Below are 56,189 nucleotides of genomic sequence, written 5' to 3'. Positions count from 1 at the left end.
ATGTTCACCGCCCCCGAACCGTAGTCGTACGGGTAACCGTGGTGACCTTCGCCGGCACGGACTTCGTGGTCGTCGTGTTGCCGACCTTCGTCCGGACCGGGACGCGAACGGTCCGGGTAGTGCGGGATACGCGAGTGGTGCGGATGGGGGACATGGTCCCACCTCCATTCCGGCCGGCGGTATCCAAGAACGATCCCGTGAAATCCGCCCCCCATCTGGAGGGGCGAGCTAGCCTAAGTTACGCTCGAAAGGCATCGACCAAATGCAGTCAAGCGCACCCGACTCGGGGATCTAACCCCCGAGTGGGGGCCTTGTCCTGTTCCGGCGTCTCAAACGCTACACCTAGTGGCCGACAGAAACACTCAACCCGAGATGTTGTGAGTCACATCGATGAAATTCCCCGGTCGTAAGCCCTCTTAGTTGGCGGACCCTGAGGTGCGGCGACGTGTGCGGGGTCACAGATCGTGAGAGATTCTGGTCGTGAACCGGCAGTTTGACCGAGCGTCCGCGAGCCGGAACGGTCGGAGGACGTCCTCCGATATCCTTGACGAAGGTCCAGATGAACCGACTTCTCGGTGCGTGGTGTCCTGGTAGTCGAACTTGTCGTAGATCTCCTTGTCGACCTTCTCGTTCGGTTACATGACGTGCTGCACCGCTACTCGAGTCCGGGCGCTGCACGGAGGGCCTTCGACAAGTAGGTCGGTACAGATTGGGAGCGGACGCCTACGGCGGCTGTGTTCAATGCCCTGCCCTCGGGCCGGGCCGTGCCGGGAGGGAGTGGAGCGGAGGGAGGGCAGGGCGTACCCCGTACCGCACAAGGTACGGGAGTACATCATGCCGGTCGGTCGTATCGCTTCGATCGGTTGGTATGCACGGGACCACGGCATTGCCCGTCGGTCCCCGGGACTGGGATGTTCCACGCGCTCGTACGGCTACCACGCCGTTCCCGCTCGAGTCCGCCTTAACCGGGTGAGCTACGTGTGATCGAGGAATAGGTGCTGTGGCCCCTCTGACGGGCGACGGCACCGCTGGTGAGGCGGCCTACCCGTTGGGGGCCCACGGGCACAGAGGCTTTGGTGATCTGGGGAAGAGAACGCCTGGCGTACCGGAACGGCCGACAGCGCGGAACCCGACCCGCACCCCAGGTCACGGACCGGAGTCCGTGACCCAGCGAACGAGTCGACTAGCCGGATGCGGTGTCGTGCATCGCGATCGAGCAGGGACCGTCATGCAGTGGCTGACGCTTAAGGAACCGGATCGGGTGACCGGGGAGTATCGGCTCCCCGCACCAGTAGCAGACGCAGTCGTACTTGGCGATCAGGGCACCGTTCGCCGCGAACTCAGGCGGCAGCGCGCGCCGAGCACGTCGGCGACGGTACTGAGGCATCAACGCACTTCCGCACGGTAGATGCGGTGGGTGCCGGACTCGAACCTGGCGACGGTCGAGCCGTCCTCGTCGTTCCAGACCTCGGTGACCGGATCCCCCGAGATTCGGGCTACGCCGTCGATGCGCTCTCGGATGAACTCGACGGGAGCAGAGGTGATCCCAAGCTCTACGGGCTCGGGGTACGCGCTCTCAACCTCATAGGTGACGGTGTGGGTTGCTACGCTTGGCAATTGGTGCAAGACCACCTCCATTGTCTGGTGCCGAGCCCCCAAGCGTGTTGCAGCACGCTGGGACCTGCCTATGTTTTGTGGAGGTTGTTGTCCAACTCGTGGAACATCACTCGGAACACCCGCACAGCTTAGGGGCACACCGCGAGGCGGCATGATGGACGCATGGATCCGGTAGAAGAGGTGGTGGGTGAGGACTACGGCGACGCACGACTCCCCGCGCAGAACTGGCAGCGGCGGCACTACACGAAATGCAACTTCCGCGACGCCGACCTGAGTGAACTCCGCACCGAGTCGGTGATCTTCACCGACTGTGATTTCACGGGCGCCGACCTCGCCGAGTCGCGTCATGTGGGGACGGCGTTCCGCTCGTGCTCGTTCACCAGAACGACGCTGTGGCACAGCGAGTTCCGCAACTGCAGCTTCCTCGGATCGGAATTCGACAACTGCCGACTGCGCCCGATGGTCTTCGACGAATGTGATTTCACGCTCGCGTCGCTGGGCGGCGCGGACCTGCGCGGACTCGATTTCACGGACTGCCGGTTCCGGGAGGCCAACCTCGTCCGCACGGACCTCCGCCGCGCCGTTCTCCGCTCGGCGGACCTGTTCGGCGCCCGCACCGGCGGCGCGAAATTCGACGGCGCGGACCTGCGCGGCGCCCACGTCGACGCGAACCTGTGGACGGCGGTCTCGCTGGACAAGGCGCAGATCGAACTCACCCAGGCCATCGCGTACGCGACGGCCAACGGGCTCGTGGTGGAACCGACCTGACGCGCGTGTGGCGAACCTGAGAGAATGGGGCACGTGACTGCAACGATCCTCGATGGCAAGGCGACCCGCGACGAGATTTTCGAAGACCTGAAGGTGCGGGTGAGCGCCCTGAAGGACAAGGGCATCACGCCCGGTCTCGGCACCGTTCTGGTGGGCGACGACCCGGGGTCGGCCGCCTACGTGCGCGGGAAGCACAACGACTGCGCGAAGGTCGGGATCACCTCGATCCGCCGCGACCTGCCCGGCGACATCACGCAGGAGAAGCTCGACGCCACCATCGACGAGCTCAACGCCAACCCGGACTGCACCGGCTACATCGTGCAGCTCCCGCTGCCGAAGCAGCTCGACGAGAACACCGCCCTCGAGCGCATCGACCCCGACAAGGACGCCGACGGCCTGCACCCGGTCAACCTGGGCCGGCTGGTGCTGGGCAAGGAAGCGCCGCTGCCGTGCACGCCGCGCGGAATCCTGCACCTGCTGCGCCGGTACGAGGTGCCGATCGAGGGTGCCCACGTCGTCGTCGTCGGTCGCGGTGTCACCGTGGGTCGCCCGATCGGTCTGCTGTTCACCCGGCGCAGCGAGAACGCCACCGTCACCCTCTGCCACACCCGTACGCGGGACCTCGGCGCCGAGGTCCGCCGCGCCGACATAGTCATCGCCGCGGCGGGTGTACCCGGGCTGGTCACGGCCGACATGGTCAAGCCCGGTGCCGCGGTGCTCGACGTGGGTGTGAGCCGCACCGAGGACGGACTGCGCGGCGACGTGGCGGCGGACGTTGCCGAGGTCGCCGGCTTCCTGTCCCCGAACCCCGGTGGCGTCGGGCCGCTCACCCGCGCCTTCCTGCTGACCAACGTCGTGGAGCGGGCCGAGCGTGTCGCAGCGTCTCTCGGCTGACATGGCCGACTGGGGGCAGTTCGCGAAGAAGAATCTGCCGATGCTCGCAGTCCTCGTCGTCATCGTCGTGGCCGTCGTGTTCGTGCTCGCGGATCGGTGGCGACGAGGCGCGTTCGTGTTCGGTGTCGCCACGCTGCTCGCGGCGGTCTTCCGGTTGATGATGCCGTCGGAGCGCGTCGGACTGCTCGCGGTGCGCAGCAAGCCTTTCGACGTGGGCGCGCTCGTGGCCGTCGGGGGCGCGATCGTGTGGCTGGCCGTGTCGATCGACCCGCTCGGAACCGGCTAGCGGTCCGAGCGGGCGTCGTCCGGCGCCGGTGTCAGCGTCCGGCGCGTGCCAGTTGCATCGTCTCGGAGAGCAGTTTCGCGACGGCGGCGGCCTCGGTGAGGAACCCGTCGTGGCCGTCCCGCGAGTTGAGCACCCGCAGACCGTCGCAGGTGGGGATGTCGTTGGCCAGATCCTCCTGCAGGCGGATCGGGTACAGGCGGTCGGAGTCGACGCCGCCCACGATGACGGGGGCGGTGATCGTCCCCAGCGCCGCGGCGATGCCACCGCGACCGCGGCCCACGTCGTGCCGGTTCATGGCCTCGGACAGCAGCACATACGTGCTCGGGTCGAACCTGCCGACCAGCTTGTCGGCCTGGTGCTGGAGGTAGCTCTCGACGGAGTACCGTCCGCCGCGCCACGGGTCCTCGCCGTCCTGCGGCGAGTTCGCGAACCGGGAGTCGAGTTCGCTCTCGGTGCGGTACGTCAGGTGCGCGATCCGGCGGGCGATGCGCAGACCCGCCAGGGGGATCCGGCCGGTGCCGTGATAGTCGCCGCCCTGCCAGTCGGGGTCGCTGGTGATGGCCGCGATCTGGGTGGTCTGCGTGCCGATCTGGTCGGCGGTCGCGCGGGCGCCGACCGCGAGAACGAGCGCCGACGCCACCTGGTCCGGGTAGGTGACGGCCCACTCGAGCGCGCGCATCCCGCCCATCGAACCACCGACGACGGACGCCAGCTTGTCGATGCCCAGCAGGTCGGTGAACTTCTTCTCGGCCGCGATCTGGTCGCGGATGGAGATCTCCGGGAAGCGGCTGCCCCACGGGCGCCCGTCCTCGGCGATCGAACCGGGACCGGTGGTGCCGCGGCAGCCACCGAGGACGTTGGTCGCGACGACGCACCACTCGTCGGTGTCGATCGGCGCACCCGGACCGACCATTCCGGTCCACCATCCGGGGGAGGGGTGCTCGTCGGTGACGGGTCCGGTGACGTGGGAGTCACCGGTGAGGGCGTGCTCGACGAGCACGACGTTGTCCCGGTTGGGGGACAGCTCACCCCATCGCTGCACGGCAAGGGACACCGACGGGATCACTGTTCCGCTCTCGAGCTCGAGCGATCCGATGTCGATGGTGCCGAGCCGTCCGTCCGCCACGGGCAGGTTCTGTACAGCGCTCACGGTCAAGATGCCGCCGCCGTAAGTCCGGTCTCGATATCGGCGATGATGTCGTCGATCCCTTCGATGCCGACAGCCAGGCGGACCAGTCCGGGGGTGACGCCGCTGGCGGCCTGCTCCTCGGGGGTCAGCTGGGAGTGTGTGGTGGACGCCGGGTGGATCACCAGCGAGCGGACGTCGCCGATGTTCGCGACGTGGCTGTGCAGGGTGAGCGCGTTGACGAACTTCTTGCCCGCGTCGATGCCGCCGGCGAGTTCGAACGTCACGATGGCACCCGCACCCCTCGGCGCGATCTGTTTCGCCCGGTCGTGCCAGGGCGACGACGGGAGCCCGGCGTATCCGACGGACACGACCTCCGGGCGGGCCTCCAGGTACTGCGCGACGGCGGTCGCGTTGGACACGTGTCGTTCCATGCGAAGGCTCAGAGTCTCGAGGCCCTGCGCGATGAGGAACGCATTGAACGGGGAGATCGCCGAACCGAGGTCGCGAAGCAGCTGCACGCGAGCCTTGAGGGCGAACGCAGGCGGTCCGAGCTCGGAGTAGACGACGCCGTGGTAGCTCGGGTCCGGCGTGGTGAAGTTGCCGTGGCGGCCCTGGGTCCAGTCGAACGTGCCGCCGTCGACGATGACACCGGCGATCGCCGTGCCGTGACCGCCGAGGTACTTGGTGGCCGAGTGCACCACGATGTCCGCGCCGTGCTCGAGGGGGCGGATCAGGTAGGGAGTGGCCACCGTGTTGTCGACGATCAGCGGGAGTCCGTGCTGATGCGCGATCCCGGAGATGCCGGGCAAGTCGAGGACGTCGTTGCGGGGATTGGAGATGGTCTCGCCGTAGAACGCCTTCGTGTTGTCCCGGACCGCGTCCTTCCACTGCTCGAGGTCGTCGGGGTCCTCGACGAACGAGACTTCGATGCCGAGCTTGGGCAGCGTGTAGTGGAAGAGGTTGTAGGTGCCCCCGTACAGCCGCGGGCTGGAGACGATGTGGTCACCTGCCTCGGCGAGATTCAGGATCGCGATCGTCTCCGCGGCCTGTCCGGAGGACAGCAGCAGGGCGGCGACGCCGCCCTCGAGCGCGGCAATGCGCTGCTCGACCGCGTCCTGCGTGGGGTTCATGATGCGGGTGTAGATGTTGCCCGGCTCTGCCAGACCGAACAGCGCGGCAGCGTGATCGGTGCTGTCGAACGTGTACGAGGTGGTCTGGTAGATCGGCAGCGCCCGCGCCTTGGTGGTCGCGTCGGACGTCTGCCCGGCATGGATCTGCTTGGTCTCGAACGACCAGTTCTCGGTCATGTGCTGTCTACTCCAGTGGTCTGACGAGGCGCGGACGGAGTGCTGGTTCGTTCGCGCGCAGGGCTTGTCTGGGGTCTATCTACGACAACAACAACACATCATGAACCTCCGATGTCGGACCCGCGCTTGTCACCCGACTGTTGTATGAATCAGGGAACCAGGTCATCACCCGGGGCACCCCACCGCGGTGGAGGGTTGCCGGCCAGCTAGCCGGGGCTCGTTGCTGGCACTCATGACCTGGAGTGAATCTTAGCGGCTGAGGTGGAACGACCGGAAACGGCACCGATCAGGGCCGCTAGCAGGGAAAAGTTACCCGCGAGTAGGGGTGGGTTGTGCGCCCCACCTGTTGCGAGCCGCTCGCATAGCAGTACGCTTGTCTTGTTTAGGTGCGGTCTCCCCAGGGGCCGCCGTGACCGTCTACGTTTGATAAGCGAACCGTTCGCGGACCCACTCACAAAGTGCGCCCGCAACCGTGTAACCAGGGAAACTTCCTAGGAGGACGCGAAGCACCCATGTCCAAAATCAAGGTTGAGGGCACCGTCGTCGAACTCGACGGCGACGAGATGACACGCATTATCTGGCAGTTCATCAAAGACAAACTGATCCATCCTTACCTGGATGTGAACCTCGAGTACTACGACCTCGGCATCGAGTACCGGGACGAGACCGACGACCAGGTGACCGTCGACGCGGCCAACGCCATCAAGAAGCACGGCGTCGGCGTCAAGTGCGCGACCATCACCCCGGACGAGGCACGCGTCGAGGAATTCGGTCTCAAGAAGATGTGGCGGTCGCCCAACGGCACCATCCGCAACATCCTCGGTGGGACGATCTTCCGCGCGCCGATCATCATCTCCAACGTTCCGCGACTGGTTCCGGGCTGGACCAAGCCGATCATCATCGGCCGTCACGCCTTCGGTGACCAGTACCGCGCCACCGACTTCAAGGTCCCCGGCCCCGGCAAGGTGATGATCACCTACACGCCCGAGGACGGCAGCGAGCCGATCGAGCACGAGCTGGTGAACTTCCCCGAGGGCGGCGGCGTCGTCCAGGGGCAGTACAACTTCACCAAGTCCATCGAGGACTTCGCGCGCGCCTCGCTCAACTACGGCCTGCAGCAGAACTACCCGGTGTACCTGTCGACCAAGAACACCATCCTCAAGGCGTACGACGGCGCATTCAAGGACATCTTCCAGCACGTCTACGAGACCGAGTTCAAGCCGGAGTTCGACGCGGCCGGACTCACCTACGAGCACCGTCTCATCGACGACATGGTCGCGTCGGCGCTCAAGTGGGAGGGCGGCTACGTCTGGGCCTGCAAGAACTACGACGGCGACGTCCAGTCCGACACCGTCGCGCAGGGCTTCGGATCGCTCGGCCTCATGACCTCCGTGCTGCTGACCCCGGACGGAAAGACGTGTGAGGCCGAGGCCGCGCACGGCACCGTGACGCGTCACTTCCGTCAGCACCAGCAGGGCAAGCCGACGTCCACCAACCCCATCGCGTCGATCTTCGCGTGGACCCGTGGACTCGAGCATCGCGGCAAGCTCGACAACACCCCCGACGTCATCGGCTTCGCCCAGAAGCTCGAAGACGTGGTCATCAAGACCGTCGAGGGTGGTCAGATGACGAAGGACCTCGCGATGCTGGTCGGCGGCGACCAGGGCTACCTGACCACCGAGGAGTTCCTCGGTGCGCTGGACATCAACCTCCAGAAGGCCATCGCCGAGCAGTAGGCACCGAGCCGCAGCGCTACGAACGGGACGTCCCTCACGGGGGCGTCCCGTTCGCAGTCTCCGGGTCCCGGGTGAGTCATCTCACGGTCGTTCGAGGCGCGAAAGGCCGAATCCGGGGAAGAGAATTTCGATGTGGGTCGTTGCGCAACGAGGCGCCGTGCGCCGCGTAGCCGTATCTCCGCCTAGTCGAAAGTTCTTCTGTGAGCACTTCCACCCCTGTCCGCCCCGAGCACCTCGGTGTCATCGCGCAACATCCGTCCGTCCGCAAGCTCGCCATGGTCGCGCTCGCGCTCGGTGGCTTCGGGATCGGGACCACCGAGTTCGTGGCGATGGGGCTGCTGCCCGAGATGGCGTCGAGTCTCGGGATCACCGAGCCGACGGCCGGACACGTCATCTCGGCGTACGCGCTGGGTGTGGTCGTGGGTGCGCCTCTCATCGCGGCGCTGACCGCACGGGTGCCCCGGAAGACGCTGTTGATCGCGTTGATGGCGGCGTTCACGATCGGCAACGCCGCCACCGTGTTCGCGCCGAACTACGGCGTGCTGATGGCCGCGCGGTTCGTGGCAGGCCTCCCGCACGGCGCCTACTTCGGTGTCGCGGCCCTCGTGGCGGCGCACCTCGCGGACCGCGGCCAGCGGGCCAGGGCGGTCGCTCTCGTCATGATGGGGCTGTCGGTGGCCAACGTCGTCGGCGTTCCGGTCGCCTCGTGGCTGGGTCAGACGCTCGGCTGGCGCAGCGCCTTCGCGCTCGTGGCGGTGATCGGTGTGGCGACACTGGGCGCGATCTGGTCGTGGGTGCCCGCGCTCGCCGCAATGCGGATGTCGAATCCCCTCACCGAACTCGGTGCCCTGCGCCGCGCGCAGGTGTGGATGACGCTGATCATCGGCATGGTCGGATTCGGTGGCATGTTCGCCGTCTACACCTACATCAGCACGACGCTCACCGACGTCGCCGGGCTGTCGCGGTCGCTGGTGCCGCTGGCCCTGATGATCTACGGACTGGGCATGGTCGCGGGCAATCTGATCGGCGGCCGGCTCGCCGACCGGGCGCTGATTCCCGGTCTGTTCGTATCGATGACGGCACTCGGGGTGTTGCTCGGCATCTTCGTGATCGCCTCCCACAACCCGTACACGGCGCTGCTGCTGGTGTTCTTCGTCGGTGCGGCGGGTGCGTCGATGGTGCCCGGACTGCAGACCCGGCTGATGGACGTCGCCGCCGACGCCCAGACCCTCGCCGCGTCGCTCAACCACGCGGCACTCAACATCGCGAACGCGTTCGGGGCATGGATCGGTGGTGTCGTCATCGCGGCCGGCTACGGCTACACGGCGCCCGCCGCGGTCGGTGCGCTGCTCGCCGTGGCGGGACTCGTGGTCCTCACCGTGGCGGTCGCGATGGAACGCCGCAGCGCCTGTTCGTCTCGGTAGCCGCGGTGTCGTACGCGTCCGCTACGGTGCTTGCCGTGCCACACATCATCACCACCGTCAATGTCAACGGCGTGCGCGCCGCCGCCCGCAAGGGGCTCACCGAGTGGATCGAGCGCACGGAGGCCGACGTCGTCTGCCTGCAGGAGACGCGGGCGTCCGACGAGCAACTGGCCGAGACGCTCGCGCCCGCCCTGGAGGGCGGATGGAACCTGGTGTCCGCGGAGCCGTCGTCGAAGGGGCGCAACGGCGTCGCGATCCTGTCCCGGAAACCTGCCGACGCCTTCCGCGTCGGCCACGGTGACGACGAGTTCGCGACCGCGGGCCGCTACCTCGAGGCCGACTTCGACGACCTGACCGTGGCGAGCCTGTACCTGCCCTCCGGGGAGGCCCAGACACCCCGGCAGGAGGAGAAGGAGCGGTTCATGGACTCCTTCGCCCGGTACCTCACCGACACCGCAGCGGCTGCCGTCGCGGCGGGCCGGCACGTCGTGGTCTGCGGCGACTGGAACATCGCCCACACCGAACTCGACCTGAAGAACTGGAAGACCAACAAGAAGAACTCCGGTTTTCTCCCGAACGAGCGGGAGTGGCTCGGGGCCCTGTTCGCCGAAGACGCGCACTGGGCCGACGTGGTCCGGCAGCTGAATCCCGACGTCGCCGGACCGTACTCGTGGTGGTCGTACCGCGGGAAGGCGTTCGACAACGACTCCGGCTGGCGCATCGACTACCAGATCGCCACCCGGGAACTGGCGGAGCGGGCCAAGCAGGCCGTCGTCGAGCGCGCCGAAACCTACGACCAGCGGTGGTCCGACCACGCGCCGGTCACCGTCCAGTACCGGTGACGGCCGGTATCTGATTCGTGTCGTCACGGCGCACGTGAAAAGATCAGTACTCATGTCGACCCCTGCAGCTCAGAAGCCCACCGTGAAACCGCGGGTGCTCTCCGGCATCCAGCCCACCGCCGACTCGTTCCACCTCGGCAACTTCCTGGGTGCCCTGCAACAGTGGGTGCCTCTGCAGGACGACTTCGACGCGTTCTACTTCATCCCGGACCTGCACGCGATCACGGTGGCGCAGGACCCGAAGGAACTGCGCCGTCGTACGAAGATCGCGGTGGCGCAGCTGCTGGCGCTCGGAATCGACCCCGACCGTGCCACGCTGTTCGTGCAGAGCCAGGTGCCCGAGCACGCGCAGCTGGCGTGGGTCCTCAACTGCATCACCGGTTTCGGTGAAGCGAGCCGGATGACGCAGTTCAAGGACAAGTCGGCAAAACAGGGCAGTGAGAACGCGAGCGTCGGCCTGTTCACGTATCCGGTGCTGATGGCTGCCGACATCCTGCTCTACCGCCCGCAGCGGGTCCCTGTCGGCGAGGACCAGCGTCAGCATCTCGAACTGGCCCGCGATCTCGCTCAGCGGTTCAACACCCGGTTCGGGAAGGCGTTCGTGATTCCCGAGGCCCAGATCATCAAGGGCACCGCCAAGATCTACGACCTGCAGGATCCGACGTCGAAGATGAGCAAGTCCGGTCCGAGCCCCGCCGGCCTGATCAACCTCCTCGACGACCCCAAGGTGTCGGCGAAGAAGATCAAGTCCGCGGTCACCGACAACGAGCGGGAGATCCGCTACGACCCGCAGGCCAAACCCGGTGTGAGCAATCTGCTCACCATCCAGTCCGCGCTGTCCGGGACTCCGGTCGAGACGTTGGTGGCCGGGTACGAGGGCAAGGGGTACGGCGACCTGAAAACCGATACGGCAGATGTCCTCGCCGAGTTCGTGACACCGTTGAAAGCGAAGGTGGAAGGGTACCTCTCGGACGAGGCAGAACTCGATCGGATCATCGCCGCCGGTGCTCACCGCGCCCGTGAGGTGTCGTCGCAGACTCTGGCGGCCGTGTACGAGAAGGTTGGGTTTCTGACACCGAAGGGATGAGCACTGTGGCTGACGAACCGAGTTTTCTCGACAGGCAGCGGGCAGCGCGCCCCTGGTTCGACCATCTGATGCGGGCCGGACAGCGGTATCAGCAGCAGAAGGGTGACTATTACGCGGCGGGGATCACGTATTTCAGTGTGCTCGCACTGATTCCGATCCTGATGGTCGCGTTCGCCATCGCGGGTTTCGTCCTCGCCGGGCAGCCGGAGTTGCTGCAGGAACTGCAGGACAGCATCACCAAGAACGTTCCCGGAAGTCTGGGTGACACGCTCAACACGGTCATCGATTCGGCGATCGCGTCCCGTGCCAGCGTGGGTGTTCTCGGTCTGCTCGGTGCCGCGTACGCGGGACTCGGGTGGATGGCGAACCTGCGCGACGCGCTGACGGCGATGTGGGAGAGCCAGCGCGAGTCGAAGGGATTCGTCCGGACCAAGCTGGGCGACGCGGCCGCGCTGCTCGGGCTGGGTCTGGCGATGGTGGTCTCTCTCGGATCCTCCGCGCTGAGTAGCGGTCCCGTGGCGCGCACCGTCGTCGAGGTGCTCAACCTCGAAGACGTGACCGGGATCGACGCCGGGTTACGCGCACTGTCGACGGTGGTATCGCTGGTCGCGACGTGGGCGGTGTTCGCCTGGGTGATCGCCCGACTGCCGCGAGAGCCCGTCACGTTCCGCAGTGCGCTCAAGGCGGCCCTGCTCGCGGCCGTGGTGTTCGAGATCTTCAAGCAGGTCGGTGCCATCTACCTCTCGGCGGTGACCGCGGGTCCCGCCGGTGTGGCGTTCGGCCCGATCATCGGTCTGCTCGTATTCATCTACCTGACGTGCCGGATGCTGCTCTTCTCGACGGCGTGGGCCGCGACCACCCGCGCCAGCCTCGCGCTCGCCTATGTGCCGCCGCCGGATCCGGCCGTCATCAACCCCCGGATCGAGGTGCACGAGGGGCCGGGCGTGCGTGGGGGACTCGCCCTGGTCGGTGTGGGCGCCGTCGCGGCGCTCGGGTTGTCCGGACTGTTCACCCGCAACAAGCGCTGAGGCGGGTGCCGCTGCCCCTCAGCGTCTGCGGGACAGCCGGCGTGCGCAGAGCACCAGCACGAGGACGACGGCCGCCCCGACGATCCCCACACCCGCCCGCAGGGCCAGCGTGTTGTCGGGGTGGTCGGAACCCGACGCGACGACGGAACTCGTCGCGGCCGCCGAATCCTGTTGCGGCGGTGCGGCAAGCACCGCGGCAGAGCCCTCGTCGGCCGGATGCAGGTCCTCGAGTGACCCCACCCGGGCGTCGCGGTCGAGGGCGAAACCGTAATCCAGCAGTCGTGCCGCCTGCTCCCACGGCCGGATCGGCTGGGCCTCGGCGCCCATCAACGTCACCATCAGGCGGCGACCGTCGTGATCGGCGCCGCCGACATAGGTGTGGCGGGCGTCGTCGGTGAATCCGGTCTTGCCGCCCAGTGCGCCGTCGTAGTTGTAGAGCAGCTGATTGTCGTTGGCCAGTGCGAACGGGGGCCGGTCCTGATCGTCCGGGATCGCCGGGTCCTTCGGGAAACCCGGGAACTGCACCGTCTCGGTGGAGATCAGCTCCGCGAACGTCGGGTTCTTCATCGCGGTGTGGAAGATGAGCGCGAGGTCGAACGGCGAGCTGCTCATGCCGGGGCCGTCGAGCCCCGACGGCGTCGCGGTCCGCGTGTCGTGCGCGCCGAGGGTGTCGGCGAGGTGGTTCATCTTGTCGACCGTGGCGGCGTCGCCGCCGAGTTGCCGGGCGAGGAGGTGGGCCGCGTCGTTCCCCGACGCCATCACCAGGCCCTGCATCAACTGCCGGTTCGTGTACTGACCGTTCTTACCGATCCCGACCGCGCTGCCCTCCACCGCGGCGTCCTCGGCGGTGGCCGTCACGGTCTTGTCGAGATCCAGTTCGTCGAGCGCCACGAGAGCCAGCAGCATCTTGATGGTGCTCGCCGGCCGGTAGCGGCCGTGCGGGTCCTTCGCCGCGAGCACGTCGCCGGTGTCGATGTCCGCGACCACCCAGCCGGACGCCGCGATGTCGGCGGGCAGCGCGGGCGCGTCGTCGGGAAGGATCACCCCGCATCCGGCCAGCTCCGGCCCGCCCACAGGCTCGTCGGGCACCGACACGGCGCTCGGTGTCGGATCACCCGGCTGGGGTACCTCGGACAGGTCGATCGCAGGCGCGGGGGCCGACCGGTTGGGGCAGTTGTCGGTGTTCGGGGTGGTGAACGGTGCGGAGGTGGGGGAGGAGGGCACTGCGGGCGGAATCGCCCCGGCAGCACTCACCGAGAGTCCGGCCAGCAGGGTTCCGGACACGACCGCGGTACACACTCGACGCCACATCATCGAAGAGGCAGCGTATGCGACGACAGGTCGACTTCCGAAAACGGACGCGTGTCGACACGATTTCGTGACGTCGGCGCGACCGTCCCGGAAGACGGACGCCGGATCAGATGAAACCCATGCCCCGGACGGCGTCGCGTTCGGATTCGAGTTCCGCGACAGACGCATCGATCCGCGTCCGCGAGAAGTCGTCGATCTCCAGCCCGTCCACGATCTGCCACGCCCCGCCGACCGAGCGAACCGGGAACGAGCTCACCAGACCCTCCGGCACGCCGTAGGCGCCGGGGGAGGGCAGCGCCACGGACGTCCAGTCGTCCTCGGGGGTGCCGAGCACCCAGTCGTGCACGTGGTCGATCGCGGCGTTGGCGGCGGAGGCCGCGGAGGATGCGCCGCGAGCCTCGATGATCGCGCTGCCACGGTTCGCGACCGTGGGAATGAAGTCGCCGGTGAGCCATTCGCGGTCGGCGGCGAACTCGGCACCGGACCGGTCACCGACCCTCGCATGGAAGATGTCGGGGTACTGGGTGCTCGAGTGGTTGCCCCAGATCGCGACGCGGCTGATGTCCTTCACCGCGGCGCCGGAGTGCCGTGCCAGCTGGGCGATCGCGCGGTTGTGGTCGAGCCGGGTCAGCGCCGTGAACCGGTCCGCAGGGACGTCGGGGGCGTTGTTCGCGGCGACCAGCGCGTTCGTGTTGGCGGGGTTGCCCACGACCAGCACCCGGACTCCGTCCGCGGCAACCTGGTTGATGGCCCGACCCTGCACGGTGAAGATCTGCCCGTTCGCGGCCAGGAGGTCGCCGCGCTCCATGCCCTTGGACCGGGGACGTGATCCGATGAGGAGGGCCACGTCGGTGCCGTCGAAGCCCCGCTTCGGGTCGTCGTGGACCTCGATGTCGCGGAGCAGGGGGAAGGCGCTGTCGTCGAGTTCCATCGCGGTACCTTCGGCAGCGGACACGGCGGACGGAATCTCCAAGAGCCGCAGCCGAATCGGGGTGTCGGCTCCGAGCATCTCGCCTGCGGCGATCCGGAACAGCGCCGCGTAGCCGATGCTGCCTGCCGCTCCGGTGACCGTGACCACTGCGGGACTGGGCGACTGCGCCATGGGTGAACCTCACTGTCCGTCGGGAGCATCTGCTTTCGACACTAGCGCGGAGATTTCACCGTGGGACCGCGCGGACAGTGAGGTTGGACACGACGCAGGGCGCCCCCGACCGGTGTGGTCGGGGGCGCCCGGGAACGTGCTCGGCAGACCTGGGGTCAGCGTGCGAAGAGCAGCGCGCGCTTGACTTCCTGGATCGCCTTCGTCACCTGGATGCCACGGGGGCACGCGTCGGTGCAGTTGAACGTGGTCCGGCAACGCCAGACACCGTCCTTGTCGTTGAGGATGTCGAGACGCTCCGACGCACCCTCGTCACGGCTGTCGAAGATGAAGCGGTGAGCGTTGACGATGGCGGCGGGACCGAAGTAGCTGCCGTCGCTCCAGTACACCGGGCACGACGTGGTGCAGCAGGCGCACAGGATGCACTTGGTGGTGTCGTCGAAACGTGCCCGGTCGTGCTGCGACTGGATGCGCTCACGGGTGGGCTCGTTGCCGGTGGTGATGAGGAACGGCTTCACGGCGCGGAACGCGTCGAAGAAGGGCTCCATGTCGACCACGAGGTCCTTCTCCACCGGCAGGCCCTTGATGGGCTCGACGGTGATCGTGACCGGCTTGCCGTCCTTGGGCAGCATGTCCTTCATGAGGAGCTTGCAGGCCAGACGGTTGACGCCGTTGATCCGCATCGCGTCCGAACCGCACACGCCGTGGGCGCAGCTGCGGCGGAACGTCAGGGTGCCGTCGAGGTAGCCCTTCACGTACAGGAGCAGGTTCAGCATGCGGTCCGTCGGCAGAGCCGGAACCTGGAAGCTGTCCCAGTGCTGGCCCTCGCCGGACTCCGGGTTCATTCGCGCGATCTTGAGGGTGACCATAACGGCGCCCTCGGGCACGGGAGGGAGATCCGACTTGTTCTCGCTCTTGTCGACTGCAGGTGCGCTCATCAGTACTTCCGCTCCATCGGCTCGTAGCGGGTCTGGACTACCGGCTTGTAGTCGAGACGGATGTCGGAGAGCAGGCCGTCGCCCTCCTTGTATGCCATCGTGTGCTTCATGTACTCGGCGTCGTTGCGATCCGGGTAGTCCTCGCGGGCGTGGCCGCCGCGCGATTCCTTGCGGTTCAGCGCGCCGACGACGGTGACCTCCGCCATTTCGAGGAGGAAACCGAGCTCGACGGCCTCGAGCAGGTCGCTGTTGTAGCGCTTGCCCTTGTCCTGCACCGTGATGTGGTTGTAGCGCTCCTTGAGGGCGCGCACGTCCTCGAGGGCCTGGGTGAGGCGCTCTTCGGTACGGAACACCGAGGCGTTGTTGTCCATGGACTGCTGCAGCTCGCTGCGGATGTCCGCGACACGCTCGTGACCGTGGTCCGACAGGATGGTGGCCATCCAGTCGTCGACCATCTTCTCGGGCGCCTCGGGCATGTCGACGAACTCGCTGTTGTTGGCGTGCTCGGCGGCGGCGATGCCGGCGCGGCGTCCGAAGACGTTGATGTCGAGCAGCGAGTTGGTGCCGAGACGGTTCGCGCCGTGGACGGAGACGCAGGCGCACTCGCCGGCGGCGTACAGGCCCTGGACGATCTCGTCGTTGTTGCGCAGGACCTCACCGTTGATCCGGGTGGGGATGCCGCCCATGACGTAGTGGCAGGTGGGGTACACCGGCACCGGTTCCTTGACCGGGTCCACACCGAGGTAGGTGCGGGAGAACTCCATGATGTCGGGGAGCTTCTCGTCGAGGACTTCCTCAGGGATGTGGGTCACGTCGATGTAGACGTAATCCTTGTTCGGTCCCGCGCCGCGTCCCTCGAGGACCTCGAGAACCATCGACCGCGCGACGATGTCACGGGGTGCGAGGTCCTTGATGGTGGGGGCGTAGCGCTCCATGAACCGTTCGCCGTCGGCGTTGCGGAGGATGCCGCCCTCACCGCGCACGGCCTCGGAGATGAGGATGCCGAGCCCGGCCAGGCCTGTCGGATGGAACTGGTGGAATTCCATGTCCTCCAGCGGAAGGCCCTTGCGGAAGATGATGCCCATGCCGTCACCGGTGAGGGTGTGCGCGTTGGACGTCGTCTTGTACATGCGTCCCGAGCCGCCGGTGGCGAACACGATGGACTTCGCGTGGAAGACGTGGATCTCGCCGGTGGCCAGCTCGTAGGCGATGACGCCGGTGGCGACCGGGCCGTTCTCCGTCTCGGTGATCGCGATGTCGAGGGCGTAGAACTCGTTGAAGAACTCGACGTCGTGCTTGACGCAGTTCTGGTAGAGCGTCTGCAGGATCATGTGACCGGTGCGGTCCGCGGCATAACATGCGCGGCGCACGGGGGCCTTACCGTGATCGCGGGTGTGACCACCGAAACGACGCTGGTCGATCTTGCCCTCGGGCGTGCGGTTGAACGGCAGACCCATCTTCTCGAGGTCGAGCACCGCGTCGATGGCCTCCTTGGCCATGATCTCGACGGCGTCCTGGTCGGCGAGGTAGTCGCCGCCCTTGACCGTGTCGAAGGTGTGCCACTCCCAGTTGTCTTCCTCCACATTCGCCAGCGCGGCGCACATGCCGCCCTGGGCCGCGCCGGTGTGGCTGCGGGTGGGGTAGAGCTTGGTCAGTACCGCGGTGCGGGCGCGGGGACCGGCCTCGATCGCTGCGCGCATGCCGGCGCCGCCGGCGCCGACGATGACCACGTCATAACGGTGTTCCTGCATGAAGTCTGTGCTCCCCTAGCTCGCCGAGATATTGGGGTCGAAGGTGAAGATGACGTACGTGCCGAGGCCCATGATCAGGATCATCGAGAGAACGAGGATCGTGGTCAGCCAGAAGCGCGTGGAGTCCTTGCGGGAGTAGTCCGCGATGACCGTGCGGAGTCCGTTTCCGCCGTGCAGCTGGGCAAGCCACAGCATGGTGAGGTCCCAGAACTGCCAGAACGGGCTGGACCAGCGGCCTGCGACGAACGCGAAGTTGATGCGGTGCACACCGTCGTCGAGCATCAGCATGATGAAGAGGTGGCCGAGCACGAGGAAGATCAGTGCGAGTCCGGAGAACCGCATGAACAGCCAGGCGTACAGCTCGAAGTTGTTCTTCGACGTCCGGCGTGGAGAGCGCGGGTTGTCCAGGCTGGCGGGACGGTCGTAGGTCTTGCCGAGACTCTTGGCTTCTGTCGTCATGTCAGTGCCCCGCAAACATGTTGTAGAAGATGCGGCCGGCGCCCGGGATCATCACCAGGAACCAGATCGCGAGGATTACCCAGAGCATCAGGCGCTGGTACTGCGGTCCCTTGGACCAGAAATCCACCAGCATCACCCGGACACCGTTCAGTGCGTGGTACAGCACCGCGGCGACGAGCGCGAGCTCCATGAGCCCGACGATCGGGTTCTTGTAGGTCTCGATGACACTGTCGTACGTGTCGGGATTCACGCGCACGAGCGCGGTATCCAGCACGTGCACGAATAGGAAGAAGAACGTCATTACGCCTGTGATCCGGTGCAAAACCCAGGACCACATTCCGGGGTCGCCCCGGTAAAGCGACCGTGTGCGCTCCTTGGCCGGAGCGGCTTCAGTCGTAGTACTCATCGAGTGCTGTGCCTCCAACGTCATTGGTGGACGTGTCGAGTCTGCGCAGCGTTGCGGATATACCACAACTAGGGACCCGACGTGATCCTGAACCGACTTCTCTGAACTCTAAACCCAACGGAAACGGGGGAACTAATTCGAGTCGGGGTTCGTACGCCCCCCGCAAATGAAGTTAGGTTTGCCTCTCCAATGTGAATTGGGCCGTCCCGGGCGAATCTCTGCATCCATTCAGCCCACGTGATTGGATGGGAAACTATGGTCGAGATCGATTGGAAACTGTTGCGCGCCAACGCGCATGAGGTGATGGGCCGGGCCTACGCGCCCTACTCGGGCTTCGCAGTGGGGGCGGCGGCGCTGGTGGACGATGGACGAATCGTCGTCGGATGCAATGTGGAAAATGTCTCATACGGGTTGGGGCTCTGCGCCGAGTGTGTACTGGTCGGTAACTTATTTGCCGGAGGTGGCGGGCGATTAATTGCCTTCACCTGCTGTGACGCGAGTGGCGACATACTCATGCCGTGCGGACGCTGCCGGCAGATTCTCTTCGAGCACGGCGGCCCCGCACTGCTCGTCGACCACCGGGCCGGCGTGCGCCCATTGGAACAGCTGCTGCCGGACGCTTTCGGTCCGGAGGAGAAGGGGAGAATCAGCCATGCATGACGCCTCGTCGATCATCGCCGCCAAGCGCGACGGCAGGGAACTGTCCGGTGCAGAGATCGACTGGGTGGTCGAGGCATTCACCCGGGGGGTCGTGGCCGACGAGCAGATGTCGGCGCTGGCCATGGCGATCTACTTCCGCGGGATGACACGCGAAGAGGTGAGCCGCTGGACCACGGCGATGATCTCGTCCGGGCGCCGCCTCGACTTCACCCACCTCGGCCGCCCCACCGTGGACAAGCACTCGACGGGTGGTGTCGGCGACAAGATCACGCTTCCGCTCGCGCCGCTGGTCGCCGCGTGCGGCGCCGCGGTTCCGCAACTGTCGGGACGCGGGCTGGGTCACACCGGCGGAACCCTCGACAAGCTCGAGTCGATCCCCGGCTGGCGCGCCGACCTCGACACCTCCGAGATGGCCGAGATCCTGTCCGATCCCGCCGTCGGAGCCGTCGTGTGCGCCGCGGGCTCGGATCTGGCACCGGCGGACCGGCGGTTGTACGCGCTCCGCGACGTCACCGGGACGGTCGAGTCGATTCCCCTGATCGCCAGCTCGATCATGAGCAAGAAGATCGCCGAGGGCACCGGCGCGCTCGTGCTCGACGTCAAGGTCGGGTCGGGCGCGTTCATGAAGAAGCTCGACGACGCGCGCGAACTCGCCCAGACGATGGTCGACCTCGGAAACGACGCCGGAGTGCGGACGATGGCGTTGCTCACGGCGATGGACGCGCCACTCGGCCACACGGCGGGCAATGCGCTGGAGGTGCGGGAATCGCTGGAGGTGCTCGCCGGGGGCGGCCCGTCCGACGTCGTGGAACTCACTCTCGAGCTCGCGCGAGAAATGTTGAAGGCAGCCGGAATCGACGGTGTCGACCCGGCCGACAAACTGCGGGACGGGTCCGCCATGGACCGCTGGCGGAGGATGATCGCCGCCCAGGGCGGCGACCCCGACGCGCCGCTGCCGACGGCCCGGCACACCGAGGTGCTGCTGTCCGAGTCGGACGGGGTGGTGTGCGGTCTCGACGCCATGGCGGTCGGGCTCGCCGCATGGCGGCTCGGCGCGGGTCGGGCGCGACAGGGCGAGCCGGTGCAGGCCGGGGCGGGCATCGAGTTGCACGCGAAGCCGGGGGAGACGGTGTCGGTGGGCACCCCGCTCGTCACGCTGCACACCGACACGCCCGAACGGTTCGCCGCGGCGAAAGCCGCACTTTCCGAAGCCTGGACCGTCGTGGCCGACGCGCCGTCGGTGGCCACGCCGCTCGTCATCGAGCGGATAGAGGATCCCTCACGCTAACGTCGACGCATGACCGCACTGGATCTGTCGGCCCTGCGCCGAGCGCCGAAGGTGTTGCTGCACGACCATCTCGACGGAGGTCTCCGGCCCGAGACGGTCCTCGAACTCGCCCGCGACTGCGGCTACGACGCGCTGCCCGCCGACACCGCGCCCGCGCTCGCCACGTGGTTCCGGGAGGCCGCCGACAGCGGTTCGCTCGAGAGATACCTCGAGACGTTCGCCCACACGGTCGCGGTCATGCAGACACCCGCCGGACTCGAACGCGTCGCCCGCGAATGCGCCGAGGACCTCGCCGGCGACGGGGTGGTCTACGCCGAGGTCAGGTTCGCCCCGGAGCAGCACCTCGAGGACGGGCTGACCCTGGACGAGGTGGTGGAGCAGGTCCTGCTGGGATTCGAGGCCGGGGAGTCGGCGGCGGAGGTGCGCGGTCAGAACATCCGGATCGGCGTCCTGCTCACCGCGATGCGGCACGCGGCGCGGTCCCGGGAGATCGCGGAACTGGCGATCCGGTTCCGGGACCGCGGTGTCGTCGGTTTCGACATCGCCGGCGCCGAGGCCGGGAATCCGCCCAGCCGCCACCTCGACGCCTTCGAGTACATGCGGGGTAGCAATGCACACTTCACCATTCACGCGGGTGAGGCGTTCGGTCTGCCATCCATTCACGAGGCCATCGCGTTCTGCGGGACGGACCGGCTCGGTCACGGGGTCCGGATCACCGACGACATCACGATCGGCGACGACGGCGTCCCGGTGCTGGGAAGGCTCGCGAACTATGTGCGGGACAAAAGGATTCCCTTGGAGCTGTGTCCCAGTTCCAACGTCCAGACCGGGGCCGTGGACGCACTCGAGAATCATCCGTTCGACCTGCTCGCCCGGCTGCGGTTCCGGGTGACCGTCAACACCGACAACCGGCTGATGAGCGATACCAGCATGAGTCAGGAGATGCTCCGCCTCGTCGAGACGTTCGGTTACGGCTGGACAGATCTCGAGCGCTACACCATCAACGCCATGAAATCGGCCTTCATCCCGTTCGATCAGCGGCTGCAGTTGATCGACGAGGTGATCAAGCCGGGATTCGCCGTGCTGGTGGGCTGAGCGCCCCGAAGGCGGACGCTCACACCGTCCGCAAGCGGGCCTCGAACTCTCGCTCGAGCGTCCGCCACGCCGCGGCCTCGGCGTCGAACGGTGCGCTGGGCGCCATCCGCGTCGGATCCGGGTTGAGGACGAACGAGACGTACCAGCCCAGCGGCTCGGACGTCGCGAGTGCGGTTTCCACCGAATCGTCGTCGGCGAAATCGGCTGCATCGGTGAACAATTCGACGGCGAGGTCGAGCTGATCGGCATCGACGGACTCCGGGCCCGCGGCCAGGTCGTCGGCGAGACCGGGCAGGACGTACACATTCTCGTCGGTGACCTCGACCTCGAGCGATCCGTCGACCGCCGCCACCTGGATCTCCTCGTACGTGCTCACCTGCGCGAGGGCGTGCTCGTGGTTGTCGGCGAGATACCGAGCCAGCGCGCGTTCGGACGTGAAGACGAAGATCGCGCCGTCACGCCCGAGGAAGATCGCGTCGTCGTCGAGGTAGCAGCGGAGCGTGAAGTAGGTCTCCCCGGACGTGATGATCTTGACGGGGTCGACACCCACCGCCCCCCAGAACGAGTCGTCCTCCTCCTCGTCCTCGGTATCGAGGTCGAGCGCGACGAACTCTTCGTCTTCCTCCGCCTCTTCGGCCACGTCGTCCACGTCGACGGTGTTCTCGTCGGCGGCCACCAGTTCGGCCTCGGCGACGGCTACCGCCTCGGCGTCCACCTCGGGGGTGGCGACGATGTTGTCGACGGCGTCGAGGACGTCATCCCAGCCCTTCGCGATGGCGGTGCCGATCTGGGCCCACAGCTCCTCGCCCTCGCGGCCCTCGAATGCGCTGGCGCCTGCGGGCAGCGCGCCGAGGATGGGGTTCGCGTTGAAGAACTTGGTGACCGCGCCCAGCTCGCAGACCTCACCGATGTTGCGCACCATGTTGAGCGTGTCTTCGAGTTCGCTCACGACGAGGGCCTCGGGGTCGCTCGCCGCCAGCTCCGGAACACCGATCAGATCGAAGCAGAAGTTCTCGTCGGGCTCGAGTTCGGCGGCGGACAGTCCGGACACCACACTCCAGGCGGGGTGCTCGACGAGATCGTTGTCGGTGTTCGTGCGGATGAAGGCAGCGAGTTCTGCCACTGATTCGAACCCGTAGAGGTCTTCCTCGTGACCAAGGAATGCTTCCCACTCGTCGTCGCCCTCACGCCACCGTGGTGCCCACAGTGTCACGAGGTCGCCGTCGGTGAGACCGAGTTCGATCGGGACGATGTCTCCAGCCATGGCGCGAAGCCTATCGACCCCGCGGCCAAAGTTATACCCGGGCTGTGTGCGGACCGTTTCCGACGCCCGCCGCCGCCGTGTCGCAGCAGCCGCGACCGAGTCGGCCCAACGGGGCGAGGGGCGCGTATCGGAGCCCTACCATGACTTTCACAATGCGTCGAGTCGTTCGAGCAGGGAGCATGTTCCGGACCGGCGAGGTAACTCGACGACCCCGACGGCGACGGTCGTTCGTCTCCTCGATCGCAGTGCCGGGGATGTGCGCGGCGACCATCGCGTGCGGCACGTCGGAGGCCTCCGGGTCGGATTCGCCGGAGTGGGGGACCGAGTGGTCCAGCGCCGAACGGCCGTCGTCGACCGCTCAGCTCGACGGTCCCTCCCCGTCGCGCTGTCCATCCCGTACGCCCCGTCCCCCGTCGCCGCGACGGACGGTCGCCACCATCTGACGGCCGGGGTCCACGTGACGAACACCGCGGCCGATTCCCGGCCTCGCGGGCATGGTCGACGAATCCGGCGTTGGCCGAGAGCGTGCCGTTCGAGTTCGACGCGTTCGACCTGGCAGGGCACACGACGCTCGAGGACGTCACGTATCTGCCCGCTCCGGAACCCCGTACCGACGAGATGCCGCTCAGCCAGACGGTCGTCGACTTCGCCGGGGAGTGACGGTCACACCTTTCCGAACCCGTCCTGCAGCGTCGTCATGACCCGGGCGCGCTGTTCGGTGGCGAGCCGGGCGGCCTCCTGGGTGGTGCTCGTGATCATCGTCGCGAGTGTGCGGGCGTCGAGCGTCGAGATGGAGTCGTCCATCCAGAGACCGGTCAGCGTGCCGTTCCCGTCGACCTCGGCCGTGACCTGATCGGACTCGCTCGACGCGCGCGCCTTGATCGCCTGAAGCCCGGCGAGGGCCTCCTCGAGCAGATTCACCTGTTCGGTGGCCCGCCACACGATCGCATCCATGTCGTGTTCGCTCACAGTGGTCGCATCCAGGTCGTCGGGGTGGGTTCTTCCTCGTCCTCGATCGCCTGCGCGGTGGCGACGTCGGCGCGGGTGGGCAGACCGAGCTTGTCGAGGATCTCGGCGGGCATGCCGTCACGGGCGAGTTCGTCGCGTCGCCGCGCCCCGGCCTCCATGGCCGAGCGCCTGCACAGCGTCAGGATCTCGTCCGCGAGCCGCTGACCGCCGTACCGGAGTTCGCGCGGATCGATGCGGAGTTCGAGCGGCAGGCCCTGCTCGGTGGTCCGGACCGAGACGGTGCCGGAGCGGTTGCTCACTGCGGCCGTGGTCCCGGCCGGGGGTGGGGTGGGGGGAAACATGATTCCTGTCATTCCGTGGGTCGGTAGAAGCCGTAGAAGCCCATGCCGCTGTTGCTGGTTCGAATCGGACCGACCTGCACGGGATCGCCGGCCTCGACGAGCTGGCCGTTGCCGATCACCATCGCCACGTGGCCGTCCCAGACGGCGAGGTCGCCGGGCATGAGGTCGCCCGGGTCGACCGCGGTGCCGACGTTCTGCTCCTGCGCCAGACGCGGAAGACCCACGCCCGCTTCGCCGTACGCCCACTGTGTCAGCCCGCTGCAGTCGAGGCCCTCGCCCGGCGACGTCCCGCCCCAGACATACGGGACACCCTGCTGCGACAGGGCGTTGCGGACGGCGTCCGCCGCCTCCTTGTTGGGGGCGACGGCGGTGCTGCCGTCGGGCAGGACCACCTCCACGCCCTCGCCGCCGTGTGCGGAGTCCGAGGTGGACGGCCCGTGGCCGGTATCTCCGGACCTGCCGGTGAGGGAATCCGCGCGGGATCCGCCCGAGCCGCGTCCGCCCGACGAGCGCGCGGCCGGGGCGGCGATGCTGGTCAGGCCCGATATCGGCGACGCGCCCGAGGAACTCGCGAACCCGGAGGCCGCGCGGCTGACCGCCTCGGAGCCCGCGGGTGCGACGGGGGCCGCGGAGGCGGGCACCGTGCTTGCCGCGGACGTGCTCGCGGGGGCGGTGGCAGCGGGCGCGGCCGGGATGTCTTCGGCCGGTGTGAGGGCGACCATCCGGCCGGTCTGTTCGCCGAGTTCGGCCCGCACCTTCGCGACGACCGCGGTGGCCCTGCCGAGGTGGTCGAGTGCCGCCGCGATGATCGTCGCCTGACCGGGCGGGGTGGCCAGGGCGGGTCCGGCCGCGACCGCGAGGGAGATGAACGACTGCAGGATCTCCTCCAGTTGGAGCATTCCGGCCCGGACGATCTCGGAGGCCTCGGCGACGACGGCAGCCATGTCGTTGCCGCGATCGGAGACCGCGACCGTCGCCCGCTGCGCCTCTTCGGTCTTCACGAGCGCACCCGTGCCACCCCTGCCCTGCCAGTCGCCGTAGACGGAGCTGATGCCGGTGCGTCCGGTGTCGTGGACGGCGTCGATGGCGACCGAGGACGCGCGCAGGGCGTCGGCCGGTCCGCCGGCGGGGAGGACGCCGCTGCCGAACGCCCCGAGCAGATCGAGGATTGGGCGGGTGAGGAGATCGATGGGGATCACGGTCAGGCCTCCAGCCCGACCGCGTCCGCGGCGAGAGCGGCCGTGGTGGCGGCCTCGGTGCCCTCGTAGGTGGCGGCGTTCGCGAGGGCGGTCGCGCTGATCCCGCCGAGCACGCCGGACAGGTTCTCGATGGAAGCCAGGTGCGCGGCGTGCGCCGTGGCGAACGCGGCGACGAAGTCTCCGCCGATCACCCCGAAGACCGGTCCGAGCAGGAGCGGCCCCGCGGCGGCGGCCCCGAGACCCGCGGCCTGCATCTCCGCTGACATGGTCGCGGCCGTGGCCGCGAACTCGGCGATACTCGCGGTATCCGCCCTCAAGTCGTTCATCGTCATCCCCCCAGTCGGATTTGATACCGGTCACCATATTGGACGCAGGTGAGACCGATTCGGTTCCACCCCCGATACGCCGAGAATCGCTCTCCTGCGAAATCTCGCCCCGCGCACCCTTATTCTTCGAACATGAACACGCACGTCGTCGACCATCCGCTCGCAGCGGTCCTCCTGACAACGATGCGCGATGCGCGCAGCGACAATGCCACATTTCGCGCCGCCTTGCGAAGGCTGACACACATGTTGGTGTACGAGGCGATGCGCGAGGCTCCGGTCGAGACGTTCGACGTGGTCACGCCCATCGCCACGACCGATGGGGTGCGGCTCACCCATCCGCCGTTGCTCGTTCCCGTCCTGCGCGCCGGACTGGGCATGGTCGAGCAGGCCAGCAGCCTGATCCCGCAGGCCCGAGTCGGTTTCGTCGGCATGGCCCGGGACGAGGAGACGCATCTGCCGGTGCCGTACCTCGAGTCGCTCCCCGCGGACCTGTCCGGCATCCCGGTGTACGTTCTCGACCCGATGCTCGCGACCGGCGGTTCGATGGTGTACACGATCGAGTTGCTCGTCGCCCGCGGCGCCACGCACGTCACCGCCGTGTGCGTCGTGGCGGCGCCCGAAGGTGTTGCCGCCCTCTCGGCGTCGGGTCATCCCGTGCGACTCGTCACCGCCGCGGTCGACGAGGGGCTCAACGAGGACGCGTTCATCGTCCCCGGCCTCGGCGACGCCGGGGACCGTCAGTTCGGACCGCGCTGACGCCTCGGCTACAGGGCTTCGGCGAACTCGCGCAACAGGTTCAACCGGGTCGCGGCCCTCTCGCGGGCTGCGGGTAGCGCCGATCGATCGGGCACCGGGACAACGACCTCCAGGTAGCACTTGAGCTTGGGTTCGGTTCCCGAGGGCCGCACGACCATCCGGACGGTGGACCCCGCGAGTACGACCGCGTCGGTGCGGGACTGCCCCCGCAGTTCCGCCAGATCCGTGGCCTCGACGGGTTCGCCGGCCAGTTCGGCAGGCAGTTCCGAGCGCAGGCGTCGCATCATCGCGGTGATGTCCGCGAGGTCGGTGACACGTCGCGACACCTGGTCTCCGGCGTGCAATCCGAATTCGAGCGCGTAGTCGTCCAGCCTGTCGAGGAGTGTCGACCCGTCTGCCCGCAGCGTCGCGGCGAGGTCGGCGGCCACCACCGCGGCGGAGATACCGTCCTTGTCGCGCACCGACTCCGGGTCGACGCAGTGGCCGATCGCTTCCTCGTACGCGTACACGAGACCCTCGCCGGCCCGCACGAGCCACTTGAAACCGGTGAGGGTGCGGGCGAAGCGGGCGCCGCGGGCCTCGGCGAGCTTTCCGAGGAGGGCGGACGAGACGATCGTCGTCGCGACGAGCGAATCGGCCGGGGCGGACGCGAGGACGTGCTCGCCGAGCAGGACCCCCGTCTCGTCGCCGCGGAGCATCCGCCAGCCGTCCGGCCCGCGCACGCCGACCGCGCACCGGTCGGCGTCCGGGTCGAGGGCCAGCGCAATGTCGGCGCCGACCTCCGCGGCGAGAGCGAGGACGGCGTCCGCGGCCCCCGGCTCCTCGGGATTGGGGAACTGGACGGTCGGGAAGTCCGGGTCCGGGTCGAACTGTGCGGCGACGGTGTGGACGTCGGTGAATCCGGCGGATTTCAGTGCGGTGACCGCGGTCTCGCCGCCGACACCGTGCATGGCGGTGAGCGCGATACGCAGTGTCCGCGACCGTCCCGTCGGCAGGGACGCGACCCGGTCGACGTAGCGGTCGAGGAGTTCCTCGGACGCTGGTGTCACCGGGGTGCGCGGCACGAGGTTCGCCGGCCCGACCCGGGTGATCGATGCTTCGATCTCCCGGTCGGACGGCGAGATCAACTGGGCGCCGCCGTCGAGGTAGACCTTGTACCCGTTGTCGGCGGCGGGGTTGTGGGAGGCGGTGATCTGCACGCCGGCCGCGGCGCGGAGGCGGCGGACCGCGAACGCGACGATCGGCGTGGGGAGCGGGCGGGGGAGGAGGACGACCGAGAATCCCGCGGCCGCCAGTACTTCCGCCGCGGCGACCGCGAACTTCTCGGATCCGTGCCGCGCGTCGCGCCCGACGACGACGGTGGAGCCGCCCAGACATCGGTCTTTCAGCCAGGCGCTCAGCCCGGCCGTCGTGCGGATCACCACGGCGAGGTTCATGCCGTTCGGGCCTGCCCGCACCGGCCCGCGCAGACCCGCGGTCCCGAAACTCAGCGGAGCGGCGAAACGGTCGGCGAGCTCGTCTGCGGAGAGATTCGCGAGTTCCGCCCGGGTTTCGGGGTCGGGATCGGCGTCGATCCAGTCCGCGATCGCATCGTTCACAAGCGTTCCACCAGTTCTTGCAGGAGACCGCCCATGCGGTCGGCGGACGCCCGGCCCGCGGCGAGGACCTCCTCGTGGTTCAGGTGCTCGCCGGTGATGCCGGCCGCGAGATTCGTCACCATCGAGATCCCGAGGACACGGGCGCCCAGCGCCCGCGCCGCGATCGTCTCGTGGACGGTGGACATGCCGACGAGGTCCGCGCCGATCGTCCGCAGCATGCGGATCTCGGCGGGGGTCTCGTAGTGCGGACCCGGCAGCCCGGCGTAGACGCCTTCGGTCAGCGACCCGTCGATGTCGCGGGCGAGGGCCCGCAGTTCGGGGTCGTACGCGTCGACGAGGTCCACGAACTCCGCGCCCACGAGAGGTGATCGGGCCGTGAGGTTGAGGTGATCACTGATCAGCACGGGTTGTCCGACGGTGAAGTCCTCGCGGATTCCGCCGGCCGCATTCGTCAGGATGACGGTCGTCGCTCCGGCGGCGATGGCCGTCCGCACCGGGTGGACGACGGACGACAGGGGATGGCCCTCGTAGGCGTGAGTGCGGCCGAGCAGGACGAGGACCCTGTTGCCGCCCACCTCCACGGAGCGGATCGTTCCGGCGTGACCCGCGGCGGCGGGCGGTGTGAACCCCGGTAGATCGGCCATCGGGACGGTGCAGAGTGATTCGCCGAACCGGTCGGCGGCGGCATTCCACCCCGATCCGAGGACGACGGCGATCGAGTGTTCGGCGCAGTTCGTGTGCGCGGCGAGCGCGGCGGCCGCGGCGTCTGGCGTTCCCATGAGGCGATAGTCTTCCACTCATGCCCTATCTCGATCGCGACGGCGACGTATTCATCCTGTACCTCGGCAGCGAGGGCGAGACGGACAACGAGAACCGCTTCCATCCGGACTGGATCGACGCCACCCACGCCGCGCTGGACGAGGTGGAAGCCCATGAGGGTCCCGCCGCACTGGTCACGACCGCGACGGGCAAGTTCTTCACGAACGGCCTGGACACCACGTGGATCTTCGCCAACACGGACAAACTCCCGGAATACCTCGACCGGGTGCACACGATCTACAGCCGCCTCCTCGCGTTCCCTATGGCCACCGTCGCCGCCGTACAGGGGCACAGTTTCGGTGCCGGCGCGATGCTCGCCACGTCGCACGACTTCCGGGTGATGCGCGCCGACCGCGGGTTCTACTGCCTCCCCGAGGTGTCGCTGAACATGCCCTTCACCGTGGGGATGTCGGCGCTCCTGAACACCCGTCTGCCCAAGCAGACTGCGGTGGAGGCGATGACGACGGGCCGCCGCTACGGCGGTTCGGACGCGCTCGGCGCGGGCATCGTCGACGAGATCGCGGACGGGGACGGCGTCCTCGCGGCCGCCGTGTCACGAGCCGCCGCACTGACCGCCACCCGCGGCGCCAACCTCGCCGGGATCAAGCGCGGAATCCATCACGACACCCTCGCCGCGCTCGCCACGGTGACGGACAAGAGCAACTTCAGCTTCGGGTGAGAGAATGAGCACGTGAATGCGGATGTCGAGGCGGCGGTCAGGTCAATCGAGACCGATCTGATCGCGCTGTCCCATTCGATCCACAGCGAACCGGAACTGGCGTTCGAGGAGTTCCGGAGCGTCGCGAAGATCACCGAACTGCTCACACGCAGCGGGTTCGACGTGCAGTCGGGCATCGCGGACCTGCCCACGGCGTTCGACGCCACGTTCGGCAGCGGCGACCTCGTCATCGGTATCTGCGCCGAGTACGACGCGCTCCCGGAGATCGGTCACGCGTGCGGGCACAACATCATCGCGGCGTCCGCGGTCGGTGCCGGCGTCGCGCTCGCCACGGTCGCCGACCGGCTTGGGATCACGGTGCGGGTCATCGGGACGCCCGCCGAGGAGAGCGGCGGCGGAAAGATCGCCATGCTCGAGAAAGGCGTCTTCGACGATGTCGCGGCCGCCCTGATGGTGCATCCGGGTCCGATCGACATCACGGGAGCGACGTCCCTCGCGCTGGCCGACATCGCGGTCACGTTCACCGGCCGCGAAGCGCACGCGTCGGCCGCACCGGAGTTCGGGCGCAACGCCGCCGACGCCGCGACCGTCGCCCAGGTCGGGATCGGCCTGCTGCGCCAACACCTCTCGCCGGGGCAGCAGATCCACGGGATCGTCTCCGACGGCGGCACCGCGCCCAACATCGTTCCCGCACGCGCCGAAATGCTCTACTACCTGCGCGCCGAGACGGCGTGGGCGCTGTCCGAGCTGACGACACGCGCGGAGGCGTGTTTCGCGGCCGGCGCACTCGCCACCGGGTGCACGCACGAGATCCGGACGGTGTCGCCCACGTACACGGAACTGACGCCGGACCCGTGGCTGGTCGCGACGTACCGGGAGCAGATCATCGACATGGGACGGACACCGTTGCCGCTCGAGTGGGAGGGCGTCCGTCCGCTGGGCAGCACCGACATGGGCAACGTCACCAACGTCCTGCCCGGAATTCATCCCGTCATCGGCCTCGATTCGGGCGGCGCGGTGACGCATCAGCCTCGGTTCGCGGCGGCGTGCATCACCGGGTCCGCCGACCGCGCGGTGATCGACGGAGCGATTGCGCTGGCTCGCACGGCAGTTCGCGCGGCAACGGACGACACACAGCGGGTGCGGTTGTTGGAAGGAGTTGATCGCCGGTGAACGCGGCAGTCGACAAATGGATTCTCGCTCACACCGACGAACTCTCCCAGTGGCGTCGACACATCCACGCCAATCCCGAACTCGCGCGACACGAATACGCGACGACGGAATTCGTGGCGACCCGGCTGGCCGCGGCCGGTCTGTCGCCCGAACTGCTGCCCGGCGGGACGGGCCTCACGTGTGATCTCGGACCGTCGGACGGTCCCCGCATCGCGTTGCGCGCCGACATCGACGCCCTTCCGCTCCAGGAACTCACCGGCGCCACGTACTCGTCGACGGTGCCGGGCGTGTCGCACGCGTGCGGACACGACGCCCACACCACGATCCTGCTGGGAACCGGTCTGGCGCTCAGCGAGATCCCCGACCTCCCGGTGGGTGTCCGGCTGATCTTCCAGCCCGCCGAGGAGGTCATGCCCGGCGGTGCGCTCGACGTCGTCGCTGCCGGACGGCTCGAGGGGGTGTCGCGGATCTTCGCCCTCCACTGCGATCCGCGGCTCGCGGTCGGCCGGGTCGGGGTGCGGCTCGGCGCGATCACGTCCGCGGCCGACACCATCGAGGTCGTGCTCGACTCACCGGGCGGCCACACGTCGCGTCCGCACCTGACCACCGACCTCGTTTTCGCGCTGGGCACCGTCGTGACCGGGTTGCCGGGCATGCTCAGCAGGCGGATCGACCCCCGCACCGGCACCGTGATGGTGTGGGGCGCCGTGAGCGCAGGCCGGGCGCCGAACGCCATTCCGCAGACCGGCATGATGACCGGCACCGTGCGGACCGGCGATCACGAGACGTGGGAGATGCTCGAGCCGCTGGTCCGGGAGATCGTCCACGGTCTGCTCGCGCCCACCGGGGTGCGGTACCAGCTCAACTACCGCCGCGGCGTCCCGCCCGTCGTCAACGACGAGGTGTCGACGCGCATGTTCGAGGACGCCATCCGCACGGTCGGCCCGGACGCCCTCGCGGACACGCCGCAGTCCGGCGGCGGCGAGGACTTCTCCTGGTATCTCGAAGAGGTTCCCGGTGCGATGGCCCGGCTCGGCGTCTGGTCGGGCGTCGGCGAGCAACTAGACATCCACCAGCCCACGTTCGATCTGGACGAGCGGGCGCTGGGCGTGGGGGTCCGGGTGCTGTCGAGCCTCGTGCTGGGCTGAGGCGCGGCGTCAGGCGGTTCTATTCGGTGCCCGGTCCGACGTTGCGGCTGTTGCGGGTGCGCAGGTCGCGCACATAGTCGGAGGGGGCCCCGGCGATCTCTGCGGCGTCGGCCATCACCCCGAGGTAGCGAGCGGACGGCAGGCCGCCCTCGTACGCGTCGAGCACGTACAACCAGGCGAGAACGGGTTCGCCGTCGGTGTCCACGCGGACGCGGATCTTGCGGTGGATGCCGAGTTCGGAGCCCTCCCATCGGTCGAGGCTGACCTCGTCCTCCTCGGGGACGTCGTAGAGCACGACGAACACCTTGGAATCGGGGTCCTCGACCACGGTGGCGAGTGCGCCCTCCCAGCCGATGTCCCCGCCACTGAACGTCAGTCGCCAGCCGTGCAGCCAGCCCGTCCCCGCCATCGGCGAGTGTGGGCAGCGCTGCAGCATCTGCTCGGGATGCATGTTGGACCCGTAGGCGGCATAGATCGACACGGCGGCAAGCCTAAACGGTGGCTAGTAATCTGTTGCATGCAGTGCACGACACGACGCGCTGCGACCGCAGGAAGAGCCGACCGGAGACCCCGGTCGACAGTTGAATTGGAGGACAGATGACCCGAATCGTGATCATTGGTGGCGGGCCTGCCGGATACGAGGCAGCGCTGGTGGCCGCACAGCACGGCGCCTCCGTCTCCTTGATCGATTCGGACGGGGTGGGCGGCGCCTGCGTTCTGTTCGACTGTGTGCCGTCCAAGACGTTCATCGCCTCCACCGGCGTGCGCACCGACATGCGGCGCGCCACCGACCTGGGCATTGCGCTCGATCCCGAGCAGGCCACGGTCGCGCTGCCGCAGATCCACGCCCGCGTGAAGAGCCTCGCGCAGGCGCAGTCCTCCGACATCCGCACCCGCCTGCAGACGGTGGGTGTCGAACTGCTGTCGGGCACCGCCGAGATCGCCGACCCGCGACTGGGCATGGCGTCCCACCAGGTGTGTGCCACCCTCGAGAACGGCGAGAAGAAGACACTCGACGCGGACGTCGTCCTGATCGCCACGGGCGCGAGCCCCCGGGTGATCCCCGGGGCGGAGCCGGACGGCGAGCGCATCCTGACGTGGCGCGACCTCTACGACCTCGAGGAGCTGCCCACGCACCTCGTCGTCGTCGGTTCCGGTGTGACCGGTGCCGAGTTCGTGTCCGCCTACACCGAGATGGGCGTCAAGGTCACGCTGGTGTCCAGCCGCGACCGCGTTCTGCCCGGTGAGGACGCCGACGCCGCCCTCGTGCTCGAGGACGTCCTCGCCGAGCGTGGCGTCACCCTGGTCAAGCACGCCAGGGCCGATGCCGTGAAGCGCACCGAGGACGGCATCGTCGTCGTGCTCGCCGACGGCCGGACGGTCGAGGGCAGCCACGCCCTGATGACCGTCGGTTCGGTTCCCAACACCCAGGGTCTCGGACTGGAGAAGGTAGGCATCGAGCTCGACAAGGGCGGATACCTGCGCGTGGACCGTGTGTCGCGGACGCCGGTGTCCGGGATCTACGCGGCGGGCGACTGCACCGGTCTGCTGCCGCTCGCGTCCGTCGCCGCCATGCAGGGCCGCATCGCGATGTACCACGCGCTCGGTGAGGGCGTCAGCCCCATCAAGCTGAAGACCGTGGCCTCGGCCGTGTTCACCCGCCCCGAGATCGCCACCGTGGGCGTCAGCCAGGCTGCGATCGACGACGGCGAGGTGCCGGCCCGCACCGTCATGCTCCCGCTCAACACCAACCCGCGCGCCAAGATGTCCGGACTGCGCCGGGGCTTCGTGAAGATCTTCTGCCGTCCGGCCACCGGTGTGGTCATCGGCGGCGTCGTGGTGGCCCCCAACGGCTCGGAACTGATCCTGCCGATCGCGATCGCCGTGCAGAACAACCTCACCGTCAACGACCTTGCCGCGACGTTCTCGGTGTACCCGTCGCTGACGGGTTCGATCACCGAGGCGGCACGCCAGCTGATGCGGCACGACGACCTGGACTGATCCTGAAGTGTGGGATATGCATTTCACATAGTGGCTCCTCCGGTGAGATAGTCGGGGCACGGTTCGAAATCATCGACCCGTGCCTCGGCGCTCTCCCGCCCCGCAGACCCAGGACGGACAGGGTGTTCCTCACCTGATCCCTGCTTTGACGTGCCTCCTGGGAGTCGACATGCCGCAATCACTTGCCCGCCGCATGGATGGTCTGCACAGCTCCGCCATCCGTGACCTTCTCACCCTCACCGCCCGGCCCGACGTGGTCAGCCTCGCAGGCGGGCTGCCCGACCCCGAATTCATTCCGCGCGAACGGATCCGGAAGGAAGCCGAACTCGCGCTCGCGGACCCGGCCTCCGTCCAGTACGGCGAGACCACCGGGCTGCGCCGGCTCCGCGACGTGCTCGCCGCCCGGGAGGGCGCGAAGATCGGCCGGCCGCTCGGCGCCGCCGACGTCGTCGTCACCCACGGCTCGCAGCAGGCGCTGAGCCTTCTCGCCCAGGTGCTGCTCGATCCCGGCGACGTCGTGATCGTCGAGGAACCCGCCTACACCGGAGCGCTACAGGTGTTCCGGGCCGCGGAGGCCGACGTCCGGTCCGTCGCACTCGACGCCGACGGGATGGACACCGCCGCCCTGCAGGGCATGCTCGAGGACGGACTGCGGCCGACCGTGGTCCACACGGTGAGCAACTTCCACAACCCTCGCGGCGTCGTCCTGGCGCCCGGCCGCCGGGAACACCTGGCCGCACTGGCGGACCGTTACGGCTTCTGGGTGATCGAGGACGACCCGTACGGTGAACTCTTCTTCGACGGGCCACCGCCCGCACCCGTCGCCGCGTTGTCGGACCGGGTGATCCGGCTGTCCAGTGCGTCGAAGATCCTGGCGCCTGCGCTGCGGGTCGGGTGGCTGCACGGCGACCGGCGGGTGTGTGAGGCCGTCGAGCTGCTCAAGCAGGGCGCGGACCTCTGCGGTTCGTCGCTGACGCACCAGATCGCCGCCGGACTGCTGTCGGATGAGCCGTGGCTGGGCCTGCATCTGGAGATGCTGCGCGCCCGCTACGGGTCCCGGGCCCGGGCGCTCGCGGACGGCGTCACCTCGACGTTCGGCGACCGCGCCCGCGTGTCGTCGACGGCGGGCGGGATGTTCTGCTGGACCGAGCTCACGGACGCGGACATCGACACGGCGGCACTGCTGCAGACCGCCGTGGACCACGGTGTCGCCTTCGTCCCCGGATCGGCTTTCGGCGTCGCCTCGGAGCACCGGAGCGCTCTGCGGCTGTGCTTCGCGACCTGTTCGGAGGACGTGCTGACGGGTGCTGCGGCGAGACTCGGCGACGCGTACGCCGATCACGCCCAGTTGTAGGTCCGTTCGACCGCCTTGTTCCACTCGGCGTAGAGCCGGGTGGACTCGGCCTCGTCCATCGCGGGTTCCCACGTCTTGTCGACGGCCCAGTTCGCGCGGATGTCGTCCTCACTCTCCCAGAAGCCGACGGCCAGCCCGGCGGCGTACGCGGCGCCCAGAGCCGTCGTCTCGTTGACGACGGGACGGATGACGGGCACGGCGAGAATGTCCGACTGGAACTGCATGAGGGTCTCGTTGACGACCATGCCGCCGTCCACCTTGAGGGAGGCGAGTTCGACGCCCGAATCGGCGCGCATCGCCTCGATCACCTCGCGGGTCTGATATGCGGTGGCCTCCAGGGCGGCCCTGGCGAGATGGCCCTTGTTCACGAACCGGGTGAGGCCGACGATGGCCCCGCGGGCGTCGGGCCGCCAGCGCGGTGCGAACAGTCCGGAGAACGCGGGCACGAAGTAGGCGCCGCCGTTGTCGTCGACCGACTTGGCCAGATCCTCGATGTCCTTGGCGGACTCGATGATTCCCAGATTGTCGCGCAGCCACTGCACCAGTGAGCCGGTGACGGCCACCGACCCCTCGAGGGCGTAGACGGCCGGCGCGTCACCGATCTTGTAGCAGACCGTGGTGAGGAGTCCGTGCTTGCTGTGCACGGGTGTGGTCCCCGTGTTGAGCAGCAGGAAGTTCCCCGTTCCGTACGTGTTCTTCGCTTCGCCCTCCGACAGGCAGGCCTGCCCGAACGTGGCGGCCTGCTGGTCGCCGAGGATTCCGGCCACCGGCACGCCGGGCAGCGTCCCGTGCGGGCGTCCGACGCCGTAGACCTCCGACGAACTGCGGATCTCGGGCAGCATCGACATCGGGATGCCGAAATCGGCACAGATCTCCGGATCCCAGTCGAGGGTCTCGAGATTCATCAACAAGGTGCGGGAGGCGTTGGTGACATCCGTCACGTGGGTGCCCTCGGTGATGTGCCACAGAATCCAGCTGTCGATGGTGCCGAAGCAGAGCTCGCCCGCGTCCGCCTTCTCCCGTGCGCCGTCGACGTTGTCGAGAATCCACCGGACCTTCGGCCCCGAGAAATACGTGGACAGCGGCAGGCCGGTGCGCTTCCGGTACCGGCCCGGGCCCTCGTCGCCGCCGAGTTGCGTGCACAGTTCGTCGGTGCGCGTGTCCTGCCAGACGATGGCGTTGTACACGGGTTCTCCGGTGTTCCGGTCCCACACGACCGTCGTCTCCCGCTGATTGGTGATGCCGATCGCGGCGATGTCGCGTTTGGTGAGATCGGCCTTCGCGAGCGCGGACGCCACCACTTCACGGGTGTTGATCCACAGCTGGGTCGGATCGTGCTCCACCCAGCCTGCGCGCGGAAAGAACTGCTCGTGTTCCTTCTGGGCGACGCTGACCACGGCGCCGTCGTGATCGAAGATCATGCAGCGGCTGGAGGTGGTGCCCTGGTCTATCGCGGCGATGTACTGAATCACACGCATGAAGCTACTAGCCTGGCAGAGAATCCGTCGTCATCTCACAGGAGCCCGAGTTGAGTAGTCAGCCAGGTGTGCAGTTCCTCGGTCCCCGGCAGCGTGATGCCGCATGGGACAAGCTGCAGACCGAACAGTTCGACGTCGTCGTGATCGGCGGTGGTGTGGTGGGAGCCGGTGCGGCCCTCGATGCGGCCACCCGCGGGCTGAAGGTGGCGCTGGTCGAGGCACGCGATTACGCGTCCGGGACGTCGAGTCGCTCGTCGAAGATGTTCCACGGCGGTCTGCGCTATCTCGAGCAACTCGAGTTCGGACTGGTCCGGGAGGCACTCCGGGAGCGTGAGCTGTCGCTGACCACCCTCGCGCCGCACCTGGTGAAGCCGCTCAAGTTCCTGTTCCCGATCACCCACCGCGTGTGGGAGCGCCCCTACATGGCGGCGGGCATCTTCCTCTACGACCGGATGGGCGGCGCCAAATCGGTTCCGGCGCAGAAACATCTGACGCGCGCGGGTGCGCTGCGGATGGCGCCGGGGCTCAAGCGCAACTCGCTGACCGGCGGCATCCAATACTACGACACCGTCGTCGACGACGCCCGCCACACCATGACCGTCGCCCGCACCGCCGCTCACTACGGGGCGGTCGTGCGCACGTCCACACAGGTGGTCGGATTCCTCCGGGAGGCGGACCGGGTCTCCGGAGTGCGCGTCCGGGACTGCGAGGACGGCCGCACCGCGGACGTGAAGGCGCACGTCGTCATCAACGCCACGGGGGTGTGGACCGACGAGATCCAGGCGCTGTCGCGGCAACGCGGCCGGTTCCGCGTCCGCGCGTCCAAGGGCGTCCACATCGTGGTGCCGCGCGATCGGATCGTCAGCGACGCCGCGATCATCCTCCGCACCGAGAAGTCGGTGCTGTTCGTGATCCCGTGGGGCAGCCACTGGATCATCGGCACCACCGACACGGACTGGAATCTCGACCTCGCGCACCCGGCGGCCACGAAGGCCGACATCGACTACATCCTCGGTCACGTCAACAAGGTGCTGGTGACGTCGCTGACCCACGACGACATCGACGGCGTCTACGCGGGCCTGCGTCCGTTGCTCGCGGGGGAGAGCGACGAGACGTCGAAACTCTCGCGGGAACACGCCGTCGCGCGGGTGGCGCCGGGCCTGGTCGCCATCGCGGGCGGCAAGTACACCACCTACCGGGTGATGGCAGAGGACGCCGTGGATCTCGCCGCCGACGACATTCCCGCGCGGATGGCGCCGTCCATCACGGAGAAGGTGCCGCTCGTCGGCGCGGACGGTTATTTCGCGCTGGTCAATCAGACCGTTCACCTCGGCCAGATGTACGGCCTTCACCCGTACCGCGTGAAGCATCTGCTGGACCGGTACGGTTCGCTGATCGACGAGGTGCTCGATCAGGCGAGCGGGAAACCGGAACTACTCCAGCCCATCACGGACGCACCGGCCTACCTGCAGGTCGAGGTCGTGTATGCGGCGGCGGCCGAGGGCGCCCTCCATCTCGACGACATCCTCGCCCGGCGCACGCGCATCGCCATCGAGTACTCGCATCGGGGTGTGAACTGCGCCGAGCAGGTGGCGCAACTGGTGGCCCCCGTCCTCGGCTGGGACGCCGACGCCGTCGACCGTGAGGTGAAGACGTATCAGGCGCGGGTGGAGGCGGAGGTACAGTCGCAGGCCCAGCCGGACGACCTGTCGGCCGACGCGTTGCGGGCGGCGGCGCCCGAGTCGCGGGTGGAACTGCTCGAACCACCGGTCAGTGTGTCAGAAATACCTTGATGACCACGATGATCGTCGCGATCACGGCGAGGCCGAACGCGGCGAGGTGCGTGCCGTTCGTGACCCTTTCGCGGCGGAGGCGGCTGATCACGTAACTGATCGACCCGATACGGGCGATCATCACGATCTCGGCGGTCAATTGCGCGGTTCTCGGTTCCAGCCAGCCCAGCAGGGCCGTGCCGAGGATCACGGCAGGCACCACCGCGGACGTCAGGACGGGGACACTGTCCCGTAGTTCCCGTAGGCGTTCGGTGCTGGACAGTGATCTGCCCAGCCGGAGCGTCTGGCCTACCGACTCGGCGAACACGTGGGCGAGAAACGTGGACAGCGCGGCACCGACGACGATGGCGATGCCCAGGGTCTCCTGGGATTTGGTGACCGGGATGAGCGCGGCGAGCACCAGGATGTTGCCGTAGATGTAGGCGCTGATGCGGCTCGCCGCATGGTCGGGCGACAGCGGCTCGTCGCTGATCAGCGGCGGGCGGTTCAAGAGCCTCGGAAGGTCCCAGTCCATCCTTCGAGCATTCCACGATCTCGTCGGTCAGCGGGTGTGGACGAGCGATTTCGGGGCGTGGGCGGCGACGACTCCCGACAGAGCCATGACGACGAGGGCTGCGACAGCGATGTATTCCATGTGACCGAGCATCGTCCCGGAACCCGTGAGCGGTGTGGGCGTTGTCTGTGAGCTCCCTGGGAACTCAGACCTTCGGGCTGTAGTGCTGGGGGTCGTCGCGCCGGCCGAGCGGTGGAAGATTGCGTCGGGGTGTGTGGACGAGCGGAGCGTGCGCGGGGGCGCGTCCGGTCTCGCGGTCCCAGCCTGCGCGGGCGCGCGGGTGGTAGCGGTAGCGCCAGGGCACGAGCCGGAAGACGGCGCCCACGGCGCGGCCGGCGAGGGTGTGCAGGCGCTCGTCGCGTGTGGTCCAGCGGTAGCCGAGGAGGTCGCGGACCGGTTGGTCGTACATGCCGACCGTCAGCCACACGAAGCCCTTCGCCACCGGGATACGGAGGATCGCCCAGATCGGGTCGGGTAGCCACGACAGGAACGGGGGAACGCCGAGACCGGACAGGTCGAGGACGTCGCGGGTGGCCTTGTTGTCCTCGAGGACGTTGCGGCACATGTGATCCCAGTACTCCTGGAACGCCTCCCAGGTTTCCGGGACGGGGCGCATGCTCATTCCGTACAGGCGGTACCACTGGATGTGCTCGGTGAACAGCCGGCTCTTCTGGTCTTCGGTGAGGCCACCCATGAAGTGGTCGCCCGTGAGGATGGTGCCCATGAAGAACGTGGCGTGCGCCCAGTAGAACGTGTCGGGGTCGAGGGCGTGGTACCTGCGGCCGTGTTTGTCGATTCCCTTGATGTTGTCGTGATACCCCCGCACCTGCTCGGCGGTCTGCTGAGCACGGTCGCCGTCGAAGACGACGCCGCCGATCGGGTACAGCGACCGGTAGAGCCGCTCCCATCGCTCGTCGAAGAAGCGGGAATGTTCCTCGACGCCCGCGCCGAGTCCGGGATGCATGTTCTGCATCGACCCGGCCCAGACGCCCTGCAGCATTCCGCGCCAGTCGCCGAAATACTTCCAGGTCAACGAGTCGGGGCCGAGGGGGACTGGAGCGGAGGCCGGGACGGGCGTACCGTCCGGGTTCAAGTGACTACGCACGTTGTCAGACTAGGATCTGACAACACACGTAGTCAAGGATCGGAGCGAGAAAAGTGACGCTGGAGGACCGGCGGGAAGCACGGCGGAATTCGCTACTCCGCGCGGGCGTCGCGCTGCTCGGAGCCCCGGACGGGCCCGCGGTGAGCGTGCGCGCGGTCTGCCGCGCCGCGTCGCTGACCGAACGGTACTTCTACGAGTCGTTCCAGGACCGGGACGAATTCGTGCGCTCGGTCTACACCGCAGTGGGTGACGAGGCGCAGGCCGCTCTCGTGGAGGCGGTCGCGTCCACCGAGACCGCGCGGGAGCGCGCCGAGGCCGCCGTGGACGCGTTCGTGAAACTCATGGTCGACGATCCCGCCATGGGCCGCGTGCTGCTGCTCGCACCGCTGTCGGAACCCGCGCTGAGCAGGCGGGGCATCGACCTGATGCCCGGCTTCGTCGCACTCGTGCACGACCAGCTGTCCGCCGTCGACGACGAGGTGGAGAAACAGCTCGTCGCGGTCGGTGTGGTGGGCGCGCTCACGACGCTGTTCATCGGATATCTCGACGGAACTGTTGCCGCGTCGCGCGAGCAATTCGTCGCTCATTGCGTCACTCTGGTGGTGGAGGCAAACAAGGCCGGCCACGAGTGAGGTGCGCATGCCGTTCCAGGTATCCGTGGACGATCCGACTCGCCCGCAACCCGAGCTTCGGGTACTCGACCGCAAGTTCTTCCAACTCGTCGGCGAGTTCGTCTACGTCCACGGCGACACGGTGGTGACGGTGCCCGGTTGCGCCCCGATGCCGTGCCTTCTCCGCACGGATCTGGCATCGATCCCCGCGCCGCTGCAAGGCCTGCTCACCCCGTACGGCCGGCAGCTGCTTCCGGCGATCATGCACGACGACCTCTGCAAACGTGCGAGCGCGCAGGGACCGGCGGGAAACACGCTGCGACGGCACGCGGACGAACTGTTCCGGCTCGCCCTGCTCGACGAGGGCGTCGGACCGTTCCGCAGCCGCATCTTCTGGGTCGGCGTCGAGGTCGGCCGGTTCTGGACGTTCACCGACGTCGCCCGGTTCCTGCTCATCGCGCACCAGGTGCTCGGGATGCTGTGCTGGGTAGTAGGCGTGCCGTGGGCGTTGGCGACCGCGCACTTCGGCCTGGCCGCGCTCCTTCTTGTGCTTCCGGTCGTGCTGTCGCTGTTGTGGCGCAGAGACTTTCCCGTCGCCCTGCTCGGGTGCCTTCTCCTGCCCGTAATCGCGCCGACGTATCTGCTGACGATCGCCACGGCCGCGGTGCTGTGGGTGCCGGACGGTGCCGCGTGGTTGTTCGGCCGCAGACGGACTCGCAGACCGCCGCCGCTCGGACCGCCGACCACCGTCCTTCGCTAATCCACCATCGGCGGCTGACAGTACGTGCAGAAGAAGATCTGCTGCTGACCGAGGTCGTGGCCTTCGATCACCGTCCCGCAACGGCGGCAACGCTTTCCGGCACGCCCGTACACCCACGGCCGATGTCGGACGGAGTTGTTCTTGTCGATGTGAATCATGCGATGCGCGAGCGTGACCAGCGCGGGCAGGTCGGCCACGCCGCTGGACGGAGTGTAGGGATGGACGCCGCGGAGGAAGCAGACCTCGTTGCGGTACACGTTGCCGAGACCGGCCAGGTTGCGCTGGTCGACCAGGGCGAGACCGATGGGCTGGTCACCGGCCGCCCGCAGGTTGCGGATCGCCGTGTCGGCGTCCCAGTCCGGCCCCAGCAGATCCGGGCCGAGGTGGCCGACCGCGGAATCCTCGTCGTCACGCCCCAGGATCTCGGTGATGCCGAGCGAGAATCCGACCGCCACCCTGTCATCGGTGGCGAGCACGATCCGGGCCTGGTGCGTGGGACGGCGCCACTTCGTGTCGTGCGCGTAGACGTGCCACGCGCCTTCCATCTTCAGATGCGTGTGGATCGAGTAGTCGCCGACCCGGATGAGAAGGTGCTTCCCGCGGCTGACCACCTCGTCGACGAGCTGGCCGGACAGGTCGACGGTGGCGTACCGGGGGACCCGCACGTCGCAGCGGGTCAGCACCTTGCCCGCGAGGGCGTCGCGAAGCGAGTTGGCGGTGCGCCAGACGGTGTCGCCTTCGGGCATCTCAGGCTCGCAACCGGAATCCGCGAGGGGTGGGCGAGAAACCGGCCTCGGTCAGGATCGGCGCGAAGTCGCTGCCGTGGATGGTGTCGCCGTCGACCTTCTCGACGACGATCTTGTCGATCCCGCCGCGCTTGACCACACCGGCGAGCGTGACCGCCGCGGTGCGGAGAACGCCGGGGTCGTCGGTGAAGGTGAGGATGGTGCGCCCGCCGCGTTCGACGAACAGGATCAGTTCACCCTCCACGAGCACCACCAGACCGCCGGCCTTGCGTCCCGGCCGGTGCGCGGGCGCGTCATCGCCGCGCTTCGGCCAGGGGAGAGCCGCACCGTATGGGTTGGCGGGATCGCTGGCGGCGAGAGTCACAGCGGGCAGGGTGGTGTGCCTGCCCTCGAGCGAGTCGCCGTAGCTCCGGAGTCGGTCCACCACGGGCGGGGTGGAGAACTGTGCACCGCCGAGCGACTCGACGAAATGTCCTCGCCGGCAGCGGCCGTTGTCCTCGAACGTGCCCAGCACCTTGTACATCAGCGCGAATCCGCCGGGAACGTTCTCGGTCATCACGGACCCGCGCGTCACCACCCCGTACCGCTCCAGGAGCAGTTCGGCCGTGGCGCTGGCACGCAGCGTGGCATCGGATTCGGCGGCGGGGAGGATCGACCACCTTCCCCCAACCGTGGGCGGTGCGGTGCGCACCGGGACCGTCAGGCTGCGGTACGCGCGGGCGCGTGGGGGTCGTCGCGGCGACCGGTGGCTCGTGGTGGTCCTGGACGTGTCCGACAGCAGGGCACGCACCGGGGCGAGCGTGTCGTTGCCGATGTGGCCCAGCCACACCAGATCCCACAATGCGGTGGCCAGCGCGGTGTCGTCGGACATCTCGAGGGTGTCCGCGAGTTGCCGGAAGAAGTACGCGCCGCCGCCGGACAGCGTGTCGAGCACCCGGCGCTGGACAGCGGACAGATCCGATTCCGCGGGCGTGGTCAGCGTGAGCGGTGCGGTGTCGGCGGGGTGGAGGCACACCCACCCGTCCTTGCCGGAGATGCTGCCCGCGCCCGACCACAGGACCTCGCCGGTGGAGGTGAGTTCGTCGAGCATGGCGGGGGAGTAGTCGGCCACCCGGGACGGCAGGATCAGTGACTCGAGTGCCGAGGCGGGCACCGGGACGCCGGCAAGCTGTTCCACCACGGTCGCGACGCCGTCGATGCCGCGCAGCGTGCCCCCCACGTGCTGCCAGCCCGGGAGGAAGCGGCCGAGCGTCGCGGTGCTGACCGGTTCTACCTCCTGCCGCGCCGCGGCCAGCGAGCGCCTGCGGAGTCGGCGGAGAACCTCGGCGTCGCACCATTCGCTTCCCGTCGCGCCGGGGCGGAACTCGCCCTCGACCACCCGCTTGCCCTGCGCGAGTCGCTGCAGCACGTCACGGGCCACCGCGGAACCGAGCCCGAAACGGGCGGCGGCGTCGGTGATCGTGAACGGACCGTGGGTGCGGGCGTACCGGCTGATCAGGTCGGCCAGCGGATCGTCGACGGGTTCGATGAACGCGGCGGGAACACCGATGGGTAGCGGCACCCCGAGCCCGTCGCGCAGGCGGGCAGCATCCTCGATGGCCGTCCACCATTCGTGACCGGCGAAGGAGACGGCGAGCGCCCGCTTCGCGCGGACGAGTTCGTCGAGCCAGGGGGTGGGATCGCTGGTCGACCGTGCGGCGACCTCGTCGGAGGTGAGCGGACCCAGGAGGCGCAGCAGGTCGGCGACGCCTTCGAGATCTTTCGCCTTGCGGTCGGGAAGCAGGCGCTGGAGTTCGAGTTCGGCGTGGGCGATGACGTCGGCGTCGAGCAGTTCGCGCAGTTCCACCCTGCCGAGCAGTTCCGCGAGCAGCGTCGAGTCCAGGGACAGCGCCGCCGCCCGGCGTTCGGCGAGCGGGCTGTCGCCCTCGTACATGAACTCGCCGACGTAGTTGAACAGCAGGGCGCCGGCGAACGGCGACGGCGACTGCGTCTCCACCTCGACGATGCGGATCTGGCGACGCGCGAGCCTGCGGAGCAGGTCCTTCAGCGCCGGTAGGTCGTACACGTCCTGCAGGCACTCGCGGACGGTCTCGAGCAGGATCGGGAACGTCGGATACCGGCGGGCCACGTCGAGCAGCTGGGCGGACCGCTGCCGCTGCTGCCAGAGCGGTGCGCGCTTTCCGGGGTTGCGGCGCGGCAGCAGCAGCGCCCGGGCCGCGCACTCACGGAACCGGGACGCGAACAGTGCCGAACCGCCGACCTGTTCGGTGACGATGTCCTCGATCTCGTCGGTGTCGAAGACGAACAGGTCGGCGCCGGGCGGGGTGTCCTCGGTGTCGGGAAGACGCACGATGATGCCGTCGTCGGAGGCCGTCGCGTTCGAGTCGAGGCCGTACCGCTCGCTCAGCCGCGCACTCACGGCCAGCGCCCACGGAGCGTGAACACGCTGGCCGTACGGCGAATGCAGGATCAGTCGCCAGTCGCCGAGCTCGTCACGGAATCGTTCGACCACCAGGGTGCGGTCGGTGGGGACCTGCCCGGTGGCGGTCTTCTGCTCGGCGACGAGCTGAACGAGATTGTTCGTGGCGTTCTCGTCGAGCCCGCCGGTGCGGCAGCGTTCCTGCACCTCGATCTCGTGCCCGAGAGAGATCTCCCGAAGGAACTGCCCCAGCGCCTCGCCCAGTTCCGCCGGCCGGCCCAGGCCGTCACCGTGCCAGAACGGCAGCCTCCCCGGCTGCCCGTAGGCGGGGCTGACCAGCACCCGGTCGAACGTGATCTCCTCGATCCGCCAGCTGGTGGCCCCGAGCGCGAAGACGTCGCCGACCCGCGATTCGTACACCATCTCCTCGTCGAGTTCGCCGACGCGGGACGCCTTCTCACCGACCATGTAGACCGTGAACAGACCGCGGTCGGGGATGGCGCCACCCGAGGTGACCGCCAGCCGCTGCGCGCCGGGGCGTCCGGTGAGCGTATTGGCCTCGCGGTCCCAGACGAGGCGGGGCCTGAGCTCGGCGAACTCGTCGGACGGGTAGAGGCCGGCGAGAAGGTCGAGGGTGGACTCGTACGCCGAGCGGGGCAGCGTTGCGAAGGAACCGCTACGCCGGACCGTCTCGAACCAGTCGTCCACGTCGAGCGGCTCGAGCGCGGTGGCCGCCACCGTGTGCTGGGCGAGGATGTCGAGCGGGTTGGCGGGGACGGCGAGCGCCTCGATCTTCCCGGTGACCATGCGCTCGACGGTGACCGCGCAGTGCACGAGATCGGTGCGGTGCTTCGGGAACACGACACCCCGCGAGATCTCCCCGACCTGGTGTCCGGCGCGGCCGACTCGCTGCAGACCGTTCGCCACCGACGGTGGTGCCTCGACCTGGATCACCAGATCGACCGCGCCCATGTCGATTCCGAGTTCGAGGCTGCTCGTCGCGACCACGCACCGCAGTCGCCCCGACTTCAGGTCGTCCTCGATCAGGGCCCGCTGGTCCTTGCTGACCGACCCGTGGTGGGCGCGGGCGAGGAGGGGGTCCGCGCCGAAATTGACCTCGGACGGCGTGCCGATCTGCGAGGCCGGTTTCGGGTTCTTGTCGACGGCGGTCCCGGCGCGTTCGGCGTAGATCTCGTTGAGCCGAGCCGTCAGGCGCTCGGCGAGGCGCCGCGAGTTGGCGAACACGATGGACGACCGGTGCGCCAGGACGAGGTCGACGATCTGTTCCTCGACGTGCGGCCAGATCGACCCCGCCTGCGGGGTCGCCGACGCCGAACCCTCGGCGGGTTCGGCGAGGCCGAGTTCGGTCATGTCCTCGACCGGCACCTGCACGGTGAGGTCGAACGTCTTCGGCGACGGCGGCGCGACGATCCGGATGGGGGCCGAACCGGACAGGAACCGGCCCACTTCCTCGTGCGGGCGCACCGTCGCCGACAGCCCGATGCGCTGCGCCGGGGTGGCGAGAAGCTGGTCGAGACGTTCGAGCGACAGGGCCAGGTGGGCGCCGCGCTTGGTGCCTGCCACCGCGTGCACCTCGTCGACGATGACGGTGTCGACCTGGGTCAGCGTCTCACGCGCGGCGGACGTGAGCATGAGGAACAGCGACTCGGGGGTGGTGATGAGGATGTCGGGCGGATTCTTGATCAGGGCGCGCCGGTCACCTGCCGGTGTGTCGCCGGAGCGGACGCCCACCGAGATCTCCGGCGGGGAGAGCCCGAGCCGCTTGGCTGTCTGCGTGATCCCGACGAGCGGGGCGCGCAGGTTGCGTTCGACGTCGACACCCAGGGCCTTGAGCGGGGAGATGTAGAGGACCCTGGTCTTGCGGTCCGTTCCGTCGGTGGCGGCGAGTTGGTCGAGGGACCACAGGAACGCGGACAGCGTCTTGCCCGAACCGGTCGGGGCCACGACGAGCGTGTGCGCGCGGCTGGCGATCGACTCCCACGCACCGAGCTGCGCGGCCGTCGGCGCCGGGAAGGCGCCGTCGAACCACTCGCGGGTGGCAGCGGAAAACCTGCCCAGGACGTCGCTCACCGTTCCATAGTGCACCGGGGGTGTGACAGGCAGCGGGAACACACCGTGCGGTCTCTGGAATCCAGTTCGGTCTGGGATGTTCATCCCCGAGGTGGCACGGGCGATTGCGTCGGGACTCGCGTCGTTTCTGCTCTCGGTCGGCGCTGGAATGCCGACGACGGTCACCTCGATGCTCAGTGGTGAGATTCCGCGGAGGCACTGTCCGGCGCGCGGCGCGCGGCCGTACTCGCCGACAAGGCCAGCTCGAGAAGTCCCTCCGCCGCGCCGGTGCAGTCTCGCTGCGGCTGATCGTCGAGAGTGTCGAACGCTCGTTACCCGCGGCGCTCGGTTGCAACTCACCGAACAAGCTCCTGGTCGAGGTGCTGCGCGTGTCGGCAGCAGACGCGTCGGCACGGGTGGCGGCCGCCCGCGACCTCGGTCTGTTTCATACAGCTTCGGGCGAGCAGATGGAGGCAGCGCTGCCGGAAACCGCCTCCGCGCAACGGGATGGCGACATCGGTGCCGACCATGCACGCGTAATCCGGAAGATCATGCGAAAGATCCCGCATGCGGTCACCAACGCCGACGTCGCATTGGCGGAGTCCATCCTGGCGCAGTGTGCGAGAGAAGGTACACCCGAAGATGTCGAGAGTGCCGGCCACCGCCTCCTCGCTCATCTCGATCCCGACGGAAACCTGGGTGACGATCGTGATCGCTCCCGGCGGCGTGGTGTTTCGCTGGGCCGTCAGGATTCCGAACTGATGTCGAAGATCTGCGGTGAACTCGACCCCACAGCGCGCGCTCTGCTCGACCCGATCCTCGCGAAATGGGCTCGCCCCGGCATGAACAACCCGGACGAGCCGGAGTCACCGTCTGGCGACGCCGACAATCCGTCGATCGACCGTGAAGCACTGGTGGCGGCGGCAGCGCGTGACACTCGCACTGCTGCGCAGAGAAACCACGACGCCCTCAGCGCGATATTCCGGGTCATGCTGGAATCCGAGATCCTTGGCCGGCATCGGGGTCTGCCCGTCACGGTGATCATCACCATGACTCTCGACCAACTCGAGAATGCGGCAGGCGGCGTGACCACCACGGCCACCGGCGGACTCCTTCCCCTCGGTGACGCGATGAAGCTCGCCGAACGCGCCCACCCGGTGCTCGTCGTGTTCGACCACGACGGCCGGCCCCTGCATCTGGGACGGCGCCGACGAGTGGCGAGCGCGGACCAACGCCTCGCTCTCATCGCCGCCGAAGGCGGATGCACACGACCTGGTTGCGCGGCCCCGGCCAGCATGTGCGCGGTGCACCCCCTGCAGGAGTGGCGCAACGGCGGATACACCGACAGCGCACCGAATGGATTCCACCACCGGACATCGACCCGGACAGAAACCCGCGAATCAATCACCGACATCACGCCGGTGAGCTGATCGCCCGCGCTCGCCGGAAAGCCCGCGACCGGGCATGTGCCGAGGACGGTGTGCCCTAGCTGTGCGCCGCCCCTCACACTGTCGTGAGTTTCGCCGTCGCCGGAGCGAACGACGGCGACGGCAACTCGACGGTGGCGGGCTCGTGCTCGGAGACCACCACGTAGGCGCCCACAGCGAGTAGCGCCAGAGCAACTGCGCGGATCAACTTGAACACGTTGTCTCGCTTCGGTCGAAGGGGCGGTGTGTCACGGGTGTAGCCGTCAGACAGTAGACGAGGGCACCGACAGCTACGGTGGAGTAATGACTGCTGCAGGGGACAGCCGCGAACTCGACCGAATCCGGGAGGCCGCACAAGCCCGCCTCGAGAAGGGGGTGGGGGACGGAAAGCTGACATTGGAGGAGTATTCGGAGCAAGCCGCGATCGTCTGGTCCCGCGACGTCGACGTCGAAGGTCTTCGGCGGCTGGTCCCCGTCGAAGCTCCAGCGGCGCCGGTGTCGCGACCTCAGTCCACCATCGTCGGAATCTTCGGCGACACCAAGCGTTCCGGCCGCTGGTCGCTCGCCGTCAAGACACTGGCCCTGCTCGTGTTCGGGGACGTGAAGCTCGACCTCCGGTCGGCCGTGATCGGCGCCCGCACGTCGACGATCACGCTCGTCACACTGTTCGGCGACAGCACGATCACCGTTCCGGAGGGCGTGCACGTCGAGGTGGGTGGTTTCGACCTCTTCGGCGACCGCGAACTCGACGCCGGTGCACAGGATCCCGGGCCCGCAGCCCCGACGATCCGCATCGTGTCGTACTCGCTGTTCGGTGACCTGAGGGTCCGCACCCGCTAGTCGCGGCCGAGGCGCTCCAGCAACGCCGACTTGATCGCCGGACGTCCCGCTGCGACGAGCGTGAAGGTGGCTTCACGCATGAGGCGTTCGGCGGTGTTCCCGGCGAGCAGTGACGAGCTGCCCTTCGCCGTGACGAGGGCGGTGGCGGTGCGGATGGCGAGTTCCGAAGCGCGGGCCCGTGCTTCGGCGATCTCGGCGCGGCCTTCGAGTGCCGCGTTCAGGTCGAGTCGTGCGCGTGCGGCCTGCTCTTCGAACGGGTCCGCGTCGACGCCGAGAGCCTCCAGTTCGCTGATCGCCCGGCGGGTGATCCCCATCGCCATGCACCCGTTGATCCACGACCCGAACAGCTGGCTCTTCGCGAAGTCGTCGGGGGAGACGACGGCACTCACCAGATCGCGTGGCACGGCGAGCCCGTCGAATGTCAACCGGACCGTGTTGGACCCGCGGGCCGCGATCAGCGGGAGTTCCTCGGCGGTGAGTCCCCGAAGCGGTTGCGCGGGAATGATGACGTGCACGATGGAGTCGTCGAATTCGTCGCGCGCCGACACCTGGAGCAGATCGACGATGCCCCAGCCGGTGACGAACGGCGACACCCCGTCGAGCACGTAGCCGTCGTCGACGCTGCGTGCCCACAGAGTGGGCGGGACGGGAATCGCTCCGGCCAGGGCGACACCGGCCCGGACGGTGCCGTCGATGAGCCCGTCGAGGTAGCGACCCTGCAGAGACGTGTTCGGCGAATCGGCGAGACCGGCGACGACGCCGTGATGCTGCATCCACGTGAACGCCGTCGCGAGGCAGCCGCCGCACAACGTCTCGATCACGTCGACCAGCACCGACGGCGTCACACCTTCTTCGCCCGGTGCCGCGAGTCCGTAGAAGCCGTCGGCGGCGAGAGTCTCGAAGTGACTGTCGGGAATCTCGCCGTCGGCATCGACGCTGTCGGCCACCGGGAACAACACGTTCTCGGCAATCTCACGCGCCATCTCGGTCCAGTTGCTCACGCCCCGAGAGTAGCCGGTCGACGCCGCCGATCAGGTGAACTCCACCCCTTGCGCGAGCGGGAGTCGATCGGAGTAGTTGACGGTGTTCGTCGCGCGGCGCATGTAGGCCTTCCATGCGTCGGATCCGGACTCGCGTCCGCCGCCCGTCTCCTTCTCGCCGCCGAACGCCCCGCCGATCTCCGCACCCGACGTGCCGATGTTGACGTTCGCGATGCCGCAGTCGGAACCGTCTGGCGCGAGGAACCTCTCGGCCTCACGCTGATCGGTGGTGAAGATCGACGACGAAAGCCCTTGGGGCACTTCGTTGTGCAATGCGATCGCCTGGTCGAAGTCGTCGTAGGTGAGGACGTAGAGGATCGGTGCGAACGTCTCCTCCTGCACCACCGACGTCTGCGCGGGCATCCGGACGAGGGCGGGCGAGACGTAGTAGGCGGAGTCGCTGCCACCGCTGCGTTCGCCGCCGCAGACAACGGTCCCGCCGTCGGCGCGGGCCTTGTCCAACGCGGTCTGCATGGCCTCGAACGCGGAGCGGTTCACCAACGGACCGACGAGGACACCGTCGTCGAACGGGTTCCCGACCTTCAACTGGCCGTACGCCGAAGAAATGCGCTGCACCAGCTCGTCGGCGACGGAGGAGTGCACGATCAGCCGCCGCAGGGACGTGCAGCGCTGGCCCGCGGTGCCCGCGGCGGAGAAGACGATTCCCCGCACGGCCAGATCGAGATCGGCGGACGGGGCCACCACCGCTGCGTTGTTGCCGCCCAGCTCGAGTAGACATTTGCCGAAACGCGCGGCGACGCGCGGACCCACGGCGCGACCCATCCGCACCGACCCGGTGGCGCTGACCAGCGCCACGCGTGCGTCGTCGACGAGACGCTCGCCGACGTCCCCCGCGCCCTGGACCAGGGCGTGGATCCCGGCGGGTGCACCGACGTCGCGGGCAGCGCGCGCCAGCAGCGCATCACAGGCGATCGCGGTGAGCGGAGTCCGATCCGACGGCTTCCACACCACCGTGTCGCCGCAGACCAGCGCGACGGCGGTATTCCACGACCACACCGCGACGGGGAAATTGAACGCCGAGATCACCCCGACGACTCCCAGTGGGTGCCACGTCTCCATCAGCCGGTGTCCCGGACGTTCCGAGGCCATCGTCCTGCCGTACAACTGGCGTGACAGACCGACCGCGAATTCGCAGATGTCGATCATCTCCTGCACTTCGCCCTGCGCCTCGGACGGAATCTTGCCCGCCTCGAGGGTGACCAGTTCCGCCAGGTCCGTCTTGTGTTCCGTCAGAAGCTGACCCAGGCGGCGCACCACCGCGCCGCGTTGGGGGGCGGGAACGGTACGCCACTCGAGGAAGGCGTCGTGCGCTGCGGTGATCGCCCGGTCCACGTCGTCCGTGCTGCTCGCGGTCACCGTGCGCAGTTCGGTCCCGGTGATCGGGGTTCGCGCGACGAGCGGTCCACCGGCGTCGGTGATCTCGGCGCCGCACCGGATCAGTGCTTCCTCGGCGCGTCGGCACAACTCCTCGGGGGCGGGAAGGTTCACGATGCTGTCCTCTCTCGGGTTCGATCCTGCTGCTGTCGGTAGAGCGTGAACGGGTCGTGCACAGGCCGGCCGAGGGTCTCGGCGAGCCATGGTGGGTGGTCGGGGCCGGAGTCCACCGCCACCGGGAGGTAGTCCTCGTAGAGAATGGGCTCCGCGACGTCTTCCTCGCCGGAGAGTCGGTGGCTGAAGTACGCCAGCCCGCTCGCCTCGAGTTCGGCTTCAGTCCGCGGAAACTCGCGTTCCCAGCGGGCGGAGTCGGCGTCCGCCAGACGGTCGCACAGTTCCCGTCCCTCGGGTGTCAGTGCGATGCCGCGCGACTCCGCAACGACGACTCCGCGTGGTTCGCCGGCGGCGCGGAACGACGCCTGCCGCTGAAGTACGTCCGGGCCGCCCCATGCGGGCGGTCCCTGGATGCGGCCGATCATCGTGAGGCCGCGGCGCGCCGCACGCAGGCGCAGGTCGTCGAGGTCGAAGACCCGTGGCGCCAGATGGACGACGCGGACGCTCGTGCGCCCACCGATGTCGGCGGCGACGGGGGAGATACGTTCGAACTCGGAGTGCCAGGACCGGTCGGCCGCGGTGTCCGGCGATGCGAAGGCCGTGGCCGCCAGTGCGACGAACCGCTCCGCCGTCGGTGCCGTCAGCCCGCCTTCCTCGGTCGCGAGCGCGGCCAGGTGCAGCACCTCCGTGGGAAACACCGTGCGCGCGGCGAGAACGTTCTCGAGGCGGCGCTGCCGGTCGCAGTCGAAGAACCGGCGATCGGCGGTGGTGAGCATCGACGTGAACATCCCGAACGGGTTGCGGGCCAGTTCGATCGGATCGACGGGACGAAACGCCGTCGAGACGACGGGCGCGGGTGCGGGCGCGTCGCGCAGGTCGTAGCAGCCGACGGGGTGCATTCCGAAGCCCGCGAACAGGATGGCCGCCTGGCGCAGCTCCGTGGGTCCACCGAGCCTGATCGCGCCGCGGCGTTCGGATGTGATCCGGGCCAGGCCGCCACGGCGTTCGGCGTCGGCAGGGTGTCGCGCCGCGAAGTCCGCGTTGACCGCACCGGCCACCTCGGCCAGTGTGTCGTATGCGGGCACCTCCCGGCCGTACGTCGCGGCCAGTGCCCGGGCAAAGCGGGCGCGGAGCTCCCACGTTTCAACCATGATGCACCTCCGCTGGGCTAGCCTGCGCTGGTGGTGGAATCTTTTCGTAGCGACGCACCCCATACTCCTCTCGACGACATCGATCGGGTACTGATGCAGGAGTTGGTGGCCGACGGCCGGGCGACTCTGGCGACACTCGCCGAGAAGGCGGGGCTGTCGATCTCTGCCGTGCAGTCCAGGGTGCGCAGGCTCGAGGCCCGCAAAGTGATCCGCGGGTACACCGCGAAGATCGATCCGGATGCGCTCGGGCACGGTCTGTCCGCATTCGTCGCGATCACTCCTCTCGATCCGTCGCAGCCCGACGATGCACCCGCCCGGTTGCGGAACCTCCCCGCAATCGAAGCGTGCCACTCGGTCGCGGGGGAGGAGAGCTACGTGCTGCTGGTGCGCGTCGCTTCCCCGCGGGAGCTGGAACACCTGCTGCAGGAGATCCGTGCCACCGCCAACGTACACACGCGCAGCACCATCATCTTGCAAACATTTTACGACAGATGAGCCCTGTTCCGGATATGTTGCCGAATCGTCGCCGGTTCACAGGAATTTTGACGTAATCTCGTCGGTATGAGCACAGCGATTCGATTTACCGGAGATGGGGGCGAGCTGCCGGCGAGCCAGGTGCACGACGTGCTGCGCGAGCGCATTCTGGTCGACGGTTTCGACCTGGTGCTCGACCTGGAACACTCACGCGGTACGCATCTCGTCGACCAGCGCGATGGCACCAGCTACCTGGACATGTTCGGATTCTTCGCCTCGTCCGCGCTGGGGATGAACCACCCGGAACTGGCGGACGACGACGCCCTTCGCCGGGAACTGGCGGCGGCGGCGATCAACAAGCCGAGCAATTCCGACATCTACACCGTCCCGATGGCACGGTTCGTCGAGACGTTCGCCCGGGTGCTGGGCGATCCCGCACTGCCGCATCTCTTCTTCATCGACGGGGGCGCACTCGCCGTCGAGAACGCTCTGAAGGTGGCGTTCGACTGGAAGAGCAGGCTCAACGAGAGCCGCGGCCTCGACCCGGCGCTCGGCACGAAGGTGCTCCATCTGACCGAGGCGTTCCACGGGCGCAGTGGATACACGATGTCGCTCACCAATACCGAGCCCGGCAAGGTGGCGAGGTACCCCAAGTTCGACTGGCCGCGCATCGACTCCCCGTACCTCGCGGACGGGCGGGACGTCGTCGAGGCCGAGCGTCACGCACTGGACCAGGCGCGGCGCGCGTTCGCCGAGAACCCCTCGGATGTGGCGTGTTTCATCGCCGAGCCGATCCAGGGAGAGGGGGGAGACCACCACTTCCGCCCGGAATTCTTCCGGGCGATGGAGGCGCTCTGCCGTGAGAACGACGCGCTCTTCATTCTCGACGAGGTGCAGACCGGGTGCGGTCTCACCGGCACTGCCTGGGCGTACCAGCAATTGGGAGTGCATCCGGACGTCGTCGCGTTCGGCAAGAAGACTCAGGTCTGCGGCATCATGGCCGGCGGCCGGGTGGACGACATCCCCGACAACGTGTTCGCCGTCAGCTCGCGGATCAACTCCACCTGGGGTGGCAACCTCACCGACATGGTGCGGTCCCGCCGGATCCTCGAGATCATCGAGGAGGACCGGCTCGTCGACCGGGCCCGGATGACCGGGGCGCATCTCCTCGAACGACTGCGGGAACTCGCACGCGCGAATCCCGACGTGACCGAGCCGCGGGGACGCGGCCTCATGTGCGCGATCACCCTCCCCACTCCGCAGCGGCGGGACCGCGTCGTCGCCGACCTCAGGGACCGGGAGCGGGTGCTGATCCTGCCGACCGGCAAGCGCGGGATCAGGTTCCGCCCACCCCTGACGGTGACGACCGCGGAACTCGACGCCGCCGTGGATGCACTGGCCCGAGTGCTGGGCGGTACCGTCGACGCATGACGCCGATACCGCTCACGTCCGTGCCCAATCTGCGAGACGTCGGTGGCTACCGAACCCGGGACGGCGCGAAAGTGCGCACCGGCGTGTACTTCCGTTCGACCGATCTCAGCCGTATCGCGGACACGGACATGCCGCTGCTCGACGGCCTCGGGATCCGGACGGTGTACGACCTGCGCACCGCGGACGAGCGCGACGCGGCGCCCGACAAACTCCCGGACGGCGCTCGCGCGGTGGTGTTGGACGTGCTCGCCGACAAGGGGATCCGGTCTATCCCCGCGCAGATGCTCCAGGTGATCGCCGATCCGATGATCGCCGAACGGGAACTCGGCGGCGGACGCGCGATCGAGTACTTCGAGGGCAGCTACCGCGACTTCGTCGTGATGCCGAGCGCGGTGTCGTCGTACCGGGAGTTGTTCGGCGACCTGGCCTCGAACGGCAACACGCCTGCCCTCGTGCACTGCACCACCGGCAAGGACCGGACGGGATGGGCCACGGCCGCGCTACTGCTTCTCCTCGGAGTCGGTGAGGACGACGTGTTCCACGACTACCTGCTGACCAACGAACTCCTGCTTCCGTCGTTCGCGGGCGTGTTCGAGAAATTCGTCGACGCGGGTGGAGATCCGGCGCTGCTCGAGCCCGTGCTCGGAGTCCGTCAGCAGTACCTGGAGGTGTCCCTGGCCACCATGCGCGAGCAGTACGGGACCGTCGAACGGTACTTCTCCGACGGACTCGGCCTCGACGCCGGCGTTCAGACTCTGCTGCGGGAGCGCATGATCGCGGACTGAGCGGCCAACCCGATCGCCACACCCACCATGTCGGCGCAGAGATCCCAGACCGATCCGTGCCGGCCGATCGGCAGCACGCCCTGCAGTATCTCGGTGATCACCGCGAACGCCGCGAGCCAGAGCACGGTGATCCGTGGTGTCAGGAGCGCGTACCGGGAGGCGGCGGCCAGCGCCGCGAACAGCAGGGCGTGCACCACCTTGTCGGCATGTTCGGGACCCGACGGCGTCGCGGACGCAGGGGACAGGAGCATGACCAGTGCCAGCACGGTGAGGGCCGCCACCGGAACGGATCGCATAGTCACCGCCGGACCGTGAACCCCAGTGCGCCCTCGGCAAACCGTTGCACCGCATCCGATCCGCTCGCCAGCGCGTCCTCGTGGCCGGTCCGCGCCCAGCCGGTGAGGGTCGCGGACTCCCCGGACGGGGTGAGGCCCACCTCGGCGAGCAGTTCGCCGGTGTTGGGCTGGCAAATCGCCCACGAATAGTGCTCGTCGCTCAGCCACTGCGCCGTACGGCGGGCGACGTACTCGGGTTCGGCGATTCCACCGTCCGCGAGCGCCGGGCGATCGTCGACCCGTTCGTCGGCGCGCAGCGCGCGCAGGTACCAGCCACCCGCATTGACCTCGACAGGTTCCATGTCAGCGGTCCCGGTCGCGGCGGCGATCGCGACCGTGGCGGTCGTCGCGGGTGCCGAACAGGATGGCGCCGGCGGCAGGGATCATCAGGAAGAACAACCAGCTGTTGTCGACCGGGACGACGAAGAACAGCACGAGGGCGACGAGCGGGATCACCGACATCACGATGCGACGCCAGTTCTGGTCGTTGTCGGTGCCGGCCGATTCGGCCTTGGCGGGCGCGCCGACCGTGGTCGCGGGGAGGTCGGTGAACACTCGGTCGAGCTCGCCGCGAGTGGTGGCATTCGTGACCGCGAGACTGCGCTCGTCGAACTCGGGGACCGTCAAACGGCCCGCCGCGAAATGTTCGCTCAGCAAGTTCAGGGCCTGCTCACGTTCGGCAGTGCCGATACGGATCTCGGGAACGTCAGACATGCGTACAGACTACTGTGAGTCCTTCTCGACCCCGGGGGCCGAGAAGGACTCACGAGTGGGCGCAGGTGCCTATTTCAGTTCTGCGAGGACGGTGCCCTGGGTGATGGCGGCGCCGGGTTCGACGGCGAGGCCGGTGACGGTGCCGGCCTTGTGGGCGTTGACGGGGTTTTCCATTTTCATGGCCTCGAGGACGGCG

At 68.2% G+C, this 56,189-nt stretch carries 56 protein-coding genes and 1 riboswitch; of the genes, 26 read left to right on the top strand and 30 right to left on the bottom strand.

What is annotated here, in order from left to right:
- Positions 1-1,386 precede the first annotated feature (1,386 nt).
- Entirely contained in the window at positions 1,387-1,638 is a 252-nt protein-coding gene (locus tag HGB39_RS31350) for a hypothetical protein (protein WP_155756051.1), read from the bottom strand.
- A 141-nt stretch (positions 1,639-1,779) separates the two neighbouring features.
- Here HGB39_RS31350 and HGB39_RS31345 point away from each other — a divergent pair, with 141 nt between their 5' ends.
- From HGB39_RS31345 to HGB39_RS31335, 3 genes are read left to right on the top strand one after another with little or no spacing between them, the layout of a single operon-like run.
- On the top strand, positions 1,780-2,385 hold the full coding sequence (locus HGB39_RS31345; protein ID WP_005257037.1) for a pentapeptide repeat-containing protein: 606 nt from the start codon (positions 1,780-1,782) through the stop codon (positions 2,383-2,385).
- Positions 2,386-2,418: 33 nt separating this feature from the next.
- Positions 2,419-3,279, top strand: coding sequence for a bifunctional methylenetetrahydrofolate dehydrogenase/methenyltetrahydrofolate cyclohydrolase (locus tag HGB39_RS31340; protein WP_005257035.1), 861 nt, complete (start codon positions 2,419-2,421; stop codon positions 3,277-3,279).
- A gap of 1 nt (position 3,280) precedes the next feature.
- Positions 3,281-3,565 carry a DUF3017 domain-containing protein gene (locus HGB39_RS31335; protein ID WP_005560179.1) on the top strand — a complete coding sequence of 95 codons (285 nt, stop codon included), beginning with the start codon at positions 3,281-3,283 and terminating at the stop codon, positions 3,563-3,565.
- Positions 3,566-3,596: 31 nt separating this feature from the next.
- On the opposite strand, the gene metX is transcribed toward HGB39_RS31335, so the two are convergent.
- Positions 3,597-4,721 (bottom strand): homoserine O-acetyltransferase MetX, encoded by a 1,125-nt coding sequence (gene metX, locus HGB39_RS31330; RefSeq protein ID WP_005560178.1) that lies wholly within the window; start codon positions 4,719-4,721, stop codon positions 3,597-3,599.
- Positions 4,718-6,001, bottom strand: coding sequence for a bifunctional o-acetylhomoserine/o-acetylserine sulfhydrylase (locus HGB39_RS31325; protein ID WP_005257028.1), 1,284 nt, complete (start codon positions 5,999-6,001; stop codon positions 4,718-4,720). The genes metX and HGB39_RS31325 overlap by 4 nt, the downstream gene beginning before the upstream one ends.
- Positions 6,002-6,118: 117 nt before the next feature.
- Positions 6,119-6,239: riboswitch (SAM riboswitch) on the bottom strand.
- A 274-nt stretch (positions 6,240-6,513) separates the two neighbouring features.
- On the opposite strand from HGB39_RS31325, the gene HGB39_RS31320 reads away from it, so the two are divergent.
- The 5 genes from HGB39_RS31320 (at position 6,514) to yhjD (ending at position 12,118) form a co-directional block, all read left to right on the top strand.
- A complete protein-coding gene (locus tag HGB39_RS31320; RefSeq protein ID WP_005560536.1) occupies positions 6,514-7,737 on the top strand; it encodes an NADP-dependent isocitrate dehydrogenase in 1,224 nt (407 codons plus the stop codon).
- 200 nt (positions 7,738-7,937) lie between these two features.
- Positions 7,938-9,161 carry an MFS transporter gene (locus HGB39_RS31315; RefSeq protein WP_211281137.1) on the top strand — a complete coding sequence of 408 codons (1,224 nt, stop codon included), beginning with the start codon at positions 7,938-7,940 and terminating at the stop codon, positions 9,159-9,161.
- A gap of 35 nt (positions 9,162-9,196) precedes the next feature.
- On the top strand, positions 9,197-10,003 hold the full coding sequence (locus tag HGB39_RS31310) for an exodeoxyribonuclease III (RefSeq protein WP_007296656.1): 807 nt from the start codon (positions 9,197-9,199) through the stop codon (positions 10,001-10,003).
- A 52-nt stretch (positions 10,004-10,055) separates the two neighbouring features.
- Positions 10,056-11,090: a tryptophan--tRNA ligase gene (trpS, locus tag HGB39_RS31305; protein ID WP_005256998.1), complete on the top strand. Its 1,035-nt coding sequence runs from the start codon at positions 10,056-10,058 to the stop codon at positions 11,088-11,090.
- On the top strand, positions 11,087-12,118 hold the full coding sequence (gene yhjD, locus HGB39_RS31300) for an inner membrane protein YhjD (protein WP_005564170.1): 1,032 nt from the start codon (positions 11,087-11,089) through the stop codon (positions 12,116-12,118). The genes trpS and yhjD overlap by 4 nt, the downstream gene beginning before the upstream one ends.
- An 18-nt stretch (positions 12,119-12,136) precedes the next feature.
- Here the strand turns inward: yhjD and HGB39_RS31295 are convergent, their stop codons facing one another.
- From HGB39_RS31295 to sdhC, 6 genes are all read right to left on the bottom strand, one after another.
- On the bottom strand, positions 12,137-13,417 hold the full coding sequence (locus HGB39_RS31295; RefSeq protein WP_005564172.1) for a D-alanyl-D-alanine carboxypeptidase family protein: 1,281 nt from the start codon (positions 13,415-13,417) through the stop codon (positions 12,137-12,139).
- Between the two features lie 118 nt (positions 13,418-13,535).
- Complete coding sequence (locus HGB39_RS31290; protein WP_005564174.1) at positions 13,536-14,531, bottom strand: malate dehydrogenase; 996 nt, start codon at positions 14,529-14,531, stop codon at positions 13,536-13,538.
- 155 nt (positions 14,532-14,686) lie between these two features.
- Positions 14,687-15,466: a succinate dehydrogenase iron-sulfur subunit gene (locus tag HGB39_RS31285; RefSeq protein ID WP_005256985.1), complete on the bottom strand. Its 780-nt coding sequence runs from the start codon at positions 15,464-15,466 to the stop codon at positions 14,687-14,689.
- The gene (sdhA, locus tag HGB39_RS31280) at positions 15,466-17,217 is read right to left on the bottom strand and encodes a succinate dehydrogenase flavoprotein subunit (protein WP_005564176.1); all 1,752 of its coding nucleotides are present in this window, start codon (positions 17,215-17,217) and stop codon (positions 15,466-15,468) included. Before sdhA ends, HGB39_RS31285 begins: the two co-directional genes overlap by 1 nt.
- Positions 17,218-17,232: 15 nt before the next feature.
- Complete coding sequence (locus HGB39_RS31275; RefSeq protein WP_005239887.1) at positions 17,233-17,676, bottom strand: succinate dehydrogenase hydrophobic membrane anchor subunit; 444 nt, start codon at positions 17,674-17,676, stop codon at positions 17,233-17,235.
- A 1-nt stretch (position 17,677) separates the two neighbouring features.
- Complete coding sequence (gene sdhC / locus HGB39_RS31270; protein ID WP_005239889.1) at positions 17,678-18,082, bottom strand: succinate dehydrogenase, cytochrome b556 subunit; 405 nt, start codon at positions 18,080-18,082, stop codon at positions 17,678-17,680.
- Positions 18,083-18,337: 255 nt separating this feature from the next.
- Between sdhC and HGB39_RS31265 the strand changes: the two genes are divergently transcribed.
- The 3 genes from HGB39_RS31265 to HGB39_RS31255 are packed head-to-tail and all read left to right on the top strand — an operon-like array spanning position 18,338 to position 21,125.
- The gene (locus tag HGB39_RS31265; protein ID WP_005239890.1) at positions 18,338-18,742 is read left to right on the top strand and encodes a cytidine deaminase; all 405 of its coding nucleotides are present in this window, start codon (positions 18,338-18,340) and stop codon (positions 18,740-18,742) included.
- On the top strand, positions 18,735-20,030 hold the full coding sequence (locus HGB39_RS31260; protein WP_005239891.1) for a thymidine phosphorylase: 1,296 nt from the start codon (positions 18,735-18,737) through the stop codon (positions 20,028-20,030). Before HGB39_RS31265 ends, HGB39_RS31260 begins: the two co-directional genes overlap by 8 nt.
- 9 nt (positions 20,031-20,039) lie before the next feature.
- Positions 20,040-21,125, top strand: a complete 1,086-nt coding sequence (locus HGB39_RS31255; protein ID WP_005256982.1) for an adenosine deaminase — start codon at positions 20,040-20,042, stop codon at positions 21,123-21,125.
- Between the two features lie 19 nt (positions 21,126-21,144).
- On the opposite strand, the gene HGB39_RS31250 is transcribed toward HGB39_RS31255, so the two are convergent.
- Positions 21,145-22,389, bottom strand: a complete 1,245-nt coding sequence (locus HGB39_RS31250) for a SatS C-terminal domain-containing protein (protein WP_005572125.1) — start codon at positions 22,387-22,389, stop codon at positions 21,145-21,147.
- A gap of 513 nt (positions 22,390-22,902) precedes the next feature.
- Between HGB39_RS31250 and HGB39_RS31240 the strand changes: the two genes are divergently transcribed.
- Complete coding sequence (locus tag HGB39_RS31240) at positions 22,903-23,049, top strand: hypothetical protein (RefSeq protein ID WP_005572123.1); 147 nt, start codon at positions 22,903-22,905, stop codon at positions 23,047-23,049.
- Between the two features lie 3 nt (positions 23,050-23,052).
- On the opposite strand, the gene HGB39_RS31235 is transcribed toward HGB39_RS31240, so the two are convergent.
- From HGB39_RS31235 to HGB39_RS31220, 4 genes are read right to left on the bottom strand one after another with little or no spacing between them, the layout of a single operon-like run.
- On the bottom strand, positions 23,053-23,358 hold the full coding sequence (locus HGB39_RS31235; protein WP_005572121.1) for a YbaB/EbfC family nucleoid-associated protein: 306 nt from the start codon (positions 23,356-23,358) through the stop codon (positions 23,053-23,055).
- Positions 23,355-23,699 (bottom strand): hypothetical protein, encoded by a 345-nt coding sequence (locus HGB39_RS31230; RefSeq protein ID WP_043792954.1) that lies wholly within the window; start codon positions 23,697-23,699, stop codon positions 23,355-23,357. Before HGB39_RS31230 ends, HGB39_RS31235 begins: the two co-directional genes overlap by 4 nt.
- A gap of 8 nt (positions 23,700-23,707) precedes the next feature.
- Complete coding sequence (locus HGB39_RS31225) at positions 23,708-24,898, bottom strand: C40 family peptidase (protein ID WP_064080131.1); 1,191 nt, start codon at positions 24,896-24,898, stop codon at positions 23,708-23,710.
- 2 nt (positions 24,899-24,900) lie between these two features.
- Positions 24,901-25,224 carry a type VII secretion target gene (locus tag HGB39_RS31220; protein ID WP_043792950.1) on the bottom strand — a complete coding sequence of 108 codons (324 nt, stop codon included), beginning with the start codon at positions 25,222-25,224 and terminating at the stop codon, positions 24,901-24,903.
- A 132-nt stretch (positions 25,225-25,356) separates the two neighbouring features.
- Here HGB39_RS31220 and upp point away from each other — a divergent pair, with 132 nt between their 5' ends.
- Positions 25,357-25,980, top strand: coding sequence for a uracil phosphoribosyltransferase (gene upp / locus HGB39_RS31215; RefSeq protein WP_005572116.1), 624 nt, complete (start codon positions 25,357-25,359; stop codon positions 25,978-25,980).
- Between the two features lie 8 nt (positions 25,981-25,988).
- On the opposite strand, the gene HGB39_RS31210 is transcribed toward upp, so the two are convergent.
- The gene (locus HGB39_RS31210; protein ID WP_005572115.1) at positions 25,989-27,578 is read right to left on the bottom strand and encodes a phospho-sugar mutase; all 1,590 of its coding nucleotides are present in this window, start codon (positions 27,576-27,578) and stop codon (positions 25,989-25,991) included.
- Complete coding sequence (locus HGB39_RS31205) at positions 27,575-28,357, bottom strand: purine-nucleoside phosphorylase (RefSeq protein ID WP_043792947.1); 783 nt, start codon at positions 28,355-28,357, stop codon at positions 27,575-27,577. Before HGB39_RS31205 ends, HGB39_RS31210 begins: the two co-directional genes overlap by 4 nt.
- Positions 28,358-28,377: 20 nt before the next feature.
- Here HGB39_RS31205 and HGB39_RS31200 point away from each other — a divergent pair, with 20 nt between their 5' ends.
- Genes HGB39_RS31200 through HGB39_RS31190 form a run of 3 tightly spaced genes read left to right on the top strand, consistent with a single transcriptional unit; the run spans position 28,378 to position 31,397 of the window.
- Entirely contained in the window at positions 28,378-29,076 is a 699-nt protein-coding gene (locus HGB39_RS31200; protein ID WP_064080130.1) for an enoyl-CoA hydratase-related protein, read from the top strand.
- 12 nt (positions 29,077-29,088) lie between these two features.
- Entirely contained in the window at positions 29,089-30,249 is a 1,161-nt protein-coding gene (locus tag HGB39_RS31195; protein ID WP_005256969.1) for a M20 family metallopeptidase, read from the top strand.
- Positions 30,246-31,397, top strand: coding sequence for a M20 family metallopeptidase (locus tag HGB39_RS31190; RefSeq protein ID WP_005256968.1), 1,152 nt, complete (start codon positions 30,246-30,248; stop codon positions 31,395-31,397). Before HGB39_RS31195 ends, HGB39_RS31190 begins: the two co-directional genes overlap by 4 nt.
- Before the next feature lie 19 nt (positions 31,398-31,416).
- Here the strand turns inward: HGB39_RS31190 and HGB39_RS31185 are convergent, their stop codons facing one another.
- Positions 31,417-31,878: a gamma-glutamylcyclotransferase family protein gene (locus HGB39_RS31185; protein WP_005256966.1), complete on the bottom strand. Its 462-nt coding sequence runs from the start codon at positions 31,876-31,878 to the stop codon at positions 31,417-31,419.
- 116 nt (positions 31,879-31,994) lie between these two features.
- Between HGB39_RS31185 and HGB39_RS31180 the strand changes: the two genes are divergently transcribed.
- Both HGB39_RS31180 and HGB39_RS31175 read left to right on the top strand, forming a co-directional pair.
- Positions 31,995-33,398 carry an NAD(P)H-quinone dehydrogenase gene (locus HGB39_RS31180; RefSeq protein ID WP_005256965.1) on the top strand — a complete coding sequence of 468 codons (1,404 nt, stop codon included), beginning with the start codon at positions 31,995-31,997 and terminating at the stop codon, positions 33,396-33,398.
- 169 nt (positions 33,399-33,567) lie between these two features.
- Positions 33,568-34,752, top strand: coding sequence for an aminotransferase-like domain-containing protein (locus HGB39_RS31175; RefSeq protein ID WP_043792572.1), 1,185 nt, complete (start codon positions 33,568-33,570; stop codon positions 34,750-34,752).
- Here the strand turns inward: HGB39_RS31175 and glpK are convergent.
- On the bottom strand, positions 34,737-36,230 hold the full coding sequence (glpK, locus tag HGB39_RS31170; RefSeq protein ID WP_005571605.1) for a glycerol kinase GlpK: 1,494 nt from the start codon (positions 36,228-36,230) through the stop codon (positions 34,737-34,739). The two genes, HGB39_RS31175 and glpK, sit on opposite strands and share 16 nt — an antisense overlap.
- Before the next feature lie 50 nt (positions 36,231-36,280).
- Here glpK and glpD point away from each other — a divergent pair, with 50 nt between their 5' ends.
- Positions 36,281-38,023 (top strand): glycerol-3-phosphate dehydrogenase, encoded by a 1,743-nt coding sequence (gene glpD, locus HGB39_RS31165; RefSeq protein ID WP_005239930.1) that lies wholly within the window; start codon positions 36,281-36,283, stop codon positions 38,021-38,023.
- On the opposite strand, the gene HGB39_RS31160 is transcribed toward glpD, so the two are convergent.
- Entirely contained in the window at positions 38,001-38,537 is a 537-nt protein-coding gene (locus HGB39_RS31160) for a hypothetical protein (RefSeq protein WP_005256959.1), read from the bottom strand. The genes glpD and HGB39_RS31160 overlap by 23 nt on opposite strands.
- A 184-nt stretch (positions 38,538-38,721) precedes the next feature.
- Positions 38,722-39,681 (bottom strand): oxygenase MpaB family protein, encoded by a 960-nt coding sequence (locus HGB39_RS31155; RefSeq protein ID WP_051055275.1) that lies wholly within the window; start codon positions 39,679-39,681, stop codon positions 38,722-38,724.
- A 53-nt stretch (positions 39,682-39,734) separates the two neighbouring features.
- Between HGB39_RS31155 and HGB39_RS31150 the strand changes: the two genes are divergently transcribed.
- Positions 39,735-40,313: a TetR/AcrR family transcriptional regulator gene (locus HGB39_RS31150; RefSeq protein ID WP_005573314.1), complete on the top strand. Its 579-nt coding sequence runs from the start codon at positions 39,735-39,737 to the stop codon at positions 40,311-40,313.
- Positions 40,314-40,320: 7 nt separating this feature from the next.
- Positions 40,321-41,052 carry a DUF1353 domain-containing protein gene (locus HGB39_RS31145; protein ID WP_005573313.1) on the top strand — a complete coding sequence of 244 codons (732 nt, stop codon included), beginning with the start codon at positions 40,321-40,323 and terminating at the stop codon, positions 41,050-41,052.
- Here HGB39_RS31145 and HGB39_RS31140 read toward each other — a convergent pair.
- Both HGB39_RS31140 and HGB39_RS31135 read right to left on the bottom strand, forming a co-directional pair.
- Positions 41,049-41,798 (bottom strand): DNA-formamidopyrimidine glycosylase family protein, encoded by a 750-nt coding sequence (locus tag HGB39_RS31140; RefSeq protein WP_005573312.1) that lies wholly within the window; start codon positions 41,796-41,798, stop codon positions 41,049-41,051. The two genes, HGB39_RS31145 and HGB39_RS31140, sit on opposite strands and share 4 nt — an antisense overlap.
- Before the next feature lies 1 nt (position 41,799).
- Complete coding sequence (locus HGB39_RS31135; RefSeq protein WP_267204480.1) at positions 41,800-46,308, bottom strand: ATP-dependent helicase; 4,509 nt, start codon at positions 46,306-46,308, stop codon at positions 41,800-41,802.
- A gap of 179 nt (positions 46,309-46,487) precedes the next feature.
- On the opposite strand from HGB39_RS31135, the gene HGB39_RS31130 reads away from it, so the two are divergent.
- Positions 46,488-47,717: a DUF222 domain-containing protein gene (locus tag HGB39_RS31130; protein WP_248950095.1), complete on the top strand. Its 1,230-nt coding sequence runs from the start codon at positions 46,488-46,490 to the stop codon at positions 47,715-47,717.
- 73 nt (positions 47,718-47,790) lie between these two features.
- Here the strand turns inward: HGB39_RS31130 and HGB39_RS31125 are convergent, their stop codons facing one another.
- A complete protein-coding gene (locus HGB39_RS31125; protein ID WP_155756156.1) occupies positions 47,791-47,931 on the bottom strand; it encodes a hypothetical protein in 141 nt (46 codons plus the stop codon).
- A gap of 86 nt (positions 47,932-48,017) precedes the next feature.
- Between HGB39_RS31125 and HGB39_RS31120 the strand changes: the two genes are divergently transcribed.
- Complete coding sequence (locus tag HGB39_RS31120) at positions 48,018-48,554, top strand: LiaF domain-containing protein (RefSeq protein WP_005573309.1); 537 nt, start codon at positions 48,018-48,020, stop codon at positions 48,552-48,554.
- Here the strand turns inward: HGB39_RS31120 and HGB39_RS31115 are convergent.
- From HGB39_RS31115 to HGB39_RS31105, 3 genes are read right to left on the bottom strand one after another with little or no spacing between them, the layout of a single operon-like run.
- Positions 48,551-49,555 (bottom strand): acyl-CoA dehydrogenase family protein, encoded by a 1,005-nt coding sequence (locus HGB39_RS31115; protein WP_005573308.1) that lies wholly within the window; start codon positions 49,553-49,555, stop codon positions 48,551-48,553. The two genes, HGB39_RS31120 and HGB39_RS31115, sit on opposite strands and share 4 nt — an antisense overlap.
- Positions 49,556-49,585: 30 nt before the next feature.
- Positions 49,586-51,103 carry an L-piperidine-6-carboxylate dehydrogenase gene (gene amaB / locus HGB39_RS31110; RefSeq protein WP_065490409.1) on the bottom strand — a complete coding sequence of 506 codons (1,518 nt, stop codon included), beginning with the start codon at positions 51,101-51,103 and terminating at the stop codon, positions 49,586-49,588.
- Positions 51,100-52,254: a 2-oxoadipate dioxygenase/decarboxylase family protein gene (locus tag HGB39_RS31105; protein WP_064080685.1), complete on the bottom strand. Its 1,155-nt coding sequence runs from the start codon at positions 52,252-52,254 to the stop codon at positions 51,100-51,102. Before HGB39_RS31105 ends, amaB begins: the two co-directional genes overlap by 4 nt.
- A 30-nt stretch (positions 52,255-52,284) precedes the next feature.
- On the opposite strand from HGB39_RS31105, the gene HGB39_RS31100 reads away from it, so the two are divergent.
- The 3 genes from HGB39_RS31100 to HGB39_RS31090 all read left to right on the top strand — a co-directional run bounded on the left by HGB39_RS31100 (position 52,285) and on the right by HGB39_RS31090 (position 54,944).
- The gene (locus HGB39_RS31100; protein WP_037208656.1) at positions 52,285-52,749 is read left to right on the top strand and encodes an Lrp/AsnC family transcriptional regulator; all 465 of its coding nucleotides are present in this window, start codon (positions 52,285-52,287) and stop codon (positions 52,747-52,749) included.
- Positions 52,750-52,815: 66 nt separating this feature from the next.
- Positions 52,816-54,159 (top strand): L-lysine 6-transaminase, encoded by a 1,344-nt coding sequence (gene lat / locus HGB39_RS31095; protein WP_064080686.1) that lies wholly within the window; start codon positions 52,816-52,818, stop codon positions 54,157-54,159.
- Entirely contained in the window at positions 54,156-54,944 is a 789-nt protein-coding gene (locus HGB39_RS31090) for a tyrosine-protein phosphatase (protein WP_005563265.1), read from the top strand. The genes lat and HGB39_RS31090 overlap by 4 nt, the downstream gene beginning before the upstream one ends.
- Here the strand turns inward: HGB39_RS31090 and HGB39_RS31085 are convergent.
- The 4 genes from HGB39_RS31085 to HGB39_RS31070 all read right to left on the bottom strand — a co-directional run.
- A complete protein-coding gene (locus HGB39_RS31085) occupies positions 54,908-55,240 on the bottom strand; it encodes a VanZ family protein (protein ID WP_005563267.1) in 333 nt (110 codons plus the stop codon). The genes HGB39_RS31090 and HGB39_RS31085 overlap by 37 nt on opposite strands.
- A gap of 2 nt (positions 55,241-55,242) precedes the next feature.
- Complete coding sequence (locus tag HGB39_RS31080) at positions 55,243-55,581, bottom strand: hypothetical protein (protein WP_005563268.1); 339 nt, start codon at positions 55,579-55,581, stop codon at positions 55,243-55,245.
- 1 nt (position 55,582) lies between these two features.
- Positions 55,583-55,993: a DUF1707 SHOCT-like domain-containing protein gene (locus HGB39_RS31075; protein WP_005563269.1), complete on the bottom strand. Its 411-nt coding sequence runs from the start codon at positions 55,991-55,993 to the stop codon at positions 55,583-55,585.
- 69 nt (positions 55,994-56,062) lie between these two features.
- Positions 56,063-56,189: acyl-CoA carboxylase biotin carboxyl carrier protein subunit (locus HGB39_RS31070; protein ID WP_168442935.1), on the bottom strand; the 127-nt coding region annotated here is incomplete at its 5' end.

This window comes from Rhodococcus opacus (assembly GCF_012396235.1).
GTDB lineage: Bacteria > Actinomycetota > Actinomycetes > Mycobacteriales > Mycobacteriaceae > Rhodococcus_F > Rhodococcus_F opacus.
This window is presented reverse-complemented; position numbering and strand designations above follow the sequence as displayed.

What these genes read in the sequence shown, in the direction of transcription:
- HGB39_RS31350 (WP_155756051.1), bottom strand. Translation starts at nt 1,638, where the DNA reads ATGGAGGTGGTCTTGCACCAATTGCCAAGCGTAGCAACCCACACCGTC.
- HGB39_RS31345 (WP_005257037.1), top strand. Translation starts at nt 1,780, where the DNA reads ATGGATCCGGTAGAAGAGGTGGTGGGTGAGGACTACGGCGACGCACGA.
- HGB39_RS31335 (WP_005560179.1), top strand. Translation starts at nt 3,281, where the DNA reads ATGGCCGACTGGGGGCAGTTCGCGAAGAAGAATCTGCCGATGCTCGCA.
- HGB39_RS31325 (WP_005257028.1), bottom strand. Translation starts at nt 6,001, where the DNA reads ATGACCGAGAACTGGTCGTTCGAGACCAAGCAGATCCATGCCGGGCAG.
- HGB39_RS31320 (WP_005560536.1), top strand. Translation starts at nt 6,514, where the DNA reads ATGTCCAAAATCAAGGTTGAGGGCACCGTCGTCGAACTCGACGGCGAC.
- trpS (WP_005256998.1), top strand. Translation starts at nt 10,056, where the DNA reads ATGTCGACCCCTGCAGCTCAGAAGCCCACCGTGAAACCGCGGGTGCTC.
- yhjD (WP_005564170.1), top strand. Translation starts at nt 11,087, where the DNA reads ATGAGCACTGTGGCTGACGAACCGAGTTTTCTCGACAGGCAGCGGGCA.
- HGB39_RS31290 (WP_005564174.1), bottom strand. Translation starts at nt 14,531, where the DNA reads ATGGCGCAGTCGCCCAGTCCCGCAGTGGTCACGGTCACCGGAGCGGCA.
- HGB39_RS31285 (WP_005256985.1), bottom strand. Translation starts at nt 15,466, where the DNA reads ATGAGCGCACCTGCAGTCGACAAGAGCGAGAACAAGTCGGATCTCCCT.
- sdhA (WP_005564176.1), bottom strand. Translation starts at nt 17,217, where the DNA reads ATGCAGGAACACCGTTATGACGTGGTCATCGTCGGCGCCGGCGGCGCC.
- HGB39_RS31275 (WP_005239887.1), bottom strand. Translation starts at nt 17,676, where the DNA reads ATGACGACAGAAGCCAAGAGTCTCGGCAAGACCTACGACCGTCCCGCC.
- sdhC (WP_005239889.1), bottom strand. Translation starts at nt 18,082, where the DNA reads ATGAGTACTACGACTGAAGCCGCTCCGGCCAAGGAGCGCACACGGTCG.
- HGB39_RS31265 (WP_005239890.1), top strand. Translation starts at nt 18,338, where the DNA reads ATGGTCGAGATCGATTGGAAACTGTTGCGCGCCAACGCGCATGAGGTG.
- HGB39_RS31260 (WP_005239891.1), top strand. Translation starts at nt 18,735, where the DNA reads ATGCATGACGCCTCGTCGATCATCGCCGCCAAGCGCGACGGCAGGGAA.
- HGB39_RS31255 (WP_005256982.1), top strand. Translation starts at nt 20,040, where the DNA reads ATGACCGCACTGGATCTGTCGGCCCTGCGCCGAGCGCCGAAGGTGTTG.
- HGB39_RS31250 (WP_005572125.1), bottom strand. Translation starts at nt 22,389, where the DNA reads ATGGCTGGAGACATCGTCCCGATCGAACTCGGTCTCACCGACGGCGAC.
- HGB39_RS31230 (WP_043792954.1), bottom strand. Translation starts at nt 23,699, where the DNA reads ATGTTTCCCCCCACCCCACCCCCGGCCGGGACCACGGCCGCAGTGAGC.
- HGB39_RS31220 (WP_043792950.1), bottom strand. Translation starts at nt 25,224, where the DNA reads ATGAACGACTTGAGGGCGGATACCGCGAGTATCGCCGAGTTCGCGGCC.
- upp (WP_005572116.1), top strand. Translation starts at nt 25,357, where the DNA reads ATGAACACGCACGTCGTCGACCATCCGCTCGCAGCGGTCCTCCTGACA.
- HGB39_RS31205 (WP_043792947.1), bottom strand. Translation starts at nt 28,357, where the DNA reads ATGGGAACGCCAGACGCCGCGGCCGCCGCGCTCGCCGCGCACACGAAC.
- HGB39_RS31200 (WP_064080130.1), top strand. Translation starts at nt 28,378, where the DNA reads ATGCCCTATCTCGATCGCGACGGCGACGTATTCATCCTGTACCTCGGC.
- HGB39_RS31180 (WP_005256965.1), top strand. Translation starts at nt 31,995, where the DNA reads ATGACCCGAATCGTGATCATTGGTGGCGGGCCTGCCGGATACGAGGCA.
- HGB39_RS31175 (WP_043792572.1), top strand. Translation starts at nt 33,568, where the DNA reads ATGCCGCAATCACTTGCCCGCCGCATGGATGGTCTGCACAGCTCCGCC.
- glpK (WP_005571605.1), bottom strand. Translation starts at nt 36,230, where the DNA reads ATGCGTGTGATTCAGTACATCGCCGCGATAGACCAGGGCACCACCTCC.
- HGB39_RS31160 (WP_005256959.1), bottom strand. Translation starts at nt 38,537, where the DNA reads ATGGACTGGGACCTTCCGAGGCTCTTGAACCGCCCGCCGCTGATCAGC.
- HGB39_RS31145 (WP_005573313.1), top strand. Translation starts at nt 40,321, where the DNA reads ATGCCGTTCCAGGTATCCGTGGACGATCCGACTCGCCCGCAACCCGAG.
- HGB39_RS31140 (WP_005573312.1), bottom strand. Translation starts at nt 41,798, where the DNA reads ATGCCCGAAGGCGACACCGTCTGGCGCACCGCCAACTCGCTTCGCGAC.
- HGB39_RS31120 (WP_005573309.1), top strand. Translation starts at nt 48,018, where the DNA reads ATGACTGCTGCAGGGGACAGCCGCGAACTCGACCGAATCCGGGAGGCC.
- HGB39_RS31105 (WP_064080685.1), bottom strand. Translation starts at nt 52,254, where the DNA reads ATGGTTGAAACGTGGGAGCTCCGCGCCCGCTTTGCCCGGGCACTGGCC.
- lat (WP_064080686.1), top strand. Translation starts at nt 52,816, where the DNA reads ATGAGCACAGCGATTCGATTTACCGGAGATGGGGGCGAGCTGCCGGCG.
- HGB39_RS31090 (WP_005563265.1), top strand. Translation starts at nt 54,156, where the DNA reads ATGACGCCGATACCGCTCACGTCCGTGCCCAATCTGCGAGACGTCGGT.
- HGB39_RS31085 (WP_005563267.1), bottom strand. Translation starts at nt 55,240, where the DNA reads ATGCGATCCGTTCCGGTGGCGGCCCTCACCGTGCTGGCACTGGTCATG.
- HGB39_RS31080 (WP_005563268.1), bottom strand. Translation starts at nt 55,581, where the DNA reads ATGGAACCTGTCGAGGTCAATGCGGGTGGCTGGTACCTGCGCGCGCTG.
- HGB39_RS31075 (WP_005563269.1), bottom strand. Translation starts at nt 55,993, where the DNA reads ATGTCTGACGTTCCCGAGATCCGTATCGGCACTGCCGAACGTGAGCAG.